This window comes from Parabacteroides sp. MSK.9.14, assembly GCF_019041495.1.
Taxonomy (GTDB): domain Bacteria; phylum Bacteroidota; class Bacteroidia; order Bacteroidales; family Tannerellaceae; genus Parabacteroides; species Parabacteroides merdae.
Window position 1 is genome coordinate 1 of sequence record NZ_JAHPXO010000034.1, and the last position, 52850, is coordinate 52850.

A 52850-nucleotide genomic window follows, 5' to 3' on the forward strand; every position below is an offset into this window, starting at 1 on the left:
CCCATAAGCCATGTGGATGCCAGGGTATTCCTTAAACAGTATTTCTGCCCTTTCCTTTTGTTTTTCTGTCTTCTTCTGGTATGAAGTCATGTTCCCGTCCGGAATGCTCCTTCTTTAGAGATCGTGTTTTGGGATGGCGAGTTTGATTGCAGAAAATATGGTTTAGTTTTTTTATGTGATTCTTTTTTCCAACTACAAAGAATATTTCATTTTCGGGATTATTGATAGCGTACAGCAGTCCCTGCGGCAGTAACCATTAGCATACTTCCACTTCCCCCAACTGTTTCGTAGTCCAGATCTATGGCGATTACAGCGTTTGCACCCAGTTGTGTCGCATGATCGCTCATTTCTTTTAAGGCGGTTTCTTTTGCTTCGCGTAATACGCTTTCGTAAGAACCTGCGCGTCCTCCGACAATATCCCGGATGCCTGCGAAGAAATCTTTGAATACATTTGCTCCGATGATTGTTTCACCGGATACGATTCCGAAGTACTGGGTAATTTCTTTTCCTTCAATCGTGTTAGTTGTTGTGAGTAACATAGCTTTTTTATTTAATTGTTTAGGGACAAATATAAGATAAAGGGCGAACCAGTGTACTGATCCGCCCTTTGTTTTTATGTTTCTTTATATGAATTTATTTAACCGGTTGATCGGTCATGATAAATTCCAGCTTGCCGCCTTTTATGATGTCGGTGTGGCTGATGAACAGGGTGTCGAGGATTTTGCCGTTCAGTTTAACCTCTTTGATGTATTTGTTGGCTGCACTGTTGTTTTTTACCAAGATCTCGAAAATACCGCCTTTTACATGAATAAGCGCTTTGTCGATCATCGGACGGCCCAATGTATAGACCGGAATTCCCGGAGCGATCTGATAGAAGCCTAACGCACTCATTACATACCAGGCGGACATCTGTCCGCAGTCCTCATTTCCGATGATACCGTCCGGCGCGTTTGTGTAGAAATTTTGCATGATCTGATCCAGGCGCTCTTGCCCTTTCCAAGGAGAATCCGTCCAGTTATATAAATAAGCCATGTGATGGCTCGGCTCGTTGCCGTGCGCATATTGGCCAATCAGTCCGGTGATATCCCCGGAGGCTTCTTCACCATCAACTTGGGAAGAGGTGGTGAATAATGTGTCCAAGCGTGTCTCCAGCTCTTTTTTACCACCGATCGTGGAGATAAAGTTGTCCATATCATGAGGTGCAAAGAAACTCCATTGAAAGGCATTCCCTTCGGTATAATCGCTCTTCATATGGGAAGAATAACGGGGATTGAACGGTGTACGGAAAGAACCATCCCCCATCACCCCGCGCATCATCTTGGTCTCCGGGTCTAAGTAGCGTTTGTAGTATTCTGCCTTTGCCGCATACTCTTTTGCCAGTTCCGTATTTCCTGCTTTAGCGGCGATTTGGGAAATACACCAGTCATAGTAGGCCATCTCTAATCCCCAGGAAACAGATTCGGGAACCGAGTCGGCCGGGACAAAGCCGTATTTCTCCTTATAATAGGGGTGGCGGGTAATCAAATCCAACTCACGTGTTCCTTTGAACTTCTCTGCCAGATCGTTTCGGTAGACAGATGAACGGGCGCCTGCTTCGGCCCAAACGTTCAGATCACCTTCTGCCAGGTCTTTAGTCACTAAATCTGCCAGTACAGAGACTGCCGGATAACCTACCATGCAACCTGTATAGCTGGAAGCTAACGGCCATTTCGGAAGGATCCCTCCTTCTTTATATCCTTGCACGAGCACTTTTCCCCAATCGGCAGCCCGTTTTGGTTGGATAATCGTCATCAATGGATGCAAAGCGCGGAAAGTATCCCAAAGTGAGAAGACAGAATAGTTCACATAACCTGGTTCCGCCCGGTGCACCTTCTTGTCCATTCCTAAATAGCGCCCGTCCACATCCTGATAGGCATAAGGTGCGATCATCGTGTGGTAGAGAGCTGTGTAGAAGTTCACCATCACTTTCGGATCGGAGCTTTCGATCCGGATATCGTTTAAAGCTTTGTTCCAGATACGTGCGGATTCAGCCCGTGTAGCATCGAAATCCCATCCCGGCAGTTCGGCCAGCATGTTTCTCTCTGCACCGTCCGTATCGACAGGAGAGATCGCCACTTTTACATACAGTGGTTTGTTGCTCTCCGCAAATTTGTAATGGAATTTCAGATCGTTTGGTGTGTTGATACGCAAGAACAGCGAATCTTTCCGTAAATTTCCGTCGATATACTGGTATAGTGTTTCGATCGGCTCCGAGAATGTGATCCGGTAAGAGACAGAATGGAAATGTGCCCATCCCTGCGTCCTGACAGTCCCCTCCACCGTCGAATCGTTTACAAAAAGATATTCGTTCCCTACTAACTTATGTCCCCAGTTCGGTTGCAGCACATGACCGAGATCGAGAAGGACACGGCGGTCCTTCGGATTATCGTATGTGTATTTATGGAATCCGACACGGTCCGTACTGGTCAACTCCACATTAATTCCGAAATTGTCGAGACGTACTGCATAATAGCCTGGCGTTGCTTTTTCCGTCTCTTTCTTGAAAATCGCAACCGGTTTGATCGAGTCACCACCGGAGAAAGGTAGGATCGCCACATCTCCCAAGTCGCCGATACCCGTACCTGATAAGTGTGTATGGCTGAAAGCATATATTTGGTTGTCATCATAATGGTATCCGCTACTGGCATCCCAGCCCATGATATGTGTGTCGGGGCTGACCTGTACAAGAGCAAACGGACGGGTAGCACCGGGAAAGGTATGCCCGTGAAAGCCTGTTCCGATAAATGGGTTCACATATTGAATTTCATCTCGTAGTTGTTCCTCGTCGGACGGTTGGTTACAGGCTGCCAGAAGTCCGACCACTGCAGCCTGAAGGAATAGGATTGTTTTCTTCATGTTATATTATCTGTGTTTTATCTCCTAAATGAATGAATCGTTATTTTTGACTTTACAAATATAAAGAAAAAGAACAATATACGTGTATGTCCTGCTTTTCTTCGGGAAAAAGTTCGTAAAATTTGTAACTGTCCCCGTCCTCACTCTTCTTTTGTGACAGAGATGAGAACGGATGAATTCATAAAACGTATTTTGACTTTAAAGGATAACCTGTTCCGGGTTGTATTCCAGATCACGGGAGACCACAATTTGTCGGAGGAGATCGTGTAGGACTCTGCTAAAGATGCATTATTCTATTTATTCTTATCCTGACTACTTCATTTATATTCGATAATGCTTATCTTTGAAGCGCTAAGTCTAATTTAATCCTATTTTATTATGAAGACGAATATGGGAAAAGTATTTACTACGCTTCTTTGTATGATGATGTGTTTATCACTTTATGCGCAGGAATTTACTCTCGGCATGGTTGTTGGTTCGTGGAATTTTTCGGCTCCCGATGCTCCTTACGGTTATCAGAAAGGGACTTGCCAGATCAAGAAAACTGGTGAAAACCTTTCCGCTGTTTTCACGATCAGCGATACGGAAATGACCGTGAAGGAAATCAAGAAAGAGAGCGATACCTATAAATGCAATTTCTATGTAGATGGAACCTATGTTTCACTCACTTTCATACAGGAAGGCAAGAATAAACTGACAGGGAAAGCAAATGCAGAAGGTCTGGTAATCCCTGTTACATTCACTAAAATAGTTAAAGCTGTCCAAGCGCGATAATCTTTTTTTATCTATGTTTACTGTCATTGGTATTATGTTCGCGGGTATTGCCGCAGGCTATCTTTTGCGCAAAATCGAACTTTTGCAAAAGATCGGCAAACCTATTTCTTATACGATCCTTTTGCTTCTTTTCCTTTTGGGAATATCTGTCGGTGCGAATAAGGATATTGTCGATAATCTTGCCACGTTGGGTGGTCAGGCATTCCTGCTTGCCTTGGCTGGTACGGTAGGGAGTGTATTGGCTGGCTGGGGAGTCTATCGTCTGTTTTTTAAAGAAAGGAGTCGCGGATGAAAGGAAGTCTGATCGTTGTAGGATTTTTTGCGCTTGGTTGCTTGTTGGGATGGAGTGGCTGGCTGCCCGATGTTGTCATTGAAAACGACATTACGGTATATGTCTTATATCTGCTAATGCTTCAGGTCGGGCTCAGTATCGGTAGTGATAAGAAGCTAAAGGATATTCTCGGCAGTATTCGTCCGAAACTGCTTTTGGTCCCTTTGGCTACGATTGCCGGGACACTGGTCTTTTCGGCTTTGGTCGGTCTGTTGCTTACGCAGTGGAGTGTATTTGATTGTCTGGCGGTAGGAAGCGGTTTTGCCTATTATTCTCTTTCGTCTATCTTGATTACCCAATTGAAGGAACCTTTTTTGGGTGTCCAACTCGCCACAGAATTAGGAACAATCGCTTTAATGGCAAATATCATGCGCGAGATTATGGCTCTTCTCGGTGCGCCTCTTTTTGTCAAATATTTCGGCCGGTTGTCTCCTATCTGTGCTGGAGGTGCCACGACTATGGATACGACCTTGCCTATCATCACTCGTTATTCGGGAAAAGACCTTGTTTTCATTTCAATTTTTCATGGGATTATCGTAGATTTTACGGTTCCGTTTTTTGTGTCGTTCTTCTGCTCGTTTTAGATATGGTTCCTTTTTTGTTGAAATACGTGACTTATTTTGCTTCAAACAGGCAGAAAAAGTGCCGAAGATTCCCGTTTACAGGCTTTTTACACCCGGATGTGAACGGTCTTGACACCCGAGTGTGAATGATATCGAGACCCGGGTGTCAATGGGTTTATCTTATTATGTTATTGAAAATAAGTAATGTGAAGAAAAATGTCGGACAGGCGGTTAGTGATAGTATGATAGATGAAATAGGCATCCATCATACCTACTATCATTGCTTGGGTCTATTGATATTCAATAGATAAAAGACAATTAGTGATAGTATGACAGTTAAATGTAACTATGTTTTATCCCTTCTGTTTATGTTCGTAGAGAAATAATGAAGTCATATTATCGGGTGAAGGCAGAACTGGTAATGCTTTCGTTTGGATAAACATTGAATCTTATAAGTATGGCAAAAAGTGAAGGATAAGTACGTGAATTGCGTACGAAAAAGAACGGCTCCCATTCCGTAGCAGTGGATGAGAGCCGCTTTGAGATCGCACATAATATTACTTTTGTACCTCTTTCAACATCTCTTTTACCGCCTCTTCCAGCTGGTGATCTTCGCCTCTTAGCTGTGATTCGGGGGAGTTGTAGACTTCGATGTCAGGTTCGAGTTGTTGGTTTTCGAGATAGCGGCCCTGCATATCTTGCATGCCGACTTGCGGGATACCGAAAACGATTGACGGGTCAATTTGGGTTTCCCACCATACGGCAGTCATCGTTCCCGGTACGGGAGCGCCGATCAGTTTGCCGATTTTCAACGTCTTATATGTCCAGGGAAAACCGTGGGCGTTCGAATAATTGTCTTCGCACATCAGTACGCATGACGGTTTCAGCCATCTGTTAAACGGATCGTTTCCGATGAACTGTCCGCGCGGAGTGAATTTAGCATACAGTTCTCCACTCAACAAAATTGCCAGGTCCTCATGAAGCCAACCGCCACCGTTATGGCGCGTATCGACAATCACGGCTTCCTTCTCGCGGCAACGACCTAACAGCTCGGAATAGGTATCGCGGAAACTTTCGCTGTTCATGCCTTTGACATGTACATATCCGATCTTTCCGTTCGACAGCTTGTCGACCATCTGGCGCTTCTGTTCCACCCAACGTTTGTAAAGCAAATCGGATTGTGTGCCGTAGGTGATCGGTTTGACTTGTTCTTCGAAACGTTCTTTGGTTGCCGGATCGTAAACGGACAGTAGTACCTGCTTGCCGGCTTTGCCGCTTAATAGCGGATAGTAATCTTCTCCACTCTTGATATTCGTGCCGTCTATCTTTTCGATGATGCAGCCAGGCTTGATCTTGGTGTCGGCTTTTGTCAACGGGCCTTTGGCGATGATTTCTTCAATCTTCAAACCGTCGCCTGTGTAATTGTTGTCATAGAAAGCGCCCAAGCTAGCTGTTGCTGGTGCGGAAGATGCAGAGCGGTAGCGTGCACCGGTATGTGAACCGTTTAGTTCGCCTAACATTTCAGAAAGCATTTCTGCGAAATCGTAGTTATTGTTGATATGCGGAAGAAATTTTTCGTATGCCTTTCCATATCCGGCCCAATTGATACCATGTATTTTGGGATCGTAGAACTTGTCTAATACTTGGCGCCAGGTGTGATGGAATATATATTCGCGTTCTTTCGCCGGGCGATATGAAAATTCGGCTTTGAATGCGATCGGTTTCGTTTTGCTGTCCTTGATTTCGATCTTCTTCAACTGGCCTCCCGAAACGAGGAAAATGTTCTCGCCTTTCTTGTCGGGGAACATCGTTCCGCCACCGACACCTTTGATCAGTAGTTTGGTGGTGTTCTCCTTGAAATTGTGTTCCCATAGGTCGTAACCGTTTTCGAATGCGGCGCAATAATATAGCTTGTCGCCTTTCTGCGTCAGGACGGCGTCACCTAAGAATGACGAGTTGACGGTCAAGCGCATGATACGGTCTTTACGATTGGCCAAGTCGAATTTAAGCGGTTCGACCGGCTTATCTGCTTTTTCGTCTTTCTTGTCATCGTCTTTATCCTTGTCTTTCTTGCTGTCCTTGTCTTTTTCGTCCTTATCTTTGTCCTCTTTTTCTTCGTCCAACAAAGCTTGTTCCTCTTTGGTGAGGCGGAACTTGTCGTATGCTTCGCCGTCGAAGAACATGATGTAAATATCATCTTCTGCTCCCCAACTGCCATGACTGCGATAACCGGCCCGGTCGGACGACCAGATCATCGCTTTTCCATCCAGTACCCATTTGGCGTTGTTGTCGGAGTAGCCGCTTTCGGTCAGGTTGGTCATTTCGCCGCTGCCGTCCGCTTTCACCAAAACGATGTCCGTATTGTTCCATCCTCCGATCGCGATATATTTAGCGAGGAACCATTTGCTGTCGGGTGACCATTGATAATATTGATCGCCGTCGGCATACGAATAATTATATTTACCATCCAGGACGGTGCGTACTTGTTTGTTTTTCAAATTAATCACGCGTAGAGTCGTACGGTTTTCCAAGAAAGCGACTTCCTTTCCGTCCGGAGAATACATCGGCTGGAAAGAGGTCTGCGAATTTACCACCAACGGTTCTTCCTTCAATTCCTGTGCGTATGTGAAATATTTGTCGTTCTTGCGTACCAAGCTGCTTTGATAAACGCCCCAGGTTTCGCCCCGTTCGGCCGAGTAAACCAATGAGCGTCCGTCTGGGCTGAAATCGAGATCGCGCTCCTGCTGCGGTGTGTTGGTGATTTGTTTGGTAGTTTCGTAGTCGACCGAGGTTACATATACATCGCCGCGCACGATAAAAGCGACTTCTTTGCCATTAGGGGAAACTGCGATATCGGTGGCCCCGCTTGCCTTGAGTTGATGGATCAGGTCGTTCTCCACCTTATCCGAGATGATCTGTACATCCACTTTCTTAGGCTGTGTACCCTCTTTGACCGTATAGATTTCGCCATCGTATCCGTAACAGAGGTTGCCGTTGTTGTCGGAAGTTAGGAAACGGACGGGATGCATGGTATGATTGGTTATCTGCCGGCTATTTCTGCCGGTCAGGTCGTTTTTGAATATATTGAAACTTCCTTTTTCTTCACTCAGATAGTAGAAGGAAGAACCGTCTGTCGCCCATACCGGATTACGGTCTTCTCCTTTAAAGGAAGTTATTTTTTGGAAGGAATGTTCCCGACCGAGAGTGCACAACCAGATGTCCCGTGTGATGGAAGACTGGTGGTGTTTACGCCAAGGATCTTCATATCCCTTCTTGTCTTGGTATAAGAGTTTGTCACCCTTCTTGTTCAAAGCTAGGCTTTCCATGGCGAGGGAAGAATAGAGTTCGGGGCGTCCTCCATTGATACCGATCCGGTAGATTTGTGGAAATTGCCCGGAGGGGAATTGGCTGTCTTTCGCATCCTGCTGGATCGCGGCCGAATAGAGAATGTGCTTTGCATCACTGAACGTTTCCGGATATTCATTTGCGGAGTGAGTGGTCAACTGTTTCGGGCTACCTCCTTCCATATCCATGATGAAGATATCGAAGTTTCCGTTCCGGTCAGAAGCAAACGCGATCTTGCTGCCGTCAGGCGACCAGATCGGGCGCGTATCGTGAGCCGGATGGGTTGTTAACTGGGTAGCTTTGCCACCGTTTGCCGGAACGGTGTAGATATCGCCTTTGTAAGTAAAGGCGATCGTTTCACCGTTTGGAGAAATTGCCGGATAGCGCATCCATAGCGGATCATTTTCGGCCAGCACGTTTGTCGTAAACAGTAGTGCTGAAGTCAGGATAAATAATGATTTCATGCTTTGCGTTTTTATGGGTGTAAAGATACGGTATTATTATAAAAAAAGATAGAAATAAACTTAATAGTAGCTGTTTAGTAGTTTATTTCTATCTTTACGAACTCAAAGTGAGGGGTGAAAGAGGTGAATATGCATGAAACAGAGATACATAGAAATACTATAGAAAAACTTAAACGTGGTTCCTATGAGGCGTTCGATACATTATATGATATGTACGCGGATTCTTTGTACGGTTTCGCCTTGCTGCATACGAAATCATCTGTCCAGGCGGAAGATATCGTACAGGAGACGTTCCTCAAGCTGTGGAACATGCGTACCTCCTTGTCTGTTGAAGGCTCTTTCAAATCCATGTTGTTCACGATTGCCAAGAACCATGTGATCGATGTTTTCCGCCAACAGATCAACCGTCCGGATTTTGAAGATTACATACGCTTTTGTGAAGACGAACATCTTTTGGATAACACTTCCGTAGAAAAAATATATTACGATGACTTTATCGACAAGCTGGCGATAGCTAAGCAAAAACTGACCCCCGCGCAGCGGAACATTTTTGAAATGAGCCGTGAAGAGGGAATGAGCAATGCCGAAATAGCCGCTCTTTCGGATATTTCCGAGCAGACGGTAAAGAATCATTTGTCCGCAGCGTTAAAGATTCTGCGTGAGGAACTTCGGAAATATAATTATCTTTTCGCCCTTTTCATATAAGAAAACTTGAGAAGCTTACTTTCCTTTCCCAAAGCGGCTCTTGGAGTTCCAGATAGTTTCAGCGCTTGGAACTAAAAGTTCGTACGGTGAAACAGAAAGTTTCGCTAAAGGAAACTTCGAGCGTATTATAGGGGAAGAAACAGGAATATGCTTTAGAACATATAAAAACGCCTGGTACTTTTTCGGTACTCCTTCGTGTAACTATAAACAAGCAACAAATTATGACCGATTTATTTGATAAATTATATTCTCAATTCTTGAGCGGAAAGACCAACCGGAAAGACTTCGAGGGCTTCAAGGAGTCCTTGAATCATCTTTCGGACCAGGAACTGGCCGAAAGGATGGAAGCGTTTTGGGATGAGAATACGGTTTATCCGTCTATGGAAGTCGGTCGTAAGCGGGAAATTCATCGGAGACTTCGTCTGCAGATACATCCTCCTAAAATCTCCATACGCTGGTCCCGTATCGTGGTGGCGGCGGCCGTGATTGCCGTCTTGTCCGTTACGGCGTGGAACTTTTCTCTTCTGCATGAATTGCAAAATGCGAACTCTTCTTTCTTGGCGGAAGTTCCGGCCGGAGATAAGGTGCAGTTGACCTTGCCGGATAAGAGTTCTGTCAAATTGAATTCGGAAAGCTCTTTGTCCTACGCCTATGTCAACGGAAAGCGTGTCGCCCGTTTGAAGGGCGAGGGGTACTTCCAGGTTTCCAAGGACAGGAAACATCCGTTTGTCGTGCAGGTCGGCAATCTGAATATCGAAGTGTTGGGGACTTGCTTCAATGTCTATTCGTATGAGGAGAATGACTTTGTAGAGACTTCCTTGATTGAAGGCTCCGTGCGCCTCTACGATTCCAAGTCGCCTTCTGAAAGTTTTATCCTGAAACCGTCGCAGAAAGCGATCTATTCGAAAAATAATGGGAAAATCAGTTTTCACAATACAGACAATGTAAAAGAAACCGCGTGGACGCAGAATCATCTGGTGTTCGAATCGGAGAAGTTGGGTTCGGTGTTCCAAAAGATCGAAAGATGGTATGGTGTGCATATTGACCTGCTATGTCCGGAGATTGCGAACGATCAGATTTCCGGCTCTTTTAAGGACGAACAACTTCCGTATGTCATGGAAGCTTTGAAATTTCAATATGGATTTAATTATGAGATCACAGGAAACAATGTTACGATTAATAAGTCTAACCAATTAAAAATAAAATGAGCCTATGAGATGAACAGGTGAAATCTAAGAAAAAGTGTTTTTAAAAATCAATTGTTTAATTCTAACTTAAGTCTATTTATCATAGTCATGAAGAAAGTATTTCGGAGTGCAGCACTCCTGTTTTTGTGTACAACCATGTACGCACAGGACATTTCGCAAACAATGTCAATGAATTTGCAAAATGTCACATTAAAAGAATTTTTTAAGAATCTGGAGGCACAGACTTCTTTTTCGGTTGTTTACCGGGATATTATCCTGAGTGAAAATCCTGATGTAGTCGTTTCTGCTTCCAATCGCCCGTTAAAGGATATCCTGTCTCAGGTACTGGAAAAACACGGCCTTTCCTACAAAGTGAGTAATAAGACGATCGTTATCGTTAAGGCAGAAGCGCAGGCTCCCGTGAAACAGCGAAAAACCAAGAAAATATCTGGTGTGATTACCGATGAAACAGGTCTTCCGGTAGCTGGAGCGAATATCGTAGTCAAGGGAACGACTAATGGGACCATTTCGGATATGGATGGAAACTTCTCTTTAGAGGCTGCTCCGGGGGAGATGTTGGAAATATCCTATATCGGTTTTTTGCCTATGGAAGTAAAGATCGATAACAAGAATACGTTTGACATCCTGATGAAAGAGGATGCACAAGGTTTGGATGAAGTTGTCGTGATTGGTTATGGTACGGTAAAGAAAAGAGATTTGACTGGAGCTGTCGCTTCTGTCAATGCTGCCAAGATTTCAGCTGTTCCGACCTCTACGGCATCGGAAGCCTTGCAGGGACGTATTCCGGGGGTTGTCGTTTCGAACGCCAACTGGTCGCCAGGCTCTACTCCGAACGTGATGATCCGTGGTAAACGTTCGATCACGGCAAGCAATGATCCGTTGTATGTGATTGATGGTGTTCCCGTTACTGGCGGTATTGGCGAAATCAGCCCGTCGGATATAGAGTCGATGGAAGTGTTGAAGGATGCGTCGGCAACAGCAATCTATGGTGCTCGTGGTGCGAACGGTGTTATCCTGATTACGACCAAGCAGGGGAAATCAGGCAAGACTCAGATCGATTATAACGGATATGTCGGGGCGCAGACAATTTTGAACCAGCTCGATTTTTGGGATGGTCCGGAATATGCCGAATATACGCGCGAGTCTTATCGCAATACGAGCAATAATTCGATCCGCTACAACTCGGATGTGGCTTCAAAGGAGCAGGATATGGTTTGTCCGGGATTTACACGTGACCCGTCGATCATGGAATCGGTCATGATGGGTTGGGGTGACGATGGCGTTTACTATCCGTCCCATGTGCGTACGACCCGCTATATGGATCATGTGACCCGCACCGGTATGGTGACCGACCATCAATTGAGTATCCGAGGTGGTGGCGAACGGACGAACTTCTTGGCTTCCGCTACTTACAATAAGAATAACGGCATTTTCAAGGATGAGGATTATGAACGTTATTCGATCCGTTTGAATCTGAACCACGAAATCAACAAATATGTGAAGATCGGGGCGCAGACGCAATATTCGCATGCCATTCAGCAACGCGGGGCCGGACTTGCCAGTGGTTGGCGTTTAAGCCCGTTGGCTCAGTTGTGGGATGAGAATGGCGAGATTATTCCGTTACCAGGGTCTTATAATGTCTACAATACGATGATGGACCTTGTTCCGGGTGCAGTGGACCGTCCTGTGAAAACAACCCGTTACCTGGGTAGCTATTCTCTGGATATCAAACTGCCGGTCGACGGACTGAAGTTCCGCTCTAACCTGGGCCTCGATGCCCGTACCGTACAGGACTACGAATTCTGGTCCGCTAAAACGAGTAATCGTGGCATGGGGACTTCTTATGCGAAGAATGCCGTTGACAAATACACGATGTTTACTTTGGAAAACATGCTTTTCTATGATAAGACGTTCAACGACAAACACACCTTGGGCGTGACTTTATTGCAGTCCATTCAAGAAGACAAAAGGGAAAGTGTGAACGTCGCAATGGAGAATCTGCCGGCCGATAACCTGAAATATTATGATCTGGGGTCGGGCTTGGTGACCAATACGATCGGCAGCTCGATGATCAAGTGGAATATGGCTTCTTTCATGGGACGTATCAATTATAACTATTTAGGACGTTACCTCCTGACGGTTTCTGCCCGTTATGACGGTTCGTCTCGTCTGGCTGACGGACACAAGTGGGTGCTTTTCCCTTCTGCCGCATTGGCATGGCGTATCAATGAAGAATCTTTCATGTCGAGTACATCCGGATGGTTGGATAACCTGAAATTAAGACTTGGTTTTGGTAAGACTGGTAATTCGGCCGTAGATCCTTACCAAACGAAAGGTACGTTGTCGTTGATTCGTTATCCGTTTGACAATGGTGGAACTCCAACGATCGGATATGCCCCGAATGCGATGGCGAACAGTCTGTTGACTTGGGAAACGACGGACCAGTGGAATTTGGGTATCGATTTCGGTGTGTTGAGAGGACGTATCAACGGGACGATTGACTTGTATATGCAGAATACACATGATTTGTTGCTGAAACGCCAGTTACCGGTTGTTTCCGGTTTTCCCGATGTGCTATCGAATGTGGGTAAAACGCGTAATAAGGGTATAGAAGTTTCTATCAACTCTATGAACATCAATTCGAAAGACTTCCAGTGGACAACTGATTTGATGCTGTCTTCCAACAAGGAAGAAATCGTTGAACTGTATAATGGCAAGAACGACGATATCGGTAGCAAATGGTTTATCGGCCAGCCGGTGAATGTTCATTATGACTACCGGAAAGTAGGTATCTGGCAGAACACGGAGTCAGATCTTGCCGAGATGGCAAAATTCGCCGCCAACGGTACGGAGTTTGCTCCGGGCGATATCAAGATACAGGATGTGAATGGCGACTATAAGATTACGGATGCCGATAAGCAAATTCTGGGAAACCCACGTCCGAAGTTGATTGCCAGTATGGTGAATACTTTCAACTATAAAGGTTTCGACCTGTCGGTCTTTTTATATGCGAGTTTCGGTGCTATGCTGTATAATGATATTTATGCTGTGGAACATTGCGGACGTAACGGCGGTGTGAAAGTAGACTACTGGACACCGAATAACCCGACGAACGCTTATCCTCGTCCGAGTATCGATGAGGAGCGCCCGATCTACATCACATCCACTTATTATGAAAAAGCGGATTTCTTGCGTGTAAAGACAATGACATTGGGATATACCTTGCCGAAGACCTTGACCAATAAGTTCCTGGTGGAGAAACTGCGTGTTTATTTTACAGCCCAGAATCCGTTTATCTTTACCAATTATACGGGTATTGATCCGGAAGCAGCTAAAGTAAATTCGGCCGGTAATCCTGAAACCAACGGTAGTGGTTTCGGCACTCCGAGTGTCAGTTCCTGGATTTTTGGTATAAACTTGACTTTGTAATTTTAATCTTAATAAATCAAAGAATGAAAATGAAATCTGTATATTGCTATATGCTGGCAGGCCTGATGTTATCTGCTTCAAGTTGCAGTAGTTGGTTAAGCGAAGACGATGCACCGGTGATGTCGTACGATTATTATGAAACGGAAGCCGGTGTAAATGCAGCCATTACGGCAGCTTACGGTTTCCTTCGTTGGGGAGTTGGTGGTGAACGTTTCGATGTATTGACCGAATTAGGAACCGATTTGTTCACGGAAGGAGAAGATGGTAGTAATCGTGAATCGTATAATAAATATGCGACACAGTTGAATCCGGACGACGGTATTCTGTATGAAATGTGGGAAAATCACTACAAAGGGATTAGTGATGCCAATATCGCCATGCAGAAGATTCGGGATTCCCAAGACTTGTTGGAGAGTGTGAAAATACAAAGTTATGCCGAAATGCAATTTATCCGCGCCTATTTATATTTTGATTTGGTGCAGCAGTTTGGGCGTATTCCTTTGGTCACGGAAGGTAGTTTCGAGATTCGGACGGACTTCAAGCGTGCTCCGATCGCTGATGTTTATAATGTTATTATCAGTGATTTACGTAATGCCGCCGAAAATTTACCGGAGAAGGCTTCTGTTTTAGGACGTGCCACACGTTACTCAGCTGCCCATTTGTTGGCGAAGGTTTATCTGACTCGTGGTAGCGCAGTCAAAGATGCGCGTGGTCAGAAAGCGACAGATATGGATAGTACGCTTTATTATGCTGAGCAAGTGATCAACAGTGGAGCTTATGCTTTGCAAGAAAACTTCTCCTCTCTGTGGGATATCAAGAATCAGGGGAACTCCGAAGCTGTGTTTGCCGTGCAGTTCACAACCGAGCCGATGTTTAACGGAGATGGTAACAAGCAGCATCTCTATTGGCTGTCTTGGTATGAAGATCAGCCGGGTATGTTGAGAGATATTGAAAACGGTCGTCCGTACCGTCGTCACGTGGCAACAAAGAAAACGATGGACGATTTATTCGATCGTTTGCATGATTCACGTTTTTATAAGAGTTTCAAATGGGTCTACTATGCAAATAATGTAAGCACGCTGCCTGTTTGGGAGTCGCTTTCTTATGACGGAAACGTCTATTTTACGCCGGATCCTTCTAAAGGGCAAATAGAGGGCGAGTTGAAATTCCAGCATGGCGATACGGCGATTTATTATACGATGCAGGAAACAGGGCTTGCTTCTAATAGTGACGAGATGCGGAAATTGCGTGCTGACTATACTTATTCTTATTTCCCTCGCGAAATGCATTCGATCCGTTATTTTCCGTCACTGGTGAAATACCTTGATCCGAGCCGTTCTTCTGTGTCTGAAGAAAAGGGATCTCGCGAATGGGTGCGTATGCGTTTGGGAGAAACGTATTTGTTGGCAGCGGAAGCTGCCGGTCGTAAAGGTGATTTCGACAAGGCTGCTGAATATATCAATGTGATCCGCAAGCGTGCCGCTTGGGCCGAAGGTGAGCAAAAAGACCAGCAGATCTGGCTTTTCGAAGGTGGAGTGAACGATACGAAGAGTACGTATGATGCACTTAAAGTTTCTCCGGCTGATCTACAAGGTGATTTTATCGAATTTATTCTGAACGAACGCGGACGTGAATTACTGGGAGAAACCAATCGTTGGGAAGATTTGGTTCGTTGTGAACTGCTGTATGATTGGGTGAAGAAATACAATCCGGATGCAATCTACATTAAACCGTATCACAAACTTCGTCCTATCCCGCAGAAACACATCGACCGTCTGAATCCTGTTGGTGAGCTCAGTGAAGAACAGAATGAAGGTTACTATTGATGTCTGTCTTTAGAGATAAAGCGATATAAAAAGTAGGTATTAGTTAAAAGTGGCCGGCTACAATGGAATAGATGATATTCCGCCGTAGCCGGCTTTTTCTGTGTTTTTTCTAAAGAACCTTGAAAAAAGGAAGGAGGAATATCGGATTTTTGAATCTTCTGTTTATCTTTGTCGTGTACAGTAAGCAGGATAAAGCGTTATCGCTGGTACAACTTTGGTGGTGAACACGAAAGTTTATATATTATCTCTTGATTGAAACCTCGAAATTTCTAGATAACTAGTGGATAGTATGTGAATTTTGTTCGCGTTTTTTCTTGTCATGCAAGATGGGTGTTTATGCACTTGCGTATTCAAGATAAAAAACGTGGGTAATTATTGCATACAACTAGTTATAGGTTATTCGAGGTCCTTAATCGAGTGTATGTTACTAATTCCCACGTTTCTTTATAATAACCATCTAATTGGGGAATTGTTGGATATATGGGATTTTTTCAGGTCGAATTTAAGTAAATATGGAATTACCTTTATCTATTTCAAATCTTCAGGAGCAATGGTTGCTATCTTTTTTGAAAAAACTTGATCCTGCCAATATTACTGAGCTTTTTTGGCAATTGCGGCCTTATGTAGTCTTGCATCATGTGGAGTTTAAGGAGTCTTCGTTTTCTTTTTCATCAGTTGGTATTATTAATTTTGTAGATATTGTCGGTTTTGTCCGTAAGAATGATACTTTGGGTATTCTGTTGAGGAACGGCTGTTTCTATTTGTTTTCTGCAGTAAGTATGGACCGGCAGTGCATATTGGTTTGTGATCCTGAATTTTATAAGCAAACGGGAAGAAGGTTAGGAGGCTGGTCTCTTTTTGTCGCGAAACGGCAATTATTGTGGTGGAAAATAAAGGAATATCTGCATCGGAATATATTTTGATGCTTTACTTTTTTTACCTTTGTCGATTGACTAAACGATAATTAGGTATGAAGAAGAAACTTATCTTTTCTTTATTGGTTTTGGCTGGTGTCCCTTCACTGTCGATGGCGGTGGACGAAGCGCGTCTGTTGCGTTTCCCGGCTACGAACGGTAATGAGATTGTTTTCTCGTATGCGGGCGACCTCTACAAGGTTCCGGCTACGGGTGGCGAAGCCAGGCGCCTGACTTCGCATGTGGGGTACGAAATGTTTCCTCGTTTTTCACCGGACGGCAAAACGATTGCATTCACCGGGCAATACGATGGTAATACAGAAGTGTATACCATGCCGGTGACGGGTGGAGAACCGCTGCGTGTGACCTATACGGCAACAAACAGCCGGGATGACTTGGGTGATCGTATGGGACCGAACAATATCGTGATGACCTGGACGCCTGATGGCAGTCGGATTGTGTATCGCAACCGCATCAGCGATGGCTTTAGCGGAAAGTTGTTCACGGTGGAAAAGGAGGGTGGCTTGTCTGAAGCCATACCTCTTCCTGAAGGTGGATTCTGCAGCTATTCTCCCGATGGTAAACAGTTGGCTTATAACCGTGTCATGCGGGAGTTCCGTACCTGGAAATACTACAAAGGCGGGATGGCGGATGATGTCTGGATCTATAGTTCCGATAAGAAGACAGTCGAAAACATTACGGACAATCCTGCACAGGACATTATCCCGATGTGGATCGGCGATGAAATCTTCTTTCTTTCCGACCGTGACCGAACAATGAACATCTTTGTTTATAATACGAAGACCAAACAGACGGACAAAGTCACTGACTTTACCGAATACGACGTAAAGTTCCCAAGCGCAAATGGCAATACGATCGTTTTCGAAAATGGCGGCTATATTTATAAGATGGATGCTGGGAGTAAGAAGCCCGAAAAGGTGAACATCACCTTGACTTCCGACAATATTTACGCCCGTAGCGAAATTAAGGATGGAGCTGACTATATTACCGAGGCCTGCCTGTCGCCCGACGGTGAACGTTTAGTGGTGACTGCCCGTGGCGAAGTGTTCAACTTGCCGGTTGAGAAGGGTGTGACAAAGAATATCACCCGTTCGCCAGGAGCACACGACCGCAATGCGCAATGGTCGCCCGACGGCAAATTCATCGTCTATATTTCGGATGCGACCGGAGAGACAGAACTCTATATGCAGGATGCCATTGGAGGTGAACACGTCCAGCTGACAAAGGATAATGACACTTATATCCGCGGTTTTGAACTAAGCCCGGATTCCAAAGCGGTTGTTTATACGGATCGTAAGAACCGTATGAATCTCTTGGACGTTGCTACAAAGCAGGTGACGACCTTGTTGCAGGACCCGATGGGCGAGCCGCGGGGAGTGACTTTTTCGCCGGATAGTAAGTGGCTGACTTATACCCGTACAGGGAACAATGAATATAGCATCGTTTATGTTTATAATCTGGCTGAAAAGAAAGAATACCCGGTGACAGACAAGTGGTATGATTCCTCTTCCCCGGTATTCAGTACGGACGGTAAATATCTGGTTTTTGCATCTGCCCGTGATTTTAATCCGACTTATGGATCGCTGGAATGGAACCATGTCTATAATAATATGTACGGGGTTTATTTGACGTTGTTGTCCAAAGATACTCCTTCGCCTTTCATTGAGAAAGATGCGGAAGTCGCTGTTGCTAAAGAGGAATCAAAGAAAAATACATCGGTTAAGAAGGAGGAGACAAGGAAAGAAGAGCTTGCCACTTCTGTTGTCAAGATCGATTTCGATGGGATTACGGATCGTGTCGTCAAGTTGCCGGTGAGTCCTTCCTATTATGGGAATTTTTATTCAGACGGAAACAAGGTTTACTACTGGGGACGTGGCGGTACGAGAGTATTCGACTTGAAAGAGCAGAAGGAAGACGTGGTGGCCGATGGCGCTTCTATGGGTGTCGAACCCGGTAGCAAGAAAGTGCTCTTCTTCAAAGGTGATGCTCTTTATGTGACGGATATTCCTTCGGGAAAGGCAGACTTGGGTGATCCGGTGAACTTATCGAATATGAAGATTGCGGTCGATTATCCGAAGGAATGGGCGCAGATTTTTGATGAGGCATGGCGGGCTTATCGCGATGGTTTCTATCTAGAGAATATGCATGGGGTAGATTGGAATGCGGTCAAAGCAAAATATCAGGTGCTTGTCCCATATGCCAAGACACGTCTGGATTTGAACTACATCATCGGTGAAATGATCGGCGAACTGAACTGTGGTCATGCATATGTGAATCCGGGTGAAGTAGAACGTCCCGACAGGATAAAGACGGGGCTGTTAGGCGCTGAGATCTCCCGTGATAAGAGTGGTTTCTTCCGTTTGGAAAAGATCTTGCCGGGCGCTTCCTGGAGCAAGTCGTTGCGTTCTCCGTTGACGGAGCCGGGCATTGAGGCGAAGGCTGGCGAGTTTATCGTGGCGATCGACGGTGTGCCGACAAACAGTGTGAAAGACATGTATTCGTTGTTGGTCGGCAAGGCTGGTGTCCCGACGGAGATTTTGTTGAACAGCAAACCGCAGTTGGAGGGAGCACGCAAAACCGTGATCAGTCCGCTGGAAGAAGAATATTCTTTGTATCATTATAACTGGGTACAGGATAATATTAAGAAAGTCGACAAAGCATCGAACGGCAAGATCGGCTATATCTATATTCCGGATATGGGACCAGAAGGACTGAATGAATTCTCCCGCTATTTCTATCCGCAGCTCGACAAGGAAGGTTTGATTATTGACGACCGTGCCAATGGGGGGGGGAATGTTTCGCCGATGATCCTCGAACGCCTTTCCCGTGAACCGTATCGGTTGACGATGCGTCGTGGTTCAGCCCGTATCGGAACTGTTCCCGATGCCGTGCAAGTAGGTCCGAAAGTATGCTTGATCAATAAATATTCGGCTTCCGACGGCGACCTCTTCCCGTGGGGCTTCCGTGCGCTGGGATTGGGCAAACTGATCGGGACTCGTACGTGGGGTGGAATTGTCGGTATCAGTGGCTCGTTACCTTATATGGACGGGACGGACATCCGTGTACCTTTCTTCACAAGTTTCGATCCGAAAACCGGTAGCTGGATTATTGAGAATCATGGTGTCGATCCTGACATCCTGATCGATAATGATCCCGTCAAAGAATGGAACGGTGAAGACCAGCAACTCGACCGTGCCATTCAGGAGGTCATGAAAGAACTCCAGAACCGCAAACCGCTTCCGGGAGTGCCGACACCGAGAGACTTTAGTAAATAATTGACAATTAACAATGGACAATTGGCAATTAAAGAAAGGCCAATGAATGCTTTTCTTGATTGTCAGTTGTCCGTTGGATTAATTGTCAATTGACAATTATCAATTAGAAAAGTATGGAACGCTTTGCCGCAATTGACTTTGAGATCGCTAATGGAAAGCGCAGTAGTATTTGCTGTATCGGGGTTGCTATTATTGAGGACAATAAGGTAATCGATTCTGTTTACACGCTGGTCCGTCCCTATCCGAACTTCTACACTCGGTTTACTACTGCCATTCATGGCATAACCATGCAGGATACAATCGACTCTCCCGACTTTGAGGAAGCCTGGGCCAGGATAGCCGGCAGATTGCAAGATATCCCACTGGTTGCCCATAACAGTTCTTTTGACGAAGGTTGCCTGCGGGCAGCTCACGAAGCCTATGACCTTGCCTATCCCAAATATCAGTTTTATTGCACCTGCCGTTTGTCGAGGCGCATGTATCCTTTCCTGGTTAACCACCAACTACAGACTGTTGCCGCTCATTGCGGATACGATCTGACCTATCATCACCATGCAATGGCTGATGCTTATGCCTGTGCTCATATCGCGGCAACCATGATGCGGGAAAAGGGAGTCGAAAGGCTGTGTGATTTATGACGAGGCAGATGTGTGAGAAGCCTACGGCTGACTTGTCCCAGTCTTTTGCTTGCCGGCGATCTTGTCTACCACGACTGCAATCGCCCCGTCGCCTGTCACGTTGCAAGCAGTCCCGAAACTGTCCATCGCGATGTAAAGGGCGATCATCAGCGCCTGTAATGTCTCGTTAAACCCTAACATGCTTTGCAGTAATCCGAGTGCTGCCATGATAGCGCCACCCGGTACACCGGGAGCTGCTATCATTGTGATCCCTAACATCATGATGAATCCGGCAAGAGAAGTGAAGGTGACGGGTTCGCCTGACATATACATGATTGCCATCGCGCAGGCGGTAATCTTCATCGTGCTACCTGCCAGATGGATAGTGGCACAAAGGGGAATGACAAAGATTGCGATGTTCTCCCGCACCCCGTTCTTGACCGCCTGAGCCAATGTTACAGGGATGGTGGCGGCTGAGGATTGTGTCCCCAGTGCGGTCGCGTAAGCCGGAAGCATATTTTTCAGTAGTCGCAACGGATTTTTTCCACTCATGCTGCCGGCAATCGTAAACTGGATAAGTAATAGCAACACATGCAGGACAAATATCACGATTATCACTTTCAAGAACATGGTAATCACGCCCATGACTTGCCCGCTCACCGTCATGTTCAGGAAAATGCCGAAGATGTGAAGTGGCAATAAAGGGATGATAACCGCCTCGATCAGTTTCGTAATGATTTTCTGGAAATCGGAAAAGGATTCGCGCAATGTTTCCCCATTAATATAAGACAAGCCAAGCCCGATGGTGAAGGATAGAAGCAAAGCTGTCATGACATCCATCAAAGGTGGCATGGCGACTATAAAATAGGGTTGCAACATGAAGTCTTCGGGATTTTCCATTGCTGTTAACTCCGTGTTGACCGGTAGGATATGTGGGAAGATTGCCGAACTGCTGAAATAGGTGAAGAAACCAGAGAAGATAGTTGAGCCATATGCGATCAGTGCGGTCAAGGCCAGCAATCTGCCGGCCCCTTTGCCTAATTCCCCGATGGCTGGTGTCACCAACCCTAGAATAATGAGTGGGATCGAAAACGACAGGAAGTTGCCGAACAAAGAATTAAATGTAACAAAGATGCGGGCGATCCCGCCGGGCAGGAACTGCCCGAATACAACACCGGCTGCGATGGCAATGACAACCTTAGCCAGCAACGACACTTTTAGCTTTTTCATTTTTCCTTTTTATTTTGAACCCGATCGCAGCAATCGTGATGCTCATCAACGGGCTGATTAGATTAAAGAAACAATAAGGAAGGTAGATGAATGTCGCAACTCCGAGGATCGTTGCCTGTGTCATACCGCAAGTATTCCACGGGATTAGTACGGAAGTGACGGTGACCGAGTCTTCTACCGTACGGCTCAGCAGACGGCTTTCGTATCCTTTCTTTTCATAAATATCCTTGAACATATTTCCAGTCAAGATGATGGAAATATATTGGTCGGCCGTACAGATGTTGAGGAACAGTCCCGATGCGACAGTCGACGTTACCAGCCCGACTGTCCGTTTCATAAAGCGCAGAAATACGGAAGTGATGCTGCCCAACATTCCGCTTGCCGCCATCGCCCCGCCGAAGCACATGGCACAAAGGATCAGCCAAATCGTATTCATCATGCCTGACATGCCTCGCGTGGCAATCAGGCTATTCAGTTCCGGATTTCCGGTTTTTATGCTTGTACTGCCGTAAAATGTCATTAATAGGCCCTTAAAATTGGATTGGATGTTTCCTACTGGTAAACCGGAAATTTCCAGCAACAGGTGTGGCTGGAAAATCAGCGCGAACATGCCTGCCAATGCCGCCGAAATGAACAGCGTGATGATCGATGGAACTCTTTTCGCAATCAGGATGCCAGTGACGACCGGTACGATCAGCAGCCACGGTGTGATATGGAACGTATTGTTCAGGGCGATCGAGTACTGTTCGATCTGGTCTGTTGCCGTCGCTTCGTGTGAAAGACCGGCTACCGTGAAGATAACGAGCGTGATCAACATAGAGGGAACTGTTGTGATCATCATGTAGCGGATATGTTTGAAAAGAGGTGTGTCCGTTACCGATGAGGCAAGGATGGTCGTATCGGAAAGTGGAGATATCTTGTCCCCGAAATAGGCCCCCGAAATGATCGCCCCGGCAATCCATCCGTCGGAGAAGCCTTGTGCCTGTCCGATACCTAAGAGGGCGATCCCGATGGTGGCAATGGTAGTCCATGAACTTCCCGTCATGACTGAGACGACTGCACAAATGATACAAGTCGATGCCAGGAAGAAACTAGGATGAATGATCTGCATCCCGTAATAAATCAAAGTGGGGACGACACCACTTATCATCCAGCTGCCCGACAACGCTCCAATGATCAGTAAGATGATCAGAGCTGTCGCAACGCCAGTGATATTGTTGATCATCGCTAGCTCCAGCACCTTCCAGCGTACTTTGCTGTAGGTCATGGCGATCAGGCAGCAGATGGCGGTAGCGGTAAGTAACACGATCTGGCTGCCGCCACTAAGGGCATCGCTACCGAATATGCGTATTGTCACAAATAAAAGGGTTACCAATACAAGTATGGGAACCAAGGAAAGTAAGGGCGAAGGAATCTTCGTCGGATTATGCTCCATTCTCAATAATACTTAATTCTATGTGTTTACTTTGCAAATTTAATAGAAAAGCTCTGAAGTGTTTCTATTATGTAAGTGATTTTAAGAACGTATTAATGATTTTGCAGTAATAACTCCTTCAATTCTTTCACCCCTTCCGATGCTCCTTTCCGTATGAAGCGGATATCGTTACGATAGGCTTTTACCTCTTTCGGGTCGATGAGGTAGATTGGCTGGCCGTGGCGTACGTAGTTCAGTAGTCCAGCCGCCGGGTATACGTTGAGCGAAGTCCCGATCACCACAAAGATGTCACAATCTTCCACTAGTCGGATTGCAGGGGCGATCATTGGAACCGCCTCGCCGAACCAGACGATGAAGGGGCGGAGTTGTACTCCATGAGGATCCTTGTCCCCGATATGCAGGTCTGGATTTTCGGGCGAAATATCGTATGTCGTATTCAGGTCGTGAACGGAGCAAGCTTTCAGCAGTTCGCCGTGCAGATGGATCACATGGCTGCTTCCCGCCCGTTCGTGCAGGTTGTCGATGTTTTGCGTAATGATATGGACGTCGAATTCTTGTTCCAAGTCGGCAAGTCCGATATGTCCGGCATTAGGTTTCGTGTTCAGTAATTCTCGACGTCGTTGGTTATAAAAGTTGAGTACCAGTTCCGGATCGGCAGCAAAACCTTCTGGGGTTGCCACATCTTCCACCCGATATTTTTCCCATAGTCCGTCCGAGTCACGGAAAGTCGAAATACCACTTTCGGCGCTCATCCCGGCACCGGTCAGTACGACTAATTTCTTTTTCATAAGGCTGTTGTTTTATATTTTTTACAAATATAGAAAAGAAAAATTATTCCGGTTTCCCAACATTCTCTGATTTTAAGTAGCGGAGTGGTGTATTAGGATGTTTTTATATATAGTTCGGGCATGGATTTTATGTAATCCATGCCCGGATCAGTTCTGTTCGTAAGCGATATTTATCTGTTATCCTAAATTGTTCAGAATATCGACTTTGCCTTCATTCACCAAACGGTAGATCATTTCACCGAACAACGTGTTGACCCAGGCGAACCAGGAACGGGTAAACTTGCTCGGATCATCCTTATAGAACGATTCGTGCATAAATCCTGTATCTGCATCCGTGTCGCGCAGCATCTTGACGCATTTGCGGATTTCCTCGTTGTCGTGTGTCGTATTGCAGCGCATGATGATACTCATCGGCCAGATATATCCGAAACCGATATGCGGCCCGCCGATACCTTCGCCTGCCTTGCCTTGGAAAAAATAAGGATTTGCATTACTGAGTACCAGCTTGCGGGTGTTCAGGTAGACTGGATCGTCCATGTCCACACAGCCTAGATACGGTAGCGCGAGCAAGCTCGGAACATTGGCATCATCCATAAACACATGGTTGTAGAAACCATCTACCTCGAATGCATATACTTTACCATATTCAGGATGGTTGACAATACCGTATTTCTCGACAGCAGCCGCTACCTCATCCGCCAATGAATCGCAACGGCGGGCAAAATCGTTATCATTTTTGATCTCGCGCATCATCTCGGCTAACTGGCGGAGTGACGTGATGGCGAACAAGTTTGACGGGATCAGGAATCCGAACAGAGTTGCATCATCTGACGGGCGGAACGATGAAACGATCAGGCCGACTGGATTGACCGGACTGCCCCAACCGTCGTTTAGTAAGGTATCGCCTTGGCGGTCTGTCTTGCGTCTGAATTGATACGGACCGAGGTTGTCCTTACGCTGTTGTTCGATAAAAGTTTTGTAAATGTTCTTCATTGCTTTGTCCCAATCGGCATCGAAAGGGGAAATATCACCTGTTTTTTTCCAAAAATGGTAGGCGAGGCGGATCGGATAGCAAAGTGAGTCGATTTCCCATTTGCGCTCATGCAATTCCTTTTTCATATCAGTAAAGTCGCTTTCCCATTCACTACCGGTCGGTCCTTCGTTGAAGCCGTTAGCATACGGGTCGATGTTGATACACCAGGTCTGGCGGTTGATGACGCCGGCAAGCATAGTTTTCACTTTCGGGTCGTCGTTGGCGAACTGGATATGCGGGAATACCTGTGCTGACGAGTCACGGAGCCACATGGCGTGGATATCACCGGTCAGGACGAAGGTGTCAGGTTTACCATTCACCATCTTGTGTTCGCAAGTCGTATCCAATGTATTTGGAAAACAGTTTTCGAACATCCAGGCGAGCTTCGGGTCTTTCAGCTTGGCCTTTGTGGTGGCGATCGCTTTCTCTACGGCTTCGGATGTGAATTGCCGTTTGCTCGGTACCGGACGTTTACAGACATATTGGGTGGTGGAAGCAGCCCCGGCTAATTTGTCGTCGGCTTTTTCAGCCATACGGGCGAATGAGTGCTGGCCAACCATAAGGCTTGCCAACGAGAGGCCGCCTGTTTTCAGAAAGTTTCTGCGTGTTGTCATCTGTTTGTTATTTATTTGATGTTATTGATTTCGGAAAAAAGTTCGACCATGCAGGCGTTATCCAACAGCCATTTATGCTCTTTGGTCTTGATACCGGTCCAATCGTTGTCGAGGAATCCGTTTACGTCGCGGGTATGATCCCATGCATAACGTGCGTTGTCTGCCATCGTCCGGATATATTCGGGATTATGGTCTACCTCATAGAGGGCAGTCAAGCCACGCAGCAGGATCACGTTGAACCAAGGGCTGGCGGTGTAGAAGCGGGTTTCCGTACCGTCTACGGCTTTGCGCACTTCGGTGAAACGTTGGTAGGCGCCTCGGGCGGTTTCCTGTGCGTCTTTCAGATAGGTTTTGTCTCCTGATTGCAGGTAGAGCAGGACGCCGGCTTGTATCATCTGTCCGCTGTTGTAGGTATATTTTGCCTTGTCCACGCTTCCGTCCAAGAGGACATTATCCCAATAAACGAAATCTTCCGGGTCGCGGAGGCTATTCTTGGTCCAGTCGTATGTCTTCTTGGCCTGTTCGAGATAGGCATTATTTTTCGTCAGGTAGTATAGTTTCATGCAGAGGACGGTTGCGGGTGCATTGGAGCATGTGTTCTTGGACGTTTTCTTTTGCTCGCACCAGTAAATGCCGCCACCCAGTACATCGTCCCATCCGCTGTATATATAATTGTATAGTGTCTGTGCCTTCTCCAGATATTTCTTATTTTTCGTCAGTGCGTACAAGTCGCAGAAATCGATCGCCAGCCAGTCGTTGTCATCATAAAAACGGTCGCTTTCCCCGTTAAACATCGGATAGCTCTGATAACAGAACGGTTCGCGTATGTTATCCCAATATTGTTCCAGTCCCGGCAGAATCCTTTCTTCCAGCACTTTCAGATATTTCTTGTCTCCTGTTGTCTTATAAAGTGCAATCCCTCCCGACAGCATCCCGGAGTAGGGCCAGAGGAACGATACCTCCTGATTGCGTTTCTGCTCGGCCCCTTCCGCCAGATATGTGACCTGATTGTCGGGATTGGCCGGATACGTTTCTTGCAACAATCCGTATCTTTCGACGTTATATTTGTCCAGGATGTGGGTGAACATGGAATCGGCGATAGCGAGATCGCGACCGGAAGAAACAGTCTTTGTTGTGTATTGGCAGGAGGTCGCTCCCAATAGGCATCCGCAAAGGGATAAAATCGAAAATAATTTTTTAATCATGGTCTAATAGAATAAGTTATTTTTTGCAAAGATACTATTCTTTTGAAAAAACGAAACTCTGATGGTATGCAAATACCGCTGAGGTTTGTTTTTGTGTACAGCTTTCGTCTTTATTATCAAAATTACACTACTATTCCTTCTTTTTTGAGTTGATAGGGTATCTTTCGAAAATTACTTGCTGTGGTAATGTTTTTTAACATTTTAATTGATAGTAAATCTTTCTTTTGGACTGTCGAAATGACTGAATGTGGGTTCGGATAGTCCCGATGTGAGACTATCATGTCTAAGATGAGTTATCGTTACATAAAAAAGTCTTCTTGTTTGGTGTTTATGTGGTTAAAAGCATTACATTTGTAGTTCATAATTAGTTGAAAAGAAAAAGAATGGATAAGATTAGTTACGCACTTGGCTTAAGTATCGGGAATAATTTCCAGAACTCGGGCATTAATAATCTTCAGGTTGAGGATTTTGTAAAAGGGTTGAAGGATGTGCTGAGTGAAGCACAACCGGAAATCAGTTACGATGAAGCAAAGCAGGTTATCAACGACTACTTCATGAATCTTCAGAAAGAAAGACTGGAGCTTAATAAGAAGGCCGGAGAGGAATTCTTGAATATCAATAAGGGAAAAGCCGGAGTCGTTACGTTACCCAGTGGTTTGCAGTATCAAGTGTTGAAGCAAGGTGAAGGAGCCAAGCCGACTGCTTCCGACAAAGTAAAATGCCATTATCATGGAACATTGATCAACGGAACGGTATTTGACAGTTCTGTACAGCGTGGCGAGCCCGCTGTGTTCGGAGTGTCGCAAGTGATTCCGGGATGGGTGGAAGCGCTGCAGTTGATGCCGGTAGGTTCTAAATGGCGTCTTTTCATTCCTTCCAATCTGGCCTACGGCGAGCATGGTGCGGGCGATGCGATTGAACCGAACAGCGCATTGGTTTTTGACGTTGAATTGTTGGACATAGTAAAATAACATAATAGAGAAAAATGAAAAAGATTAGTGTATTGGTTGCTACAGTGATTGTAGCTATGGGTATTACATCATGTGGTGATTCACATAAAAGCGCATCTCTGAAGACTGCCGCAGATAGCGTGAGCTATGCCATCGGTATCAGCACAGGTGCAGGTTACAAAGAAAATTTGAAGACTTTGCCGGGCGATCCTGCTAACGTTGATGATCTGATTGCCGGCTTTATTCAGGCTATCAAGGGCGATTCTTCCGCTATGAAGATGACTCCGCAGGCTGCTCAGGCTTATGTTCAGACTTACTTCATGGAAGCCTCTGCAAGAGATGCCAAGAAGACGAAAGAAGAAGGCGAAAAGTTCTTGGCTGAAAACAAAACGAAGAAAGACGTTATCACGACTGAAAGTGGTTTGCAGTATCAGGTAGTTACGGAAGGTAAAGGTGCAAAGCCGACTGCCGACGATAAGGTGAAAGTTCACTACACTGGTACTTTATTGGACGGAACTAAATTCGACAGCACGATGGATCGTGGCGGTGAACCGGCAGAGTTTCCGGTTGGCGGCGTAATCAAGGGCTGGACGGAAGTGTTGCAGTTGATGCCGGTAGGTTCCAAATATATCGTTTGGGTTCCTTCTGAGTTGGCTTATGGCGAACGTGGCGCAGGACAGGATATCAAACCGAACAGTACACTGAAATTCGAAATCGAGCTGCTGGATATCGTAAAAGACAGCACTGCTGACAAAAAATAATAAACTGTTGTTTTATACTGTAATTGGCGGGCGAAATATGTTAAATAGCATTTTTCGCCCGCTTTTATTATTTATTTCATACTTTTTTCTTTCACAATGATATAGTATTGAAATTAATTATATACTTTTGATACATTAAATCTAAAAAAGGAAAGTAAAGTAAGCAAGCAATGGAGAAGATAGACAAACTGGACCGGCAGATATTGAACATTATTTCAAAGAATGCCAGGATTCCTTTTAAGGATGTGGCCGAAGAATGCGGTGTTTCGCGTGCTGCCATTCATCAACGGGTACAACGCATGATTGATATGAATGTGATCGTTGGGTCAGGCTATCATATTAATCCGAAGATTTTGGGTTATAACACATGTACTTATATCGGTGTAAAACTGGAACGAGGTTCGATGTACAAAGACGTGGTTCCCGAATTCGAGAAGATACCGGAAGTGGTTGAATGTCATTTTACGACCGGACCGTATACGATGCTGATCAAGTTATATGCACGCGACAATGAACATTTGATGGAGTTGCTGAACGCGCAGATACAGGAAATACCAGGTGTGACCGCTACGGAAACGCTTATCTCGTTGCGCCAGAGTGTAAAGCGTGAAATCCCTATTTGTGATATTTCCGAATAAGAGAAGATAGAATATATGAGCCCGGCCTCGAATGAGTTGCCGGGCTTTTTTATATGCCATACAATTTATATTTTTGCAGAAAAAGATAAAGCAACAATGTCAAAATATTTGTCCATACTGTTTCTTTGTTGTCTTCCAACCTGGTTATGGGCGGGGGAGAATTATCGTTTTCGTGTCTATTTGAAAGACAAAGGGGATGACGGCTTCCGGGTGGAGGAGCCCGAAGCCTATCTTTCCAGGCAAGCGATCGAGCGGAGGGCAAAAAATGATATCGCTGTGACGGATGCTGATTTTCCCATATCCCGGTCATATATTGCAATGCTGTCTGAGACAGGTGCGACCCCTGTTGTGCAAAGCAAATGGTTTGCGACTGTCGTGGTGGAAAGTCCCGATAGTACGGTGGCTGAACAGTTGCAACAGCTGGCAATTGTTGATTCCGTCAAGTGGATTTGGAAAGGGAACCTGCGGGTTCCGGCCGAGGAAAAGCGGGAAGATCGTTTTGTGTCGGAGGATGAACCGCTACATAATGAATATGGCTATTCCTATAAACAGATCAAGATGCTGAATGGTACTAAATTGCATGAAGCAGGTTTTCGGGGTGAAGGAATGCGGGTGGCCGTAATCGATGCCGGTTTTATGAATGCGGATCGGGTGTCGGCTTTCGATTCGCTCAGGTTATTAGGAACGCACAATGTCGTATTTCCTGGTAAAAGTGTGTTTGTCGGGGACGATCACGGGACAAAGGTCCTTTCCTGTCTCGCCGCCGATATTCCGGGTGTGATGGTCGGGACTGCCCCGAAAGCCTCTTACCTGTTGCTTAAGAGTGAGGACAGCGATTCCGAATATCCCGTCGAGGAAGACTATTGGACTGCCGCTGTTGAATATGCGGATAGTGCCGGTGTGGACGTGATCTCTTCGTCGCTTGGGTATTTTGCTTTTGATACGGATGAACTGTCGTACGACCAGGATGCCTTGGATGGCAGGACCGCTATGATCAGCCGGGCGGCTAACTTGGCTGCCGATAAAGGGATACTCGTCTTTTGCAGTGCCGGTAATGAAGGAAGCGGCGATTGGGAAAAGATCACGTTCCCATCAGACGCAGGCGGGATCTTTACGGTCGGTGCGATAGATGAAGATAAAAAGAAAAGCGGTTTCAGTTCCGTTGGCTTTACTGCCGACGGGCGTGTGAAACCGGATGCCGTAGCATTAGGTACGAGTAGCTGCGTAATTGGGCCGAACGGCAATGTCAGGTATGCGAATGGGACCTCTTTTGCCACGCCTATCCTTGCTGGGATGGGAGTTTGCCTTTGGCAATCATTGCCCTGGTTGAATAACAGGGAGATGATCGAACTGCTGCATCGCTCGTCCAGTCAATATAAACATCCGGATACGGAGTTAGGATACGGTATTCCCGATTTCTATAAAGCATATAAGAAGGAAAGGAAAAATGGGGTACGGTCAAAATAATCAGAATCAGGAGCGGCAGGCGTTTTCTTTGCTGGAGCTGAATAACCGGGTGAAAGGGGTTGTCCTGAATGCATTCCCGGAGACGTGCTGGGTGCGTGCCGAGATGAGTGACGTGCGTACGAATGCAGCATCTGGGCATTGTTATCTGGAGTTTATCGAAAAGAACGCGATAACCGGCCAGCTGGTAGCAAAGGCACGCGGTTCCATCTGGGCGAAAACATTCCGGATGCTGAAACCTTATTTTGAGATGGAAACCGGGCAGATATTTGCCTCCGGGTTGAAAGTATTGGTGAAAGTGTCGATCGAGTTTCACGAACTTTACGGGTATAGCCTGACCGTGCTGGATATTGATCCGGCCTATACGTTGGGAGACATGATCCGGAAACGGATGGAAATCATCCGGCAATTAAAGGAAGAGGGCGTTTTCACACTGAATAAGGAATTGCCGTTGCCAACGTTGCCGAAGCGGATCGCTGTCATCACTTCGCCAACGGCTGCCGGATACGAAGACTTCCTGAACCAGTTGGCAAACAACAAGGCCGGCTATCCTTTCTATCCGAAACTGTTTCCGGCTCTTATGCAGGGCGAACGGACGGAAGAGTCCGTGATTGCGGCATTGGACCGGGTGTACCGCCATGCCGACTGTTTCGATGTGGTCGTGATTATCCGGGGCGGTGGTGCTACTTCGGACCTGAATAGTTTTGATTCCTATCTCTTGGCGGCAAATTGTGCACAATTCCCGCTTCCTATTATAACCGGTATTGGGCATGAACGCGATGACACGATCTTGGATATGGTAGCTCATACACGGATGAAGACACCGACGGCCGTAGCCGAGTTCCTGATCGGGCAGATGGACAAAGCTGCCGGGGAGGTGGAAGAGTTACAACAGGACGTTTGTTCGTTGGCAACTGAGATCCTGTCCAGGCAAAAGAACTTCCTGCAATCATTAGGAAGTCGTCTGCCTGTCCTGGCAATAAACCGGATCGAGCGGAATCATTCGCTTCTCCAACGGATAGGCATGCAATTGCCAACGGATGCCCATGCATTTCTAAACCAGTGGGCATCGAAGCTGGAAGCGATGCAGGTGCGTTTGGCAAACCGTGCGGAGAGTAGTTTGGCAGAGCGGAGCCGTTTTGTCCAGTTGACCGAACAATTTATCAAGATGGCTTCTCCCGACTATGTATTGAAGCGGGGTTACAGTTTGACGCTGAAGGACGGCAAGATCATCAAACAGGCTGACGGACTGGTTGTCGGCGACGAATTGATAACCCGTTTTGCAGACGGTGAAGTACGTTCGAAAGTACTGAAGAAATAAATCAAAATCATAAATCATAAATCAAAAACCCCCCATCATGGCAGAAACATATAATGAAGCAGTAGAGAAACTCCGTAAGATCGTTGCCGATATAGAGAATGGCGATCTGGACGTTGATATTCTTTCTGAAAAGGTAAAGGAAGCGACCCGATTGATCAAATTGTGTAAGGAGAAACTTTACAAGGCAGACGAGGAGGTCAAGAAAGTTTTGGAGGAACTGGAATGATGAAGAGATATGTCTTGATAGTCGCCGGAGGTCGCGGGCTGCGTATGGGAAGCGACTTGCCGAAGCAGTTTATCCCGATGGAAGGAAAGCCAGTCCTGATGCATACGTTGGAGGCTTTTCACCGCTGGGATGCGTCTGCCGGTCTGATCCTGGTACTTCCAGAAGATCACCAACCTTATTGGAAGATGCTTTGCCGGGAGATCGGTTGTAAAGTCCCGCACCGGATTGCAAACGGAGGCGAAACGCGTTTCCATTCTGTTCGCAATGGATTGAATTTCCTTTCGGATGAGATTGGAAATGCAGCCGGAAGGGATGAAAAGATACTGGTGGCTGTGCATGACGGGGTACGACCTTTTGCCGCACCTGAAGTTGTTGAGCAATGTTTTGCCGAGGCCGAAGTGTCGGGAGCTGCTATCCCGGTCGTGCCTGTGGTCGATTCTCTCCGCGAGTTTTCCGGTGAGTCGAGCCGCCCGGTCGATCGTTCGCGTTATCAGGCGGTGCAAACCCCGCAGGTTTTCGATTATGATTTGCTTTTGAAAGCGTATGAACAACCTTACTCGGAGTTTTTTACTGACGATGCTTCAGTTGTGGAGGCTTTCGGACATACGGTCAAGACTGTTCCGGGAAACCGGGAGAATATAAAGATTACGACTCCGTTCGATCTGTTGGTGGCAAAGGCGCTGCTTGCAAAATAAATATTTGTATATGCTCGATCTCGACAAACGTTCCATCATGTATCTGCCGGGCGTCGGCCCGAAAAAGGCGGAGATATTGCAGAAGGAAGCCGGTATTTCTTCGTATGAAGATATGCTGTTCTACTTTCCGTACAAATACATTGACCGTAGTCGTTTCTACAAGGTGGCAGAAGTGACTGGAGATATGCCTTATATACAGATGAAAGGGCGTATCTTGTTTTTCGACACGGTAGGTGAAGGGCGTACAAGGCGGTTGATCGGGAAATTCACGGATGGGACGGGCACAATCGACTTGGTCTGGTTTAAAGGGATTAACTATGTTTTGGACAAGATCAAGACTGGCGTTGATTATATCGTATTTGGCAAACCGACCGAGTTCGGGCATATCTATAATATTCCCCATCCGGATATAGACCCTCTGGATCAAGCGGATAAGGTTGCCAACGGGCTGACACCATTCTATAATACGTCCGAGAAGATGAAAAAGTCGTTCCTTAATTCGCGGGCGATTCAGAATTTGCAGTACACTTTGTTGAGCGGTTTGAACTGGACGTTGCCTGAAACTCTTCCTCCGGATGTCTTGAACCGTATCCGGATGATGTCGTTTCCGGAAGCGATACGGAATGTGCATTTTCCCGAATCGGTCGATAAATTGCGGAAAGCACAGTTGCGCTTGAAGTTTGACGAACTGTTTTTCATCCAGTTGAATATTCTCCGCACTTCCAACCTGCGCAAACTGAAGTTGAGAGGGATTGTCTTTCCTTCCGTTGGAGATTATTTCAATACGTTCTATAAAGAATATCTACCTTTCGAACTGACGAATGCGCAGAAACGTGTTGTCCGTGAGATTCGTGCCGATATGGGAAGCGGGCGTCAGATGAACCGCCTTTTGCAGGGAGATGTGGGAAGCGGGAAGACTTTGGTCGCTTTGCTCTCCATGCTGTTGGCGGTCGATAACCATTGCCAGGCTTGTATGATGGCGCCGACGGAGATTTTGGCAACCCAGCATTATGCGACAGTCATGGGGTTTCTGAAAGATATGGATATAAAAGTAGCCCTGCTGACCGGCTCGACGAAAAAGAAGGAACGGAATAAGATATTGCCGGCTATCGCGAGCGGGGAGATCCAACTCGTGATCGGGACACATGCTTTGATTGAAGAGACGGTTGTCTTTTCCTCTCTCGGTCTGGCGATTATAGACGAACAGCATCGCTTCGGAGTGGAACAGCGTTCTCGGTTGTGGACGAAAAATGCGGTTGTCCCTCATGTCCTGGTGATGACTGCGACACCTATTCCCCGTACGCTTGCCATGACTTTATACGGCGATCTGGACGTCTCGGTGATCGATGAGTTGCCACCCGGACGCAAACCGATCCAGACCGTGCACCGCTATGATAACAAGAAAGCGCAACTTTACGACTTTCTCCGTAAGGAAATCGGACAGGGCCGGCAGGTCTATGTCGTTTATCCTTTGATCGAAGGCAGTGAGAAGTTGGATTATAAGAACTTGGAAGAGGGGTTCGAGACATTCAAAGAAGTTTTCCCTGAATATAAGGTATGTATGGTTCACGGAAAGATGAAAGCGGCCGACAAAGAGGCGGAAATGCAGAAGTTTATTTCCGGCGAGGCGCAGATATTGATGGCGACGACCGTGATAGAGGTTGGCGTGAACGTGCCGAACGCTTCCGTGATGGTCATCGAAAGCGCCGAACGTTTCGGTCTTTCCCAGTTGCATCAGCTTCGTGGACGGGTGGGACGTGGAGCGGAGCAGTCATATTGTGTGCTTGTCTCTTCCTATAAACTGAGCAACGAGACACGCAAGCGCTTGGAAATAATGGTGAGCAGCAATAACGGATTTGAGATTGCCGAGGCCGATTTGCGTCTGCGGGGCCATGGTGATCTGGAAGGGACGCGTCAGAGCGGAGAAGGGATAGACCTTAAGATCGCGAACTTGGCAGCCGATGGACAAATCCTTCAGTATGCGCGTGATATAGCTCAGGATGTTTTGAACGAAGACCCCGATTTGTTATCCGAACCTAATCGGATATTGAACGAACGCCTGAAAACTCTCTTCGCAAAGAAGGTAAACTGGGGAATGATCAGCTAATATGTTGTGAAACATATTTTGTTTTAATTGTGTGTAAATCAAAGGGTAAAAAGTTCGCTTTTGCTTTTCTTTGGTTTCATTGCGGAAATTTTTCGTTATTGAATTTTGCCGGCTTATCCAAAATTACGAACTTTGACGAGATAACGGTGGAATAAACCATTCTATATCATGATTTTTCATCGTGAAATTACTGTCGAAAGTGATAAGAATAATGAAGATACGAGCATTACTGTTTATTTGTTGTACCACTATTCTGGTATCAGCTGTTGAAGCTAAGATAAAAGAAGATGAAGGAGCTCCGAAGCAAATCGTTCATATTGAAAAGATGGATAAGCGTGTTTCCGAATTGATGGCAGACCGTGTTAATATCCGGAAGAATATGGAACTGAAGGAACTTGCGACCCTCAGCGAGATCGAAATGGAAGAAAAGGAGAACTTGATGTTTCCCGCTGATGAATTGTACGGGTCCAATTGGGAGAACCGTTGGGTTGATCCGTTTCGGGGAGCTGCGAAGGTCAATTTTCCGGATTCGTTTGCGATAGACTGTTCCTCCTTTGTCTATCCTATCGCCATTGATTCTATGGCAAGGATCACCTCTAAATATGGTCCCCGTCGTCGTCGTATGCATAAAGGAATAGATTTGAAGGTGTTGAAGGGCGATACGATCCGTGCCGCTTTTAACGGTAAGGTTCGTATCAAGGCTTTCGAACGTCGCGGATATGGCTATTACGTGGTGCTTCGTCATCCGAATGGATTGGAAACGATCTATGGACATTTGTCTAAGATTTTGGTTGAAGAAAACCAGATCGTACGTGCAGGCGAGACGATCGGATTAGGCGGTAACACGGGACGATCTACCGGTTCTCATCTCCACTTTGAAACCCGCTTTTTAGGACAAGCCATTAATCCGGCTGAAATCATTGACTTCGAAAATGGCGTCCCTCATCAGGATACTTATGTTTTCCATAACGTAAAAATCAACGGGCGCAGAAGCAATATCTATACTTCTTCTTCCGATCGGCTGGTTTATCATCGTGTGAAATCGGGTGATACGTTGGGCAAGATTGCCCGAATATATGGAACCAGCGTGAATGAATTGTGTCGTCTGAACGGTCTGAAAAGCACGTCTGTCTTGCGGATCGGACAGTCTATTCGTTGCAGTGCCGGCGCGGTCACCTCTGCTAAAGCCGGAACGTCGAAACCGGCTGCTTCTGCTAGCGTAAAGCAAACCGTGAAGACTACGGTCGCGGCAGATGCTGCAGCTGTCGCTTCTATCAACCAGACTTCTGATGCCGGGCGGCAAGAGGCTACTCCGGTTTACCATCGTGTGAAATCAGGCGATACGTTGGGGGCTATTGCCGCTAAATATGGTACGACAGTCTCTAAGCTTTGTGAATTGAATGGCATTACGAAAACGACGATTCTGAAATTGGGCCGTTCGCTTCGCTGTTCTTGATTAAGAGTTGGCTGATATGATATAAAGGGCTATTCGTTATGTGCATACGGATGGCTCTTTTTATTTCCGGCTAAAGTAGCCTCTCTTTTGGTCAGATATGGATTTATCCGTATCTTTGTACGGATGTAAATGCTAAGAAAGTATGGCTGATACGAAGGAACAATTCGAAAAAGTAATATCCCAATGCCGGGAACTGTTTGAAAAGAAGTTGAAAGATTACGGTCCCTCGTGGCGAATCATGCGTCCGCAGTCGCTGACCGACCAGATATTTATTAAGGCAAACCGGATTCGCAGCCTTGAGATAAAAGGAGTGAGCATGGTGGATGAAGGTATCCGTCCTGAGTTTGTCGCAATCGTGAACTATGGGGTTATCGGCTTGATACAATTGGCAAAAGGATTTGCCGATACGACGGATATAAGCAATGAAGAAGCGCTGGCCTTGTATGATAAATACATCACGGCAACCAAAGAGCTGATGTATGCCAAGAACCATGATTACGGTGAGGCATGGCGCGGCATGCGTATCAGTTCCTATACGGATCTGATCCTGATGAAACTTTATCGTACGAAGCAGATCGAGAGCCACGGAGGCAAGACGATCGTGTCCGAAGGCATCGATGCCAACTATATGGACATGATCAACTATGCGTTATTCGGCCTAATCAAGCTGGAGTACGGAGAAGAAACAGTTGAAAATTGAAAGTTGGAAGTGAAGAATAAGAATGCCGTTTTAAAGATATTGGCAGAATTGTGCCGCTTGCTGATCGGAGTTGTATTTATCTTCTCCGGTTTTGTCAAGGCGGTCGATCCGATGGGAGGGGCGATCAAGATCGGTGAATACCTGGCTTCCTTCGGACTGGATATGTTGCAGCCTTTTACGGTATTGTTGTCTTTCAACCTTTCGGCAATCGAGTTTGCGCTCGGTGTCTGTATGCTGCTGGGAGTGTACCGGCGGTATGTCTCTTTTCTTATCTTGATATTTATGGCGTTTATGACGCCGTTGACTTTGTATCTGGCCCTTTTCGATCCCGTATCGGATTGCGGTTGTTTTGGGGATGCGCTGGTGATCTCCAATTGGGAAACGTTCTTTAAGAATATCGTACTCTCTCTTGCCGCTATTGTTACGTTTATTTATAACCAGCGCTTGTTCCAGTGCTTTACTTTCCGGGCATATTGGTTTGTCGCTTTGTATGCTTACCTGTTCGGTGTCGGTTTCGCTTATTATAATTACAATCATCTGCCTGTAATCGATTTCCGTCCGTATAAGATCGGTGCGAATATACCGAAGTTGATGGAAATGCCCGAAGAGGCTCCGCAGGATGAATACAAGTACACGTTTGTGTATGAAAAAGACGGCGTGAAGAAAGAGTTTTCGCTTGAAGACTATCCGGCAAACGACAGTAGCTGGACATTTGTGGATTCGAAGACGGAATTGGTCAAGAAGGGCTATCAGCCTCCTGTTGCCGCTTTCAATATTTACAATGGAAAGGGAGATGATGTGACGGAAGAGATCATCGGAAACCCCGGTCCGGTTTTGCTGCTTGTCGCTCCGAAGCTGGAAGAAGCGGACGACGAGCAGATGGATGAGATCAACGGCGTGTATGACTATGCGCTCGAACATGATATCCCGTTCTATTGCGTGACAGGTTCTTCGCCGGAGGCGATCGATACCTGGAGCGACAATACAGGGGCCGAATATCCTTTCCGGATGGCGGACGAGGTACTGCTTAAGACGATTATCCGTTCCAACCCCGGTCTGGTGCTGCTGAAAGGCGGTACGATACTGGGCAAATGGCACTACAACGATATTCCGGCTGAGGAAGAGGTCAAGGCGGTTATGGATCGCTGCTTGGACGAGAGCAATATAAAAAGTAAAGAAGATGGGACCCTTGCAACCAACCTATTGACTTTTACCGTACCTTTGCTGCTTGTTTGGATGTATGACCTGCTGCGTTTCAGACGCAAACGGAAAGAAAAGAAATAACTATTTGTATTACATATTTAATTAATTAAGTCATGAGAAAGAATATTGTTGCAGGAAACTGGAAGATGAACACTACCCTTCCTGAAGGTCTTGCTTTGGCAAAAGGCTTGGATGAAGCTCTTAAAGGTAAAACTCCTAACTGTGATGTGATCATCGGTACTCCGTTCACTCACTTGGCAAGCGTTGCTGCTGCTATCGACACGAACAAGATCGGTGTTGCTGCTGAAAACTGCGCAGACAAGGAGAAAGGCGCTTACACTGGCGAAGTTTCTGCTGCTATGGTTGCTTCTACAGGTGCAAAATATGTGATCCTGGGCCACTCCGAAAGACGTGCTTACTATCACGAAACTCCGGAAATCCTGAAAACAAAGGTTGAATTGGCTTTGGCCAACGGTCTGACTCCGATCTTCTGTATCGGTGAAGTGCTGGAAGAAAGAGAAGCCGGCAAGCATTTCGAAGTGGTAGATGCTCAGATCAAGGGCTCTTTGTTCGACCTGTCTGCTGAAGACTTCGCTAAGATCGTTCTGGCTTATGAACCGGTTTGGGCTATCGGTACAGGTAAAACCGCTACATCCGACCAGGCAGAAGAAATTCACGCTCATATCCGTGCTACTCTGGCTGCTAAATATGGTCAGGAAATCGCCGATAACTGCACGATCCTTTACGGTGGCAGCTGTAACGCAAGCAACGCTAAGGAACTGTTTGCTAAACCGAACGTAGACGGTGGCCTGATCGGCGGCGCTTCTTTGGCTGTCGATAAGTTCATGCCTATCATCGAAGCGTTTAATTAATTGATAATTGGCAATTGGCAATTGACAATTATTCCGGGGAATTCACCGGGGAGTATATTGTCAATTGTAATTGTCAATTGTCAATTGTCAACTGTCAATTGATATGAAATATATCTTGTCTTTATGTATATTGCTTGGTGCATCTGCTTTGTCCGCTCAGACGGATGGCGGTGGACAGGTGGAAGACATCATTGACGCCTTGCAGGAAAGAGTTCCCGGAAAGGGGACTGTTACGGTGCGCGGGTCGGATGCTCTCCGTAACATGCTCGGCAAACGGCTGCATGGTGAGGGGGTCGAAAAGACTGATAGCGCGGCCTTTCTGAAAATACAAGGCTATCGTACACAAGTGTTCTCCGGTAATAACCAGCGTAAATCCAAAGATGAGGCTTTCCGGAAAGAAAAAGAAATTAAGGAACTTTTCCCTGATGTCCCGACTTATGTGACGTACAATGCTCCGTTCTGGCGTCTGCGTATCGGTGATTTCCGTTCGCATGAAGAGGCTTATCACATGCAACGTCTTCTGATGGATGCATTCCCGACCTATAGGAAAGAGATGTATATCGTTAGGGAAGAAGTCAAAATCCCATTGAATTGAAATGAGTGAAGAAGTAAACGAGAAGACTTTGCTGGCCCGCGAAGAGCTGGCCGGCCATTATAAAAGTATTATCAATCTGCTTGGTGAAGATGTAGACCGCGAAGGTCTGTTGAAAACGCCCGAACGTGTAGCCAAAGCCATGCAGTTCCTGACCAAAGGATATCATGAAGATCCGGCAGCCGTGCTTCGTGGCGCCATGTTCAAGGAAGAGGACTACAAGCAGATGGTGATTGTAAAGGATATCGATTTCTTTTCTCTTTGTGAGCATCACATGTTGCCCTTCTTCGGGAAGGCCCATGTCGCTTATATCCCTAAAAAATATATTACGGGGTTGAGCAAGATTCCCCGTGTCGTGGATATCTTCGCCCGCCGTCTTCAGATTCAGGAGCGATTGACCATGCAGATCAAAGACTGCATTCAGGAAACGCTCGATCCGTTAGGCGTGATGGTCGTGATCGAGGCACAACATATGTGCATGCAGATGCGTGGTGTCGAGAAGCAAAACTCCCTGACTACAACCTCCGACTTCACCGGATTCTTTCAACAGGCCAAAACGCGCGAAGAATTTATGAATCTGATCAAACATAACCGGTAACGACGTCGAAGATCAGAGGATAGGTCGGCATGAGTGTCGGTGTTCTTCTGCATTTCTTTATTTTGTCATGTTTGGGGGGTAAACAGACTTTTCGCCATGATTCGCGAATTGCCTTCACCTGTATGCGCAATGGTCTGATTGTTATTATATCGGTGGGTGAAGCCGAGTAGCAAAAGTGCCTTCACTGCTTATGTTTGCTTTCATCGGAGAGCAAGCCGGATTTGGTGCATCCCATTTAAGTGACAGTAGCCGTGTTTCTGTTGCAAAACAGCCTAATCATTTACCTTTTGCCCTTGGTCGAATATGTTTTCGCCCTTGGTCAAAAGCCTTTTCGACACTTGTCAAAAGCCTTTTCGACTAAGGGCAAAAAGCAAAGGAATGATAGCTTTTGATGTAATTGATTGTTTGTTTGCTTATTAGTTAAGGTTGTTGCACTTTTATCTTTCACTTAAATATTGTGGATGTAGTGCAGGGAGACATGACTAACTTGAACCAAGACGAGACACTGGGTGAAGCCGAATCTTGTTTTCTCCATAAACTTATTTTTATCCTCCGATTACCCTGTGAAGAACGAACGCTATAAACAAAACAAGCCCCTGAGGACGGTAATTGCCTTCGGGGGCTTCGTCGTATATTAAATACAGGATTGAGGAGGGAGGGATGTTAGAATCAGAAAACCAGTATGTAGGCCCTGTATTTGGTTTCTTTTGTGACCGGGCAGAGAGAAATATATCCTTCTTTTATTTTCCCGTCTTTCATTTCAAGCGGATAAGCCTTCTTCATAAAGCAATGTTGCTCGTAGGCTTCTCCCGGTTTGCTTGTGTAAGTGATGCGCATGTCACCCCGGGCGTTGGGAGCCAGGTATTTTTGGCTGATGCGCAAAGCTACCATCCCCATTGTGTAGCGCATGTTCACTTCTATGCAGGGATGTATGGTGAATTCGCCGTTTGCTTTTTTGCGGTAGACCAACATGTCCACGCCCAAGTAACCGGTATAGATGTTTCCGTATATCTGCCGGATCGCCTCTCCGACAGTTTCTTTCAGTTGCTGGAATTTGTCTCCGAAGTTTTCAACAAAGAAGCTTTCCAGATATGTCTGTTCGCCCAATACATTTCCGGAATAAGCTCCTTTCTTTTCAGCTCCGAATACGGAAAGCCCTTCATAGCGTATGTTCCCGTTTCCGTCTGAATAAAATTCCATCGCGAAATCCTGGTATTTGTCCAGTGCACATTCTATGCTGACACATCCCTGTTTGTTCAGTGCCCCTTCGATCCAGGTACGGTCTTTTGTAGTCAGTTTGCGTTCCGGTAGCCAAAGCAGTCCCCTGCCGGAAGATGAATAGGGAGTCTTCAGTATGAAGGGAGCATTCTGGAGGATCAGGTATTTTTCCACTTCTCTTACTTTTTTGCAGAATTTAGGTGATACCGGTACATCCATATCAGGTAGGAGTTCTCGTATTTTGTCCAGACATTCGGCAGCAGTCTGGCGGCTTGTCAATCGGGTATATTCTTCTTTCCATTCCGGGATCGTAAGGTTAAGGTTACCGCTTTTCCGCAGTTTTTCAAAAAGAGAATGGCTATGTGGGGAAAGTCCCCAGGGAGCTGCTTGCATTTCGGGCAGGCTGTCCTTCTGTTTTTCGATCTCCTTGCGTGAGATTAGCTTGGCAAACGGCCTGAACTCCTTCGGTTGTAAGGAGAAGAAACGAGGTGAAACGATCTCTTCGGTAAAAACAAAATCCTCCGCGTCTGCATACCAGACGGGAAGATAAGATAACTCCCTGATCATTCTCTGCACGTTTGCAGGTGGAGTGTAATTTTCAGAGCCTTGTAGTATGGCGGTTTCGTGTCCTGGGTTAAAAAAATGTATTTTGGATTTCATACTATATGTATATAAATAGGGATATAAATTAGGCACGGATTACACGGACTGCACGGATTAATTATTTTTCTTTCCGTGTGAATCCGTGTAATCCGTGCCTAATTTATATCAGTTTACGGGATTTTTCCGTTTTATTCGAGGTTCTCGTCGATGGCATCTATCTTTTTAATGATGAGTGCCATTTCGTCTTTTAGCTTGTCGATCTTGCGTTCCATCTCTTTGAGCAAGCCGCCGCCGCCTTTGGAAGAGATGCTTAGGAACCCGATGTTGTTTTCGTAAGTTTGAAGTTCGTTCTTCATCCGTTCGTACATGCGCATCAGTTTTTCCCGTTCTCCGTAAAGTTTCCCTTTTCCCCGTTCGCCGTTGCTCATATCGCTGAGACTATTGCGGAAAGTCTGCATCTTGCGGTCGTTCTGGTCGACTTTAAGACGGTCGAACTGTTTATCGACAGCTTCGTGATATTCCTTGTAAATCTTGTCTTTTTCTTTAAAAGGGACATGGCCGATTGCGTTCCATTCTGCCATATATCCTTTCAAGGTAGCAAGTGCTTCGTCATGGTCGGCTTCGTCGATTGTGTTGATCTTTTCGATCAAAGCCTTTTTAGCAGCTAAATTCGTTTGCTCCACGCTCTTTTGGGAAGATACATTCTTGTTCTTCTGTTCGAAGAAATAGTCGCAAGCCGTGATGAAGCGCTTCCAGACGGCATCGGAATGTTTGCGGGCTACCGATCCGATCGTCTTCCATTCTTTTTGCAAGGCGATCATCTTTTCGGTTGTGCTCTTCCAGTCCGTACTGTCTTTCAATGCTTCGGCTTTTTCACACAAGGCTTTTTTCAGTGCGAGATTCTTTTCCATCTCGTCCTTTATATTCTTGTAGAATTCGCTTTTGCGGTTGAAATAAACGTCGCAGGCTGCGCGGAAACGTTCGAATATCTTCACGTTCGATTTCTTCGGGGCGAAGCCGATCGTTTTCCATTTGTCCTGCAAGGCAATTACTTCCTTATTTTTTTCTTCCCAATCTTTGAATGATTTCAAAGCCGGGAAATCGATGTTTTCTATCTGTTCGCAAATGGCTGTCTTGGCTTCCAGGTTTTCCTGTTCCTTCGCTTTCAATCCTTCGAAATGCTCCTGATGGCGTTTGTTGATGATTGTGGAAGCGGCTTTGAAGCGGGACCAGAGGTCTTCGCGCAGTTCTTTCGCTACCGGACCGATTTCGCGCCATTGCTGGTGTAGTTTCTGAAGCTGATGGAAAGCGGATATGACATCCGGTTCCGTTTGCAGTTTCTCGACGGTTTCGCAAAGAGCCGTTTTCATTTCCAGATTCTTCTTGAAATCGTAGTCGCGGAACTGGTTGTTTATTTTGATGATGTCATAGAACATCTCGCTGTATGTTTGGTAGTTCTTCCACAGTTCGCTGACGTGTTCCTGCGGAACGGCTTTCACTTCTTTCCATCTTTGCTGGATGTCCTTGAAATCATTATATAATTTGTTGAAATCTTCCTGGCTTTCGGTCAATGCTTTCAGCTGGTCGATCAGTTGGAGTTTCAAGGCATAATTGGCCGCTTTAACCCGTTCTTCCTCGGCAAGGATGGCAGCCCGTTTTTCTTTGTAGACGTTGAGCAGTTCTTTGATCTTGCTTTCGGTTTCGTCTTCGGGAGCGACAAAATCCTTTTCTTCACCACCGGCTGTGAGGAATGCTTTCTTCAATTCGTCCACTTCGCTCCGGTGGATTTTGTAATAAGCCTGTTTGAGTGCTTCCACCTCGTTGCGTGTCGCGTCTGCCGCCGCTCCTACCAAACCGGTCAGTTTCTCCAGAATTTCTTCTTTCGACAATTTTCCCGTAGTCGCAACGGTTTCTTCACCTGCCGCAACTTCGTCTGTTTTGACTTCTGCTTCAGATGTTTCTTCTGCTGCAACTTCAGCGTCCGTTGTTTCGTTTGTTACAACTTCCTCCGCCGTGTTTTCCGGTGTTGTTTCCGGAGCCTTAGTTTCTTCCAATTTGCCGTTTTCTTCAGTTGGCAAATTAGCTTCGTGAGTGTCCTTCATATTCAATCGCATTTAGGAAAAGGATAAATGTATCCTATATCAAGTCACAAATTAAAGTAAATATTTTGGGATTACAGCATTTGGAAGCAAATAATTTGCAGGTAGATGTTAAATTAGGCACGGATTGGAGCAAATTCCATGAAATCCGTGCCTAAATATAATCCGTGTTTGAAATTATCCTAAGAACGAGATCAATACGCCGGCGGCTACGGCAGAACCGATAACGCCGGAGATGTTGCTGGCCATGCAATATTGAAGCACATGGTTCTTGGGGTCGTATTTCAATGCTATCTCATTTGCCACGCGGGATGCCATCGGTACGGCGCTCAGTCCGGTTGCTCCGATCAGCGGGTTGATTTTCTTCTTTGTGAAGAGGTTGAACAGTTTGACGAAGAAGATGCCGCCCGCTATGGAAAGGGCGAATGCAAGGAAGCCTCCGATTACGATACCGATTGTCGTGAAGTTCAGGAACGCCTCGGCTGTCATGGTCGCGCCGACCGATAATCCTAAAAAGATGGTCGCTGCATTCATGATGCTGTTCGATGCTGCATCGAACAGGCGGAATGTATTGGTTCCGATCTCTTTGACCAGGTTACCGAACATCAGCATACCGATTAATGGCACTGCACTCGGCACGAACAGGGCCACTACCGTCGTCACTACGATTGGGAAGATGATCTTCAAGACACGCAAATTTTTGATTTCCGTGGTGGACGGGTATTTCTTTTCCTGTTCCTTCATATTGATGGATAGCTCTTTCTTTGAACAAAGTAGTTTGACTACCAGTGGGATGATAACCGGAACCAGCGCCATATAGGAATAAGCGGCAATCGCTATCGGTCCTAACAGATGGGGGGCCAGTTTGATGGTCGTGAAGATGGCAGTCGGTCCGTCCGCTCCTCCGATAATTCCTAAAGAAGCTGCTTCTTTAGGCGTGAATCCCATCAGGATGGCTACCAGCAGCACGGTGAAAATACCCAGCTGTGCCGCCGCCCCGAATATGGACAGACGCAGGTTGCGCAGCATCGGCCCGAAATCTGTCAACGCCCCTACACCCATAAAGATGATAGGAGGAAGGAACCCAGTCTTGATCAGCATGTAGTAAATGAAGTTCATCAGCCCCAACTCATGCGCGATGTCATGGAGCGGCATCTCCCAAATGTTCTTCATCACTCCGTGCACGTTGATCATGCCGTTTTCGTCGGCCTGTATCACCCCCATATCGCCTCCGGGGAAGTTGGCAAGCAACACGCCGAACGCGATCGGTACGAGCAGCAGCGGTTCATACTGTTTTTTGATACCCAAATAAAGCAGTATGAACGCAATGGCATACATGATCAGAAACTGCGGTTCAGCAATGATGTTGCTGAACGCAGTCATCTCATATAGATTTTGAAATATTTCATTCATTATTGTATCGTCATTAGTACGTCATCTTCAGAAACCGCATCGCCGGAAGCTAGGCAGATCGCAGTGACTGTTCCACCAAATTCCGCACGTACGGCATTATATGTCTTCATGGCTTCCACATAGCAAAGCACATCGCCTTCCTTTACGACATCTCCTACTTTTACAGGTGTGTCGGAAGCACTTTTCACGAGGAAGAATTTGCCTTCCAGCGGCGAGAGCACTTCTTTGCCGGTACCGGCAGGAGCAGCAGCGGGGGCGGGTGTCGCGGCAGGAGCAGCCTGTGTTTCTGCCGGGACGGCATTCGCTGTGTCTCCGAATGCTACGGTTACCTTGTAGGATTGGCCGTTCACATCGACGGTCATTACTTGCGGAGTTGTCGGCATAGCCATTGCCATACTGGCCGGGGCTGCTTGTGAAGGAACGGTGGCAGGCTGGGCGGCTGTTTGCTTCTCGGCTTTTCTCTTGGCTACGTCGGCTTTGAATTCCACTTTGGCTTTTCCTGAACGGTAGGCTTCATACTGTGCCGGATGCATCGCATATTCGAAGAGTTCTTCGTCATCTTCACCCGTTTCCCATTGTTTTTCGTTCATCAGCTTGCGATACTTGTCGAGCGCGTCAGGATAGTTGTCCTGTGGGTTGCCTTCGAAGAATTTGCGTCCTTCGGCTTTCGCCTTCTCGATGATTTCCGGAGCCAACGGACCCGGCAGGCGTCCTGCCTTGCCTAAAATCATGTCCCAGATATCGTCGGCGATCATGCTCCAGCGGGCCTTCCCTTTCTCCATCTGCATCACATTCATGAGCGCCAGGTTCTTCACATACTGGCTGAACGGAGTCACTAATGGAGGGTAGCCGACACGCGGCCATACATAGGCAACTTCATCGAACAGCTTGATTAACAGCTGGTCTTGGCTCATGAGCGGCTTGTTGTTTTTGATATTGTTCTTGTTGATTGTCTCCAGGTTCTTTTCGAGGTCTGACATCAGGCTTCCCATCATGCCTCCTGGCAGGCCCGGACCGATCAGCAACGAGTTCATCAGGCGATTCTTCGGACTGATATACAAGCCGAGGAAGTCATCCATGAATTCCTGGATCAGGCTGCGGACTTTCATATAAGCCTCCATGTTGATCTCCGGCACTTTGTAGCCGGCGTCTTTCAACATCGCCTGCACGGTCAGCAGGTCCGCATGGCCTGTACCCCATGAAAGCGGTTCCATGCCAACGTCGATGTAATCGCAACCGGCGTTACATACTTCTAAGATCGAAGCCACGTTGAATCCGGGACCGGCATGGCTGTGATACTGAACCGGAATTTCCGGATGTTTTGCCTTGATGTTTGCTACGATCTGCCCCAAAGAATGCGGACGGCCGATGCCGGCCATATCCTTTATACAGATTTCATCCGCTCCGAGTTCGATCAGTTCCATCGCCATCTTGGTGTAATATTCGACCGTATGGATGGGAGAGTGGGTGATGCACAACGAGCATTGCGAGATCATCCCTGCTGCTTTCGCATATCGGATGGAAGGAGCAATGTTGCGTACATCGTTCAATCCGCAGAATGTGCGGGCGATATCTGTCCCCTGTGCTTTTTTTACCTGGTAGAACAACTGGCGAACGTCGTCAGGTACGGGACTCATACGCAGGCCGTTCAGTGCCCGGTCCAGCATGTGGGTTTGTATGCCGGCCTCATGGAACGGCTTCGTCCATTCGCGTACGGCTCTGTTTGGGTTTTCACCGAATAATAAGTTTACTTGTTCGAATCCTCCGCCATTGGTCTCTACGCGGGCGAAGCAGCCCATCTCGATAATGGCTGGTGCTACCCGTGTTAGCTGGTCTACGGTGGGAACATATTTTCCGGCAGATTGCCACATGTCACGGAAGACCAAACTAAATTTGATTTCTCTTTTCATGATATTTTATGTATAAATGCTATTATAATTTCTCGATCTTAACGACTTTGCCTTTTCCACCGGTCATAACACTTACAGCCGATACGATTGCGGCAGTAGTCTGGTTCGTGATGCCGACAGCCGGTGTGGATGTAGCCGTCTGTCTTTGTGGTGTCACTTGTTTTTTGACAATAATCTCTTCGGGCGCATATTTGTTTACCAGTACGATCAGGCCCTTCCCAAGATTGATAACGATCAGTAGGATAGCAAAAACAGTTGTCATTCCTACAATCATTAGCAAAAGTCCAGTTTCTATGTTTTCCATACTCATTAATTGACGGGAAAGCGTGCGGTTGGTGTGGCTGGCACAATCCTTCCCAAGTTAAAAATTCTGCTACAAAATTAGAAAAATGTCTGAAACTCACTTATGGATTCTTCATAAAAAATATGAAAAGGGTTCGGACTTTTCGTATCTTTGCCTCCCTGAAAACAATTTGTAATTAAATCATGGGAAACTTCTTTAAATCACTATTCTCTTCTTCTAAGGCTGCAACACCTGAAGAGGAAAAAAGCAAGAACGATCAGAAAAATTTCGATATTCTGAAATACGACGGTGTCCGCGCCCAGAAAATAGGACAGGTAGCGTATGCCATCAAATGTTTTACTGAAGCGTTGAAGTTGCAGGAGGATTTCGAGACGATGACTTATCTGGTTGCTGCCTATACGACGGCGAATAAGGCGGAAGAAGCTCTTGAGGTGCTGAACCGCATGGTGGAACTTGAACCGGATCATATCAATACGCTTCTGACACGTGTGAACGTGCTTTTCATGCTGGACAAGGATGCGGACGTGATTGTCGATTGCCGGCATATTCTCGAACTGGAAGAGACGAACCATTTGGCCTGGTTCCTGATGGGGAAGGCGAAGCGGACGACTTCCGACCCCTTAGGGGCTATTGCCGACCTGACGAAAGCGATCGCCTTGAAAGAAGATTTCACGGATGCCTATCTGATGCGTGCCCAGATATTGTTGTCGATGCTGCAGGCAACCGAAGCGCTTCCCGATGTGGAAAAGGCCATCACGCTGGCTCCGGAAGAAGAAACATCCTACTTGCTGCGCGGCCGTATCCATGAAGCGATGGGTAATATCGACGCTGCTGCGGCCGATTACCAAAATGTGTTGGAGTTGAATCCGTTCAATGACGAGGCGACGTTGCTCGTCGGTCAGCTCCTGATCACGCAGGAACGTCTGGACGAAGCCATCACTTTCTTTGACGAAGCGATCGATCTGAAACCCGATTTCGGCAAAGCATACGCTGAACGGGGCCGTGCCAAGAACCTGAAAGGAGACAAGGATGGCGCCTTCGAAGATCTGAAAAAGTCCATCGAACTGAACCCCGAAGGCGACGAAGCCCGGAAGCTGGAAGGGCAGCATACGAATTTCAACGATATGTACAAGGGCGGGATCTTCTGAGAAGGATGATTCAGATTTTACAATAACCCCCTGTTTTTTCTATTTCAACCTGAAAACCGAACCTTTTCGGGTTGTCTTTTTGTAAGCGGGCCGGAACATTTTGTGACGTGCAGACAGCACGTCTGCGCGGTTCGTCTCCGGTACATGTGTTTTTGTCAATCCGAATCTTGTTTTCCTTGACAATCCGGAAAACCTTAACTTCCGGAGAGTCGAATATCCGGATCCTGCTTGGGGATGGTGCAGGAATATGGAACGTATAAAGAGCCCGGTCTCAGGGAGGCCGGCAGCCCTTTCCCGTGACGACCGTCTTCATCGCGCTGGCGACCGTCTTCGTTGTCATGACGACCGTCTTCATGCAGGGTGAACTGCGCACTTCAGAGCCATGAAGACGGTCGTCATGGGAATTTTCTGCGCACCTCGCGGAAAATACCTCCGGAAATGTTTGTTGCCGCTGCTGGAGAAACCTTTTGGAAAGGTGGTTTTGACAGCTTTTTTCTTGTTTCTATGGGCATTTTTTACAATATTCCCAGGTTTCCCCGATATTTTTACCGGTTCAGCGTCAGGTCGGTTTCTCTAAAAATAAAACTTATTGTCATCCCTGGCTTATTGTACGGTTTTTCAAAATACCCGTTAGTCTGAATCGAAACTGTAGCGCATGAAATTAGGATTTCTACCCCATATTTTTTAAGAAACTCGTGTTTTTGCAAGATGTTGAACAACAGAAAAATACAAATATATGCCTTTTGAAGGGGGTATTGTGCGTTTTAACGTCTTTCGAAGTCTGGTGTTCTGTGTTTCTTAGATCTCTTCAGGATTACTTATTATAAGCTGATAGCCGGTTCCCCGACAAGATTTGATTTGGATAAATGGCATGGGGGCCAAGCTTTCCCGCAAGCGTACAATAGTAGCAGAGACCGCATCGCGTTCCGCTTTACCGATCTTTCCCTTTTTTAAGGCATTTCCGAGGATTTGTGAATAGATAATTTGAGGTGCTATCACTGATTGTTGAGAATTAATCAGATGAGTAAATAGCTTCAGGCCTTGCCCGCTTAAAGTCACATGTAGGTTTTTGTATTTCAAGATGCCGCTTTTCTTGTCGAACTGTAATCCGAAAGGTAAGGTCCCTTCTTTGGAAAAAGAACGGACAAAAGCGACAACCGGCTTTTCTACAATTTTTGTTTCTACAACTTTCTTTTCAAGCAATACCGCGTTTAGTTTTTTTATACCCCATTTATAACTGCCGTATAAAATTCCGACAAATAAACCATAAAAGAGTAAAAAGAGAAGGATGGAATCTGCCCGTTTTAAAATAAAGGAAAGCGGAATTTGCACAAATGCTTGTAATTCTATATTGTCTTCTATATTTTTATTCTTCCGATATATAACTGGCTTCAAAGCGGTAGCTTTTTTCATAAAAAGGCTATCGGTGTAACTTATCGTTGTTTTTTCTTTACGCTTACAACGCACCGCTGTTTGTGTTTTCATACCTAAATCTGCAAGTCTGGCGCGAAAAAGGCTATCCAGGAAAATCCGGTTCGGATCATTCAGAGACAGATAGTCCTGGTCACACCATCTTTCTTTTTCTTCATAGGAAATAGAGTCCGATAATAATAATGTCCCTCTATTGGTTTTTATCGGTATGGAACCCAATCGGGTGTTCATTTCTTTACTGATAGCATCTTGAAAAGTAGCAGAGGCTTCAGTGAAAATCTTTTTACGGCATGAAAGGAATCCATGCCAGACTATTATCAAACAAAACAAAGTCATACACATATATAATAATATGCATAGTCTTTTAAAAAAAAGGATTTTGTCTGTATGTCTATTCTCTTCTTGCATGTTGCAAAAATATAAAAAATGGACATCTATATAGGCTTTTCTCTTCAGATATATGTAATTCAAGTCCGAAGAAAACCTACAGAAAACCTACAAGAAATCAGGAAATGGCATTCTATTTATCTGTTTAATAGCGAATTGTGAAATATGTGGCACAAACCTATTGACATCCGAATTATATATCCCTACATTTACCTCAAAAACAAAAGTTATGAAAAAAAGAGTTTCAGCAGTAGTAATTGTTTTGGTTTGTTTGGGTGGAGTTGCTTGTATCAAGACATTGTCGACATCATCTGTCGGCTTGCCTCAATTGGCATTTGATAATATTGAGGCTTTGGCGTCCGGTGAGAGTAGTGCTTATAGGTGTTACGGGATAGGCGATGTCGACTGTCATGGTGATAAAGTTGATAAGATGTATAGTGGCTATAGTTTAAAATGACATGAGAATCTTCCTATACATATTATTAATAGGAATAAGTACATTAATCTCCTGCAGTGGTTCACCCGATCCTCTTTACCCTCGGTATACAACTTTTCCTGATGAGAAAATGGTAGCCACGCAGGAGATTTCTATTGATTCTGCCTTTTTCCGTTATCCCTACCGGGTAGCGGTAAAAGACAGTATCGCTATCATCATGGATTTACATAATGACAGCCATTACTTTTACGCTTTTACTTATCCGGAGTGGAAGCCGATCGCACCGTTCGGAAAGCGTGGAGAGGCCCCCGGAGAAATGCTTTCGGCAGAGATGTTCCAGTTTTCTGCATTGGATTCAGTCTGGACATTGGATGCTAACCGGATGCTGATCACGCGCTGGTCTGTCTCTCCGACGGACAAGACCGTTTTGCGCAAAGAGGAAATAAGATTAGATAAAACATTAGTTCGCTCTTTAGATTTTTATCGTACAGATTCAGCCTTTCTGATCACAGACTACTTAGGTGATTTTCGTTATCACAAAGTCAGTCATAGTGGTAAACCGATCAAAAACATAGGTAAAATTCCCACCGAAATCAGCTATGAGCAATATATTCATCCCGCCTTAGCACAAGCTTGGCGTAGCTTTACCGATTACAACCCGAAAAACGGGATATACGCGATGGCGACCCAATTGGGAGAAGCCCTTGAAATATACAATCTAAAAACTCAAACTCATAACGTTATATACGGTCCTGCCGGAGAACCTCAATTCATTGCAAAAGGAGGCGAAGGATTCCCGACCGGCATCAAAGGGTTTGTGGACATACAAGTCACAGACGATTATATTTATACCGTTTTCGATGGGATGTCCTGGAAAGAGCGGGACAAATTTTACGAACGCGGCATGTCTGCTCCCAAAGGAGGCCATTTCTTTTACGTGTTCGATTTGGCAGGAAACCCGGTTCGAAAATATACGCTCGACAAAAATATCTTGGGCATCCATATCAATGAAAAAACAAACATCGGAATTGCGACCTGCGCGGAAAGCGATAATCCGATCGTGACATTCAAATTATAACAAGAAAATGAAACAACTGCTCTACATATTATTCCTATTATTTTTGTTAGCCGCTTGCCGGGAAAACAAGAAAGATCAATTTGCCCGTCTGGTTCAGGAATGGCAGGGAAAAGAGATCGTGTTTCCGCAGGATATGGCTTTCACCCGTTTCGTCACTGAGCAGGTGGAATACCGGATACCCGATGCAGAATATAAAGTGCTGATTTATGTCGATTCAACAGGTTGCATCAGTTGCAAATTGCAACTGCCGAAATGGAAAGAATTGATCGCCCATGTCGATTCGGCAACAAACGGCAGCATCTCGTTCATCTTCGTCTTCCAGTCGAAAGACGACCGTGAGTTGCGGTACATCCTGAAACGCGACAACTTCGACCGTCCGGTCTGCATCGATCGGGACAGCCGATTGGACAAGTTGAACAAATTTCCACAAGATATCACATTCCAGACTTTCTTGCTTGATAAGAATAATAAGGTGAAGGTGATCGGCAATCCGGTGCATAACTTGGCTGTCAGGGATTTGTATTTGAAACAGATGACCGGGAAAATATCACCGGGGCGCGACCGGATC

General features: G+C 46.1%; 42 protein-coding genes. 28 read left to right on the top strand and 14 right to left on the bottom strand.

The features are described 5' to 3' along the window. Positions 1–218: 218 nt before the first annotated feature. On the bottom strand, positions 219–539 hold the full coding sequence (locus KTG12_RS16320; RefSeq protein WP_005640492.1) for a heavy metal-binding domain-containing protein: 321 nt from the start codon (positions 537–539) through the stop codon (positions 219–221). A 94-nt stretch (positions 540–633) separates the two neighbouring features. Beyond that, positions 634–2895, bottom strand: coding sequence for a GH92 family glycosyl hydrolase (locus KTG12_RS16325; protein ID WP_155144295.1), 2262 nt, complete (start codon positions 2893–2895; stop codon positions 634–636). 378 nt (positions 2896–3273) lie between these two features. On the opposite strand from KTG12_RS16325, the gene KTG12_RS16330 reads away from it, so the two are divergent. From KTG12_RS16330 to KTG12_RS16340, 3 genes are read left to right on the top strand one after another with little or no spacing between them, the layout of a single operon-like run. Next, positions 3274–3669, top strand: a complete 396-nt coding sequence (locus KTG12_RS16330) for a hypothetical protein (protein ID WP_155144298.1) — start codon at positions 3274–3276, stop codon at positions 3667–3669. Positions 3670–3682: 13 nt separating this feature from the next. Beyond that, entirely contained in the window at positions 3683–3961 is a 279-nt protein-coding gene (locus KTG12_RS16335) for a LysO family transporter (protein ID WP_005640500.1), read from the top strand. After that, positions 3958–4584 (top strand): lysine exporter LysO family protein, encoded by a 627-nt coding sequence (locus KTG12_RS16340; protein ID WP_155144301.1) that lies wholly within the window; start codon positions 3958–3960, stop codon positions 4582–4584. Before KTG12_RS16335 ends, KTG12_RS16340 begins: the two co-directional genes overlap by 4 nt. 536 nt (positions 4585–5120) lie before the next feature. Here KTG12_RS16340 and KTG12_RS16345 read toward each other — a convergent pair. Beyond that, a complete protein-coding gene (locus KTG12_RS16345) occupies positions 5121–8372 on the bottom strand; it encodes a S41 family peptidase (RefSeq protein WP_155144303.1) in 3252 nt (1083 codons plus the stop codon). Between the two features lie 129 nt (positions 8373–8501). Between KTG12_RS16345 and KTG12_RS16350 the strand changes: the two genes are divergently transcribed. From KTG12_RS16350 to KTG12_RS16380, 7 genes are all read left to right on the top strand, one after another. Next, positions 8502–9077: an RNA polymerase sigma factor gene (locus KTG12_RS16350; protein ID WP_138273248.1), complete on the top strand. Its 576-nt coding sequence runs from the start codon at positions 8502–8504 to the stop codon at positions 9075–9077. Between the two features lie 221 nt (positions 9078–9298). Continuing rightward, positions 9299–10285: a FecR family protein gene (locus KTG12_RS16355; RefSeq protein ID WP_122116382.1), complete on the top strand. Its 987-nt coding sequence runs from the start codon at positions 9299–9301 to the stop codon at positions 10283–10285. A gap of 87 nt (positions 10286–10372) precedes the next feature. Next, positions 10373–13714, top strand: a complete 3342-nt coding sequence (locus tag KTG12_RS16360; RefSeq protein WP_046452269.1) for a TonB-dependent receptor — start codon at positions 10373–10375, stop codon at positions 13712–13714. A 23-nt stretch (positions 13715–13737) separates the two neighbouring features. Beyond that, positions 13738–15540, top strand: coding sequence for a RagB/SusD family nutrient uptake outer membrane protein (locus tag KTG12_RS16365; protein WP_138273250.1), 1803 nt, complete (start codon positions 13738–13740; stop codon positions 15538–15540). 512 nt (positions 15541–16052) lie between these two features. Continuing rightward, positions 16053–16463: a hypothetical protein gene (locus KTG12_RS16370; protein WP_005646652.1), complete on the top strand. Its 411-nt coding sequence runs from the start codon at positions 16053–16055 to the stop codon at positions 16461–16463. A 47-nt stretch (positions 16464–16510) separates the two neighbouring features. Next, entirely contained in the window at positions 16511–19750 is a 3240-nt protein-coding gene (locus KTG12_RS16375; RefSeq protein ID WP_046452270.1) for a S41 family peptidase, read from the top strand. A gap of 113 nt (positions 19751–19863) precedes the next feature. Beyond that, positions 19864–20388, top strand: coding sequence for a 3'-5' exonuclease (locus KTG12_RS16380; protein WP_046452271.1), 525 nt, complete (start codon positions 19864–19866; stop codon positions 20386–20388). A gap of 21 nt (positions 20389–20409) precedes the next feature. Here the strand turns inward: KTG12_RS16380 and KTG12_RS16385 are convergent, their stop codons facing one another. The 5 genes from KTG12_RS16385 to KTG12_RS16405 form a co-directional block, all read right to left on the bottom strand. Beyond that, positions 20410–21597 carry a dicarboxylate/amino acid:cation symporter gene (locus tag KTG12_RS16385; protein WP_046452272.1) on the bottom strand — a complete coding sequence of 396 codons (1188 nt, stop codon included), beginning with the start codon at positions 21595–21597 and terminating at the stop codon, positions 20410–20412. Further along, entirely contained in the window at positions 21566–23032 is a 1467-nt protein-coding gene (locus KTG12_RS16390) for a Na+/H+ antiporter NhaC family protein (protein WP_022321783.1), read from the bottom strand. The genes KTG12_RS16385 and KTG12_RS16390 overlap by 32 nt, the downstream gene beginning before the upstream one ends. 92 nt (positions 23033–23124) lie before the next feature. Beyond that, positions 23125–23820 (bottom strand): NAD-dependent deacylase, encoded by a 696-nt coding sequence (locus tag KTG12_RS16395; protein WP_046452273.1) that lies wholly within the window; start codon positions 23818–23820, stop codon positions 23125–23127. 177 nt (positions 23821–23997) lie between these two features. Beyond that, positions 23998–25467 (bottom strand): glycoside hydrolase family 125 protein, encoded by a 1470-nt coding sequence (locus tag KTG12_RS16400; RefSeq protein ID WP_138273251.1) that lies wholly within the window; start codon positions 25465–25467, stop codon positions 23998–24000. An 11-nt stretch (positions 25468–25478) separates the two neighbouring features. Beyond that, positions 25479–26672, bottom strand: a complete 1194-nt coding sequence (locus KTG12_RS16405; RefSeq protein ID WP_022321785.1) for a glycoside hydrolase family 76 protein — start codon at positions 26670–26672, stop codon at positions 25479–25481. Positions 26673–27055: 383 nt separating this feature from the next. Here KTG12_RS16405 and KTG12_RS16410 point away from each other — a divergent pair, with 383 nt between their 5' ends. From KTG12_RS16410 to folE, 14 genes are all read left to right on the top strand, one after another. Next, complete coding sequence (locus KTG12_RS16410; protein WP_046452277.1) at positions 27056–27643, top strand: FKBP-type peptidyl-prolyl cis-trans isomerase; 588 nt, start codon at positions 27056–27058, stop codon at positions 27641–27643. Positions 27644–27657: 14 nt separating this feature from the next. Further along, a complete protein-coding gene (locus KTG12_RS16415; protein ID WP_005640538.1) occupies positions 27658–28383 on the top strand; it encodes an FKBP-type peptidyl-prolyl cis-trans isomerase in 726 nt (241 codons plus the stop codon). A gap of 170 nt (positions 28384–28553) precedes the next feature. Then, a complete protein-coding gene (locus KTG12_RS16420) occupies positions 28554–29021 on the top strand; it encodes an Lrp/AsnC family transcriptional regulator (RefSeq protein ID WP_005640540.1) in 468 nt (155 codons plus the stop codon). 96 nt (positions 29022–29117) lie between these two features. Further along, entirely contained in the window at positions 29118–30488 is a 1371-nt protein-coding gene (locus KTG12_RS16425) for a S8 family serine peptidase (protein ID WP_173022584.1), read from the top strand. Beyond that, complete coding sequence (xseA, locus tag KTG12_RS16430; RefSeq protein ID WP_155144306.1) at positions 30469–31806, top strand: exodeoxyribonuclease VII large subunit; 1338 nt, start codon at positions 30469–30471, stop codon at positions 31804–31806. The genes KTG12_RS16425 and xseA overlap by 20 nt, the downstream gene beginning before the upstream one ends. A gap of 37 nt (positions 31807–31843) precedes the next feature. After that, on the top strand, positions 31844–32032 hold the full coding sequence (gene xseB, locus KTG12_RS16435) for an exodeoxyribonuclease VII small subunit (RefSeq protein ID WP_005640546.1): 189 nt from the start codon (positions 31844–31846) through the stop codon (positions 32030–32032). Continuing rightward, on the top strand, positions 32032–32727 hold the full coding sequence (locus KTG12_RS16440) for a 2-C-methyl-D-erythritol 4-phosphate cytidylyltransferase (RefSeq protein WP_122116386.1): 696 nt from the start codon (positions 32032–32034) through the stop codon (positions 32725–32727). Before xseB ends, KTG12_RS16440 begins: the two co-directional genes overlap by 1 nt. A 10-nt stretch (positions 32728–32737) precedes the next feature. Then, complete coding sequence (gene recG, locus KTG12_RS16445; protein WP_005640548.1) at positions 32738–34834, top strand: ATP-dependent DNA helicase RecG; 2097 nt, start codon at positions 32738–32740, stop codon at positions 34832–34834. Between the two features lie 211 nt (positions 34835–35045). Then, positions 35046–36290, top strand: a complete 1245-nt coding sequence (locus KTG12_RS16450) for a peptidoglycan DD-metalloendopeptidase family protein (protein WP_005650771.1) — start codon at positions 35046–35048, stop codon at positions 36288–36290. A gap of 142 nt (positions 36291–36432) precedes the next feature. After that, on the top strand, positions 36433–36990 hold the full coding sequence (locus tag KTG12_RS16455) for a DUF1599 domain-containing protein (protein WP_005640556.1): 558 nt from the start codon (positions 36433–36435) through the stop codon (positions 36988–36990). Between the two features lie 3 nt (positions 36991–36993). Then, positions 36994–38274, top strand: a complete 1281-nt coding sequence (locus KTG12_RS16460; protein WP_005640558.1) for a BT_3928 family protein — start codon at positions 36994–36996, stop codon at positions 38272–38274. A gap of 32 nt (positions 38275–38306) precedes the next feature. Continuing rightward, the gene (gene tpiA / locus KTG12_RS16465; protein ID WP_005640560.1) at positions 38307–39065 is read left to right on the top strand and encodes a triose-phosphate isomerase; all 759 of its coding nucleotides are present in this window, start codon (positions 38307–38309) and stop codon (positions 39063–39065) included. A 103-nt stretch (positions 39066–39168) separates the two neighbouring features. Further along, positions 39169–39660 (top strand): SPOR domain-containing protein, encoded by a 492-nt coding sequence (locus tag KTG12_RS16470; RefSeq protein ID WP_138273254.1) that lies wholly within the window; start codon positions 39169–39171, stop codon positions 39658–39660. A gap of 1 nt (position 39661) precedes the next feature. Beyond that, a complete protein-coding gene (gene folE / locus KTG12_RS16475; RefSeq protein ID WP_005640563.1) occupies positions 39662–40255 on the top strand; it encodes a GTP cyclohydrolase I FolE in 594 nt (197 codons plus the stop codon). A gap of 669 nt (positions 40256–40924) precedes the next feature. Here the strand turns inward: folE and KTG12_RS16480 are convergent. The 5 genes from KTG12_RS16480 to KTG12_RS16500 form a co-directional block, all read right to left on the bottom strand. Further along, complete coding sequence (locus tag KTG12_RS16480; RefSeq protein WP_138273255.1) at positions 40925–42133, bottom strand: hypothetical protein; 1209 nt, start codon at positions 42131–42133, stop codon at positions 40925–40927. Positions 42134–42264: 131 nt separating this feature from the next. Continuing rightward, entirely contained in the window at positions 42265–44178 is a 1914-nt protein-coding gene (locus tag KTG12_RS16485) for a DUF349 domain-containing protein (RefSeq protein WP_022322353.1), read from the bottom strand. A 174-nt stretch (positions 44179–44352) separates the two neighbouring features. Further along, entirely contained in the window at positions 44353–45588 is a 1236-nt protein-coding gene (locus KTG12_RS16490) for a sodium ion-translocating decarboxylase subunit beta (protein WP_005640579.1), read from the bottom strand. Continuing rightward, positions 45588–47498: a biotin/lipoyl-containing protein gene (locus KTG12_RS16495; protein WP_122206210.1), complete on the bottom strand. Its 1911-nt coding sequence runs from the start codon at positions 47496–47498 to the stop codon at positions 45588–45590. Before KTG12_RS16495 ends, KTG12_RS16490 begins: the two co-directional genes overlap by 1 nt. A gap of 22 nt (positions 47499–47520) precedes the next feature. Next, a complete protein-coding gene (locus KTG12_RS16500; RefSeq protein WP_155144309.1) occupies positions 47521–47802 on the bottom strand; it encodes an OadG family protein in 282 nt (93 codons plus the stop codon). A gap of 182 nt (positions 47803–47984) precedes the next feature. On the opposite strand from KTG12_RS16500, the gene KTG12_RS16505 reads away from it, so the two are divergent. Beyond that, positions 47985–48950: a tetratricopeptide repeat protein gene (locus KTG12_RS16505; protein ID WP_122116373.1), complete on the top strand. Its 966-nt coding sequence runs from the start codon at positions 47985–47987 to the stop codon at positions 48948–48950. A gap of 798 nt (positions 48951–49748) precedes the next feature. Here KTG12_RS16505 and KTG12_RS16510 read toward each other — a convergent pair. Beyond that, positions 49749–50789 (bottom strand): hypothetical protein, encoded by a 1041-nt coding sequence (locus tag KTG12_RS16510; protein WP_240142646.1) that lies wholly within the window; start codon positions 50787–50789, stop codon positions 49749–49751. Positions 50790–50997: 208 nt separating this feature from the next. On the opposite strand from KTG12_RS16510, the gene KTG12_RS16515 reads away from it, so the two are divergent. From KTG12_RS16515 to KTG12_RS16525, 3 genes are all read left to right on the top strand, one after another. Continuing rightward, entirely contained in the window at positions 50998–51225 is a 228-nt protein-coding gene (locus tag KTG12_RS16515; RefSeq protein ID WP_005650753.1) for an NVEALA domain-containing protein, read from the top strand. 1 nt (position 51226) lies between these two features. After that, positions 51227–52282: a BF3164 family lipoprotein gene (locus KTG12_RS16520; RefSeq protein ID WP_216945483.1), complete on the top strand. Its 1056-nt coding sequence runs from the start codon at positions 51227–51229 to the stop codon at positions 52280–52282. A gap of 7 nt (positions 52283–52289) precedes the next feature. After that, a partial coding sequence (locus KTG12_RS16525; protein ID WP_371745258.1) for a TlpA family protein disulfide reductase occupies positions 52290–52850 on the top strand: 561 nt, incomplete at its 3' end.

Coding starts and splice junctions, on each gene's coding strand:
- KTG12_RS16410 (WP_046452277.1), top strand. CDS start 27,056: ATGGATAAGATTAGTTACGCACTTGGCTTAAGTATCGGGAATAATTTC.
- KTG12_RS16375 (WP_046452270.1), top strand. CDS start 16,511: ATGAAGAAGAAACTTATCTTTTCTTTATTGGTTTTGGCTGGTGTCCCT.
- KTG12_RS16380 (WP_046452271.1), top strand. CDS start 19,864: ATGGAACGCTTTGCCGCAATTGACTTTGAGATCGCTAATGGAAAGCGC.
- KTG12_RS16355 (WP_122116382.1), top strand. CDS start 9,299: ATGACCGATTTATTTGATAAATTATATTCTCAATTCTTGAGCGGAAAG.
- KTG12_RS16325 (WP_155144295.1), bottom strand. CDS start 2,895: ATGAAGAAAACAATCCTATTCCTTCAGGCTGCAGTGGTCGGACTTCTG.
- KTG12_RS16505 (WP_122116373.1), top strand. CDS start 47,985: ATGGGAAACTTCTTTAAATCACTATTCTCTTCTTCTAAGGCTGCAACA.
- KTG12_RS16330 (WP_155144298.1), top strand. CDS start 3,274: ATGAAGACGAATATGGGAAAAGTATTTACTACGCTTCTTTGTATGATG.
- xseB (WP_005640546.1), top strand. CDS start 31,844: ATGGCAGAAACATATAATGAAGCAGTAGAGAAACTCCGTAAGATCGTT.
- KTG12_RS16340 (WP_155144301.1), top strand. CDS start 3,958: ATGAAAGGAAGTCTGATCGTTGTAGGATTTTTTGCGCTTGGTTGCTTG.
- KTG12_RS16365 (WP_138273250.1), top strand. CDS start 13,738: ATGAAAATGAAATCTGTATATTGCTATATGCTGGCAGGCCTGATGTTA.
- KTG12_RS16425 (WP_173022584.1), top strand. CDS start 29,118: ATGTCAAAATATTTGTCCATACTGTTTCTTTGTTGTCTTCCAACCTGG.
- KTG12_RS16480 (WP_138273255.1), bottom strand. CDS start 42,133: ATGAAATCCAAAATACATTTTTTTAACCCAGGACACGAAACCGCCATA.
- KTG12_RS16470 (WP_138273254.1), top strand. CDS start 39,169: ATGAAATATATCTTGTCTTTATGTATATTGCTTGGTGCATCTGCTTTG.
- KTG12_RS16415 (WP_005640538.1), top strand. CDS start 27,658: ATGAAAAAGATTAGTGTATTGGTTGCTACAGTGATTGTAGCTATGGGT.
- KTG12_RS16520 (WP_216945483.1), top strand. CDS start 51,227: ATGAGAATCTTCCTATACATATTATTAATAGGAATAAGTACATTAATC.
- KTG12_RS16500 (WP_155144309.1), bottom strand. CDS start 47,802: ATGGAAAACATAGAAACTGGACTTTTGCTAATGATTGTAGGAATGACA.
- KTG12_RS16320 (WP_005640492.1), bottom strand. CDS start 539: ATGTTACTCACAACAACTAACACGATTGAAGGAAAAGAAATTACCCAG.
- folE (WP_005640563.1), top strand. CDS start 39,662: ATGAGTGAAGAAGTAAACGAGAAGACTTTGCTGGCCCGCGAAGAGCTG.
- KTG12_RS16510 (WP_240142646.1), bottom strand. CDS start 50,789: ATGCAAGAAGAGAATAGACATACAGACAAAATCCTTTTTTTTAAAAGA.
- KTG12_RS16360 (WP_046452269.1), top strand. CDS start 10,373: ATGAAGAAAGTATTTCGGAGTGCAGCACTCCTGTTTTTGTGTACAACC.
- KTG12_RS16335 (WP_005640500.1), top strand. CDS start 3,683: ATGTTTACTGTCATTGGTATTATGTTCGCGGGTATTGCCGCAGGCTAT.
- xseA (WP_155144306.1), top strand. CDS start 30,469: ATGGGGTACGGTCAAAATAATCAGAATCAGGAGCGGCAGGCGTTTTCT.
- KTG12_RS16485 (WP_022322353.1), bottom strand. CDS start 44,178: ATGAAGGACACTCACGAAGCTAATTTGCCAACTGAAGAAAACGGCAAA.
- KTG12_RS16515 (WP_005650753.1), top strand. CDS start 50,998: ATGAAAAAAAGAGTTTCAGCAGTAGTAATTGTTTTGGTTTGTTTGGGT.
- KTG12_RS16345 (WP_155144303.1), bottom strand. CDS start 8,372: ATGAAATCATTATTTATCCTGACTTCAGCACTACTGTTTACGACAAAC.
- KTG12_RS16495 (WP_122206210.1), bottom strand. CDS start 47,498: ATGAAAAGAGAAATCAAATTTAGTTTGGTCTTCCGTGACATGTGGCAA.
- KTG12_RS16385 (WP_046452272.1), bottom strand. CDS start 21,597: ATGAAAAAGCTAAAAGTGTCGTTGCTGGCTAAGGTTGTCATTGCCATC.
- KTG12_RS16395 (WP_046452273.1), bottom strand. CDS start 23,820: ATGAAAAAGAAATTAGTCGTACTGACCGGTGCCGGGATGAGCGCCGAA.
- KTG12_RS16370 (WP_005646652.1), top strand. CDS start 16,053: ATGGAATTACCTTTATCTATTTCAAATCTTCAGGAGCAATGGTTGCTA.
- KTG12_RS16350 (WP_138273248.1), top strand. CDS start 8,502: ATGCATGAAACAGAGATACATAGAAATACTATAGAAAAACTTAAACGT.
- recG (WP_005640548.1), top strand. CDS start 32,738: ATGCTCGATCTCGACAAACGTTCCATCATGTATCTGCCGGGCGTCGGC.
- KTG12_RS16405 (WP_022321785.1), bottom strand. CDS start 26,672: ATGATTAAAAAATTATTTTCGATTTTATCCCTTTGCGGATGCCTATTG.
- KTG12_RS16455 (WP_005640556.1), top strand. CDS start 36,433: ATGGCTGATACGAAGGAACAATTCGAAAAAGTAATATCCCAATGCCGG.
- KTG12_RS16400 (WP_138273251.1), bottom strand. CDS start 25,467: ATGACAACACGCAGAAACTTTCTGAAAACAGGCGGCCTCTCGTTGGCA.
- tpiA (WP_005640560.1), top strand. CDS start 38,307: ATGAGAAAGAATATTGTTGCAGGAAACTGGAAGATGAACACTACCCTT.
- KTG12_RS16440 (WP_122116386.1), top strand. CDS start 32,032: ATGAAGAGATATGTCTTGATAGTCGCCGGAGGTCGCGGGCTGCGTATG.
- KTG12_RS16490 (WP_005640579.1), bottom strand. CDS start 45,588: ATGAATGAAATATTTCAAAATCTATATGAGATGACTGCGTTCAGCAAC.
- KTG12_RS16390 (WP_022321783.1), bottom strand. CDS start 23,032: ATGGAGCATAATCCGACGAAGATTCCTTCGCCCTTACTTTCCTTGGTT.
- KTG12_RS16420 (WP_005640540.1), top strand. CDS start 28,554: ATGGAGAAGATAGACAAACTGGACCGGCAGATATTGAACATTATTTCA.
- KTG12_RS16450 (WP_005650771.1), top strand. CDS start 35,046: ATGAAGATACGAGCATTACTGTTTATTTGTTGTACCACTATTCTGGTA.